The sequence below is a fragment of the Novipirellula rosea genome (genome assembly GCF_039541335.1).
GTDB classification, from domain to species: domain Bacteria; phylum Planctomycetota; class Planctomycetia; order Pirellulales; family Pirellulaceae; genus Novipirellula; species Novipirellula rosea.
On record NZ_BAABGA010000054.1, the window covers coordinates 115,344 to 173,014 of the forward strand.

Sequence of the window (57,671 nt, forward strand, 5' to 3'; positions counted from 1 at the left end):
ACCAGGGGCACCCGAATTTCGCGGTGGAGCGTTTCCACCCGCAGCATTTGCATTCGTGTCGTAACCAGCGGGCCCGCGCGGAGGCGGCGCCGGATTGCCAGCGGATTGGTCGGCTAGGCGTGTCGTGTTGTTGTATGGATTGGGAATGATGTGACCATAGCTGTCGAGCAAATTGCCGTCGCGGTCGATGGGACGTCCATACGCGTCATAGCTCCATCCATTCGGTGGAAGCTTGGCTGCGTCGGTGCTCGATAGACGAGGGTCGGCATAGGTATTTCCGATCGCTGATGCGGCGGTGCCATCATTCGAAAACGATTGCCCATACGTGCGGCCGCTCGGGGCACTAGCAGCGGTATTGGCAAAATTGCTGCTTTGCCCCGTCGCCGACAATGGAGTCGATTGACCGTAGGGATACGGAGGTGGTGTTTGCGTGTTAGTGGACGGCGGCGGATTGGATTGTGCACGTGCTGCCTGTGCTCGTTCGTACTGCTCACGATCGAAGAGTTGCCGTTGATAGGCAGCTTGCTGCTCTTGTGCTGCTCGCTCTTGAGCCAGTTTTTCCTGAGCGGCCCTTTCCTGTGCAGCGCGTTCTAGTGCGGCCCTTTCCTGTGCGGCCCGCTGCTGTGCGGCCGGGTCGTCGGCAGTACGCCGTGTGGTGTTCAGCGCATCGGGGACTCGCCCAAAGGTCGCCGTGGTGCCTAACCCCGAGCCGGAGGTGTTGGTCGTCGGCAACTGGTTCGGTGGCGAGTTGCCCGGTCGGTTGTCGCTTGATGGACTACCCACTGGATCTGTCGACGGACCACCCGCCATGTTTGTTTGGGAACGCTGGTTCATCTGGTTCAAGTCTTGCCAATCTTTGTCGCGACCACGCACCATTTCACGTGTGTTGGTCGGATCCGTCGAAGGGCCAGCGGCGAACGATCGGCCGGCTGAGCTGGATCCATTGGCATCGGATCCGGTGAACGAGGGGACATCCGATCGATTGGCGTCGGCCGTTCCCGCTGCGTTCGCAGCGTTGTTGTTCGGTCCACTGGCGGCGGTGAAATCAAAGCCGTTGCGAAGCGCGTTGCCGGCGCGGTCAGCCATCCCCGCCGCGGTTTCCTCGGCCTTTTGTGCGGCACGATTCATCGCCGCGTCAAGTTCGCTGCGGGTGCGGTTTCCGAGATCTTGGGCGGCGTCGTTCAAGCCGTCACGGACGTTGGCAGCAGTATTTCCTGCTGCTTCTTGCAGCGATTGGGGAATCGCAGAGGCGGGGAACAGGAATTCAGAACCGGCGCCAGGGGAGCTGGCGTCGGGCTTCATCATCGATTCCGCTTGGGGTGCGGCCCCCGCAGGAATTCCGGCCAATTTGTTTTGCCCACCCTGTAAACCAGGGATCGGCTGGACCGGTGAACCCGCCGTCATTTGCGGAATCGGAATCGGTTTTTCGTCGCTGGCGTCAAATGCGTTTACGTTCCGATCACGCCGCGTCTGGGTTTCCACAATCGCAGAATTTGTCCCACCGCTGGGGACAGGGACTTCGTGACGGAGTTGCGAGATTGCCGAAGGTGTCTCGCGCGGCAAGCGTTGGTTGCCCACACGAATCACCACTCGGCTGACATGCCCTTGAACCTGAGGGTCGATGACGCTGGTCACTTCACCCGATTCCTGCAGTCGATCGAGCTGATCGGCCGGGACTTGGATGATGTACTCGACACCTCCACCGCCGTCGGGTTGCCAGCCATAGGTGACTCCGATCGCGGCGAATAGCAGTAGCACGGGGACTCCGCCCATTGCTTCAATCCTTGAACAAGTGCAAAAAAACGACCGCCAAGGGCCTTGCGTTTGCACCATCAACGATTCAAAAAAGATTCAAATCATTTTGGACAAGACCACTTTTGCGCGACTAATGCTGGCGATGATAACCCCCTGAGCCCTTGTCGGTAAAGAGACATTTAGTGGGCAATTCACGCAGTATCTGGCGGTCCTGGCAAACAGGGCGGCTTGGGTAGAGTGCCGGCCGTGAAGTTTGGAATTGATAGCAATTGCAATTCAAAACTCACTCGCGAGTTTCGCGGCGAGCGTGGTGCGCTGGCACCGTTTAATGGCGAGGTTTTAGTTGCGCGGTTTAGTAGCGTGCGACCGAAGGATCGATTTGTTGGCTCCACACATCGATGCCGCCGTCCATGTTTTGGACTTTGTCAAAGCCGCGACTTCGCAGCGCTTCGGTCACTTGCAGGCTGCGTCCGCCGTGATGGCAATGAACGACAATCCGCCGATCTTTGTGTTCTTCGAGTTCATGTACACGGGCTCCGATCTCGCTGAGCGGTAGCAGGGTGCTGCCGGTGATTTTGGCGACCGCGTACTCGTTGGGTTCACGTACATCCAGCAACAAAAAGTCGTCGCCTTGTTTCAACATTTCGGAAACGGTTTGAACGTCGATTTGGATGGGCAGTTCGCTGGATTGGGACATGATGATGATCTCGGTTCAGAGTGTTGAAGAGGGGGGGCTGCGTGAAAGTCACAGCATGGCCGCTACAGCCGGCAATTCGACAGTGTGGTTTCAAAAATTGCCGACGCTCCGAGCTTTTCGAGCTGTTCCATCGCGTCGATCACCTGTTTTCGCTGAACCATCACGCGGACGCTGCACCAATCTTTGTCTTCGAGTGCGTTGACGGTGGGCGAGTTGAATCCCGGAGTGATCGTTTCCGCGTCGGCCAGTTTGCCGCGTGGAATGTTGTATTCCAGCAGCGAATAGTCTCTCGCGATCACGACCCCTTCAAGCCGTCGGACGACGCGATCGGCGGTCGCTTTGTCGCGGCATTGATCGTTTTGGATCAAAACGGTCTCGTACGAGTCGATTTCATCAAGGATGCGAAGCCGGTTTGCCGCCAGCGTGCTGCCGGTTTCGACCAGATCAACAATGGCGTCGGCGACCCCAAGCTGGATCATCACTTCGACGCTGCCGGTCAGCGAGACCAAATGTGCCTTGGCGTCAAATCCAGCCAAGTAACGCTCGGTGATCGCAGGAAAGCTGGTGGCAATTCGTTTGCCGTCAAGTTCGGCGGCCGAGGTGATCGGTGCGTCTTCGGGGACACAAACGGCCAATCGACAGCGGCCGACGCCCAAACGCATTCTCAATTGGACGTCTGCGCCAGCTTCTTCGACGAGGTCGCTGCCGGTGATTCCCATATCGATCGCACCTTCGGCACACAGCGTTGGGATGTCATCGGTTCGCAGGAAGATCAAATCGATCGGCAAACCGCCCACACGAGCAAACAGCCCGCGGGATTGACGACGAAACCGCAACCCGGCTTGATTCAGTAGATCGCCTGCGATTTCGCTAAGCCGTCCCTTGCTAGGCAAACCGATTCGAAGATTGTTTTCCGTGTCCAAAAGATTCTGCTTTCTTATGCGATCTTGTTACTAATTACTCGGCGTTTGAGCCACTGTTTTTGCCGCGGCTCGCTTTTTCGACAAGCCCCGATGTGCCTTCGCGGCGTCCCAATTCATTGGCCACTTCGCTCAGATCGACCCCTTTCCACGCCAATAAGACCATTGCGTGGTAGATCAAATCGCCCGCTTCGTAGACAAAATGCTCGCGTCCGGCGTCCCCCTCTTCGCTGGCAGCCTCGATCATTTCCTCGGCTTCTTCGCGAATTTTCTTGCCGATTTTCTCAGGCCCCCCGTCGAGCAGTTTCGTGGTGTACGAGCCTGTGGGCCGATTTTTGGCGCGTTCCTGCAGCGTTTGCATCAAACGGACGAGCGGATCAAGCGAATCAGACATGGGGATCAAATGCGGTTTTGTGACGGAGCGACATGGGCTGATTTCGTAGCAAAAGTCGCCAAGACTTTCGGTCAATCGAGCGGACCGACGAAACTAAGGCCTAGCCTATTGTCCCGGCACCAATTGGCAACCGCACGACGCCAACGCAGGCCTCGTTTTGCCCTAAATATCGGCCGATTCGCCCGTTTTACTCATTCGCTCGTTTTACTCATTCGCCCGTTGCCGCAGTCGCGGATTGTTGAGTCAGCAAGTAGGCCACGACATGCTGGATCTGCTGAGCCGTCATCGTTTCCGCAAAATTTGCGGGCATCAGCGACTCGGTCGAGTCTTTACGCTGTTCGATATCGTCGGTCGCCAGCGAGAACTCTTTGCCGGTTTGGTCCGCCAACACCACCCGACCGCCCTCTTCGCGCCGCAGCAATCCGGTCACGATGTTGCCATCGAGCGTGAGGATTTGAGTCATCCGGAATGCCACATCGACATTTCGATTCGGATCGACGACGTCTTCGAGCAATCGCTCGACACCTCGGTTGCCGACGCCATCGAGTTGCGGGCCGACGACACCCCCCTGCCCTGCAATTTGGTGACACGTGGCACAATGCTGTTTGAAGAGGACTTCGCCCTCGGCAGCCCGGTCGGTCGAAAAATCATGCCCCATTTTTTCACGCAGCTGGACCAGCAGCTGAGTCGTTTTTTCGTCCTCAGGCGGCAGGTCGCGAGTGAGTTCGGCGATTCGCGTTTTTTGCTCGGAAGTTGCATTCCGCTGAATCAATTCTGAAATGCGTCCGTCCACCAGTAATCGAGGCGATGCCTTGCCGAGCGAAATGTGGGAGAGCAGCAACTCAATGCCGAACGACTTTCGAGCGAGTCCTGCGGTGATCGCTCGTTGAAGTTCATACGGAGACGTTTCCAAACGGCCAGCAAGTGCGTGTTGTGACAATTCGCTACCGAGATTCGCGAGTGACTCGGCCGCAGCGACACGAAGTTCGTTCGTTTCGTCACTGTCCGCCAAAATGCCATCCAAGATCGGGACGATCGAGGTTTCGTTGCTCAACCGCAGCGAACTTGTCATGGCTTGTTTGCGAATTTGCGGCGATTGATTTGCGTCGCCCGCAAACGATGCGACCAATGCGGCATGTTGGGTCAATCCAAACTCGCCCGCCAGTTCAATAATCCGGTCACTCAGTTCGTCTTCGCTGATGGTCACGACCGCAGGTTCGATTCGTCCGACGGCGACCCAGGCGTAAGCATCAGCTTCGTCAGCATCGACGATTTCAATGACAGCGGTGCGGCCGGCGTGGTCCGCCAAGTCCCAAGTGTACTGCATCGCAACATCGCTACGCGGTGGCGATTGTTTCGCAATCGTCTGGCCCGATTCAATATCGACTATCCGAACCAAGTTCTTTTGGGTGTCGGGCGAACCTGGGAACCCGTTGTGCCCACACATCCAAAATCGAATTTGGGTGGGAACGGTGAACGGCGGACTTCGCAAGATGCCGATCAAGCTTTCGCCTGCAGAGATGCTGTCCCAAAACAACGCTTGCGAATTTCCGTCGGCTGATTTTCGCTGGTGAATTCCCCACGGCGATTCAGACGCTGCAATCCCGGGAACTTGATGATTGGACCAGTGTGAGGAATTCGATGCGAGTTGACCAAGCAATTCCGCGGCGATCTCGGACCACCAAACGCGGAGCGGTTCGGATTGATCGAGCGACTTGCCGCGATGCTGCATTCCATTGGCAACCGCCCCCAGGATCTGAAATTGGGAGCGTGGATCGCTGGCGATTCGCTGCTTTGTAATCGAGATCAATTTTGCAACTTGGTCGTCGGTTCCGTGGTTGCCGATTTGGATGGCGATACGATCGGCCCATGCTTCCGGATTCGTGGTGGTTGCCAGCAACCTTAGGCTCAGCCCCGCGGCGCGATTCCCGCCGGTTACCGCCGACACCTCGATCAATCGCTCGCGAAGATCACCGTCGATCGATTCCATCGCTAATTCTGTGACAACCGGTTCACTGAGAAGATGATCACGAAGCGACAGCCGAAGTGTGTGAATCAAATGGGTGTCGTCGACCGATGTGGTGGCCCACGTTTGCAGCATCGGTTTGACGTTGTCGCTAGCGGGATGTCGCCCCAATGCATCGGCCGCCGCACGTTGCACGAACGCGTCGCTATCCTGCAATGCATTTCGTGCAAGCGACGACTCGGTGGCGGTCCAGTCAATTCGCTCGGCCAGCATTTTGATCAAGTGGGTTCGCACGATCGCAGCAGTATCGTGGGCAAGTCGTTTGAGCGTTTTATCGTCAAGGTTTTTTGTCCGCTCGAGTACCCACAAACCATGCGCACGAGCGGTTGCCATGTCGCTTGACTCGACCGCGTCGCGGACTAAGCCGAGTGATTCTTCGTTGGCGCGATCAACCAAGAAATTTGTCGCCAGCGTTCGCACTTGCAAGTTCGGATCGGACAATCGATCGACAAGTTCTTTAGTAGGCAGTTGCGTCAGATCCGTCGGGCTCAACTGGACCGGCGACTTCGCGTCCCCTTGATAAACAACTCGCCAAACGCGTCCATGCGTCCGGTCACGATCAGGATGATCCAGAGGAGCTTCGTAATGTCCGATCACCAAGTTGCAAAAGTCGGCGATGTAAAGTGCTCCGTCGGGGCCCACGATCGCATCAACGGGACGAAACCATGGATCATCACTGGTAATGAAATCAGGCTGCGTCTGACACAGTAAGGTAGAGCCCACCCGCGTTAATTGATCGCGATGAACTCGTCCGGTGACAGGGTTACAGATAAATAGATTGTCGCGAAATTCCTCGGGGAAATGCTCGGCTGCGTAATAGGCGGGGCCACAAATTCCTGTCGATCCATGTTGGTGATCGATCATCGTGGGACCAAATCCGATCAGCGGCGGATTGCCACCAAATTGCGGATAGGTGGCACCTCGCAGCAGTTGATAGACCGGCTTGGAATGGCAGTCGGAATTGAACAGGTTGCCCAGTGAATCAAACGTCATTCCAAACGGATTGACTTGACCTTGGGTCCACCGTTCAAAGTGGGATCCATCCTCGCGAAACCGATACGTATTTCCTGAATGTAGTTTCACCACATTCCCGCTGGCGTCGCTGATTTCACTGTGGTTTGAAAAACCGTGGCAACCATAAATCCAACCATCGATTCCTCGGGTGAAGGAACTTGCATTGCCGTGAACGTCGATGTTTCCAAATCGCGTGTACCTCGTCGTGATCGCATCGGATTGTCCATCGTGATCATGATCGACGACGTGAAAGATCGAAGGGATGGCGTAGACGAGTGTCTCGCTGCCATCGCCGAGCGGGACGTTTCCGATCGGAATGTTCAGCCCGCTGGCAAAGTGAGTGATCTGCTGGGCGGATCCTCGAGGTCCAATTTCAACGACCGTCAAACGATCGCGTGGCGGGTTGTCCCCGCCGCCGGCAAATTGCCCCCGGTCCGCCTCGACTCCTTCGCTTTGTGCGGGATAGGGATATTCGATGGAATGCGTTAACCACAGCCGCCCTCGCGCATCGAAGTTCAAGTTCATCGGTTGCCCGATGTCAGGATCACTCACAACGAGTTGGATTTCGAAACCGTCGGGCAAATGAAACAGGTTCACCTGATCGTCGGTTGGCGGTGGCGTAGGCTGCGCCATCGCGATCGAATTCGCCGCGATCACCCAGCCGATCAGACCGCTGATCAACGCGAAGACACGAAACGAGGATGTCATTGACTTTAGTCCTTCCCATGCTGAGAAGCTTGCGATGAAAAAACTCGGTCTAGTGCATTTTTGATTTTGATGTAGCTACCGTCGCGTTCGCGGTGGACCACGTGCTGGCGAACGCAGCTACGGCTTGGATCCCACGCCATTTGTCAAATTGCTCTATTTCGCTCGATAGACTTCCGCTTCGCTGGTGAAGGCGAACGTGTTGTTGTAGCCGCCAGCCAAGCCGGAATGATGGTCGACGTAGGTGAGCCGTACAAATCTCGCCGTGGTGTCATCAAACTCAATCACGGCTCGCTCGGCTTTGCCTTGCCCAAACGAATGTGTTCCGACTTCCTGAAACGTTTTCCCATCCTCGCTAACCGAGATTGCCACAGTTTTGGTCGATCCCACATCGGGAACACCAAAGCGAACTAGGTTGATCGTTTGAGTCTTTTTCAAATCAATGGTGACTGATTTGGGAAATTCGTCGCTGACGCCGGTGGCAAAACACTGAGGGTTACGATTGCCCCAGACGCCATCGGTCAATCCGCTGTTCCATCCCCACGCGTTCGGGTCGCTCGATTCCCAAGTGCATCCCAGTGCAAGGTTGTAGCCGAGAGTTGGATCGATAGGCCAATGCGTGTGGAACGAACACACAGGCAGTCCGTCTTTGTCCATCAAGTTCGGCATCGCCAATTTGTTCCAACCAAATCGCACCTGTTTCGGTTCAGGCACATTCGGCGATTGGACGACGACCTGGTTGCCGTCGATCGTCGCGGTCGCGGGGTGGAAATTGCCATCGATTCCGGCGATCTCGAAATCGCTCAGGGGTTTACCGTCACGAGACGTGAGTCCCGAATCGGCGTTACTGAACATCACACGGATCGCCGAACCGTCGACTTTGTGGTTCGCGTAAAGGGGACCGCTGGGGTCGATGTCGGCTTGGCCATAGGTGTCCGCCAATGCCCACAGCGACAACCGCCGTGCGACTTCCTTTTTGTGTTGCGGGTGGATGTCTTTGAGTTCGGCGATGTCGGTGATCACCGCCATGCCGGTGTTGGGGATTTTCATGCATTCACGCTGAGCGACCCAGAAACGAGCCAGGATCTCAGGATCCTCTTCGCCATATTGATACGGTGCGATTTGCACGAAATAGAACGGCAATTCTGGCTGTTTGAATGCATTTCGCCAGGATGCGAGCAAGGCTTTTTTCTTGTCGACATAGCCCAGGCCCTCACCGTGATTCGATTCGCCCTGGTACCAAATCGCTCCGCGAATCGCCATTGGAACCAACGGATGAATCATCGCGTTGTAAAGCGCCGTCGGGGTGCCGTGGCTCTTGGCCAGCGTTGTCGGTTGGGTTGGCAGCGGAGGCGCCGCTTGGTTCTGTTGTAGCGCTGTTTTTAGCGATTCAGTCCACTGCTGGACTTGTTGTAAATGAGCTTCCTGCGATTTGCGGTACTCTGGTGTTCCAGGGGTTTGCGAGCGAATGCGATCCGCTTCGCTGCGGAGTGCGGGAACGGCTTCGAATCCATCGACGCTGGTCCACGGCTCGATCCGTGTTCCACCCCAGGCACTTTGGATCATGCCCACCGGGACGCCAAGTTCCTCGTGCAATCGCAAACCAAAGTAGTAGCCGATTGCCGAAAAACTAGCCGATGTCTCCGGCGAACTCCGCGTCCAATTTGCGTCGACATCGTCTTGCGGCGTCAGTGCGGTGGTCAGCGGGACCGCGAATAGCCGAAGGTTCGAATGAGTCGAGTTGGGAATATCGGCTTTGGAGTCTGCCTTCATTTGCATTTCCCATTCCATGTTCGATTGACCCGACGCCAACCAAACTTCGCCCACCAACACGTCGGTTAATTCAACGCGGTTTGGTTCTTTGCCGGATTCGACGACCAGCGATTGAGGTTCGGCATTGGCTTTCATCGAATCAAGTTCGACCTGCCACTTACCGTTTTCATCGGCGGTCGTGGTTTTGGTTTGGTTTGCGAACTTGACCGTGATCGATTCGCCAGCGTTCGCAACGCCCCATACCGGAACGCTCTGCTCTCGTTGCAGCACCATGTGGTCCGAGAACACCGATGCGAGCTTTAGTTCCGCTGCGGAGACTAGCGGGGTAGGAAGGAGCAGGAAAAGCGTGAAGGCGAGGACTTGTTTCATGATGGTCGTGGGGGAGTGGGGAGTGGGGAGTGGGGAGTGGGGAGTGGGGAGTGGGGAGTGGCGTGAGCCGCGGGCCGTAAGGCACCGGGTAATGCGTGCCACTCGGCCTCGCGAGCGGCACCCAGAATCAACAATCGTTATGCGTCATGCCGCGGCTAAAGTTGATCGCGTTATTGGATAACAGGCTGGAAGCCTATCCCACATTGGGTTAGGCGATTTCCCAACCTTTGCGATAGGCGGTTTGGATCAGCGATTGAGCCTTGGTGTTGTCGCCGGTGGACAACGTTTTGGCGTTCCAATCGAATCCGCCGGTGCGGTAGGCGACGTTGCCGAGCAAGACGGTCTCGGCCATCGGTCCGGAGTAGTCAAAGTTGCATGTTGCCGCATCGCCACCCTTGCACGCGGCGATCCACTCTTTATAGAAACCGGGCGAGTCGGCCACAAATTTTTCAGGCCGTTTGAAGTCCGCGAACTTTTCCTCGGGCAACAACTCGTGTTTGTCAAATCCAGATAACAACATTCCGTCCTCGCCGATGAACAGCGTGTTGTGGCCTTTACCCGAGAGTCCACGCTCAGCCAGGATTGCGGGAGTGCCGTGGTACCAATGCAGATCCAGCGGACTGTTTTGGTTGGTTTGCTCAAAGCGATAGGTAACGTGCATCGATTTGGGCGTCCGCTCGGCATCCACCTCGGGACCGCTCGCGTCGACATGACTTGGGTATTTCAGCCCTAACGACCAATAGGGGATATCCAAGATGTGGCAGCCCCAGTTGCCGGTTTCGCCGGTTCCGTATTCCCACCAAAAACGCCATCCGTAGGGACAGAACGAGGGGTGGTAGGGACGTTTTTCTGCGGGGCCCACCCACAGTTCGTAATCGAGTCCGGCGGGAATCGGTGGCGCGTCTTTGGGAACCGCTGGCATCCCGCGGCTGCCGCCGACCCAGCAGTGTACTTCGTTGACCTTGCCAATCGCTCCGCTTTGAATCAGTTCCACGACGCGGTGCATGTTGGGCATCGCGTGACGTTGATTTCCCAGCTGAGTCGCGAGTTTGTTTTCGCGTGCATAGTCGGTCAGCGTGCGGGTTTCCCAGACGTTATGAGCAAGCGGTTTTTCCAAATAGGTGTGCAGCCCCAACTGCATCGATGCATACGCGGGATGAAAGTGAGTGTGGTCGGGGGTGCTAATTACGACGCCATCAAGATCCTTGCCGAGCTTGTCGAGCATTTTGCGATAGTCGGTGAAACGCTGGGCCGACGAATGTTTTTTGAACGAACCCTCTGCTCGTTTCTCGTCGACATCAACCATTGCGATCAAATTCTGAGAGCTGACGCCACCCACATTGGCGGCACCGCGGCCGCCGACGCCGATACAAGCGAGGTTCAATTTTTCGTTGGGACTTTCGGCGGCCGAGATTGGGCGTGCCGAGGCACCGTGATAAAAGGCGATCCCGGCGGCAGCTGCGGCCGTGGTTTTGAGGGCGTCACGTCGAGAGATTTGTGATTTCATGGCAGGTCTTGCGGAGAGGGAGGGAAAGTCGACGGGGGAAACCGCTGCGAAGGGTTTTGCAATCGGGAACCGCGTGATCGCGGGAGCCCCAAGTTTACAAGTGGCCTAGTTTAACAGAATGATCCAGTAAACGCCCCCTTTCGCGGATTCCGGGACTAATGGAAACTGCCCCATTCTCGTTCTTTTTACTGAAAATCCGCCTGGGCGGAGGATTCGCCATGAAATATGTAATTATCATTCCCGACGGCTGTGCGGATGAACCGATCGAATCGCTCGGCGGCCGCACCCCGCTGCAAGCTGCCAATTTGCCCGCGATGGATCGTCTCGCCGCCGACGGGTCGCTGGGACTGGCCAACAATACACCGGACCATTTGCCGGCAGGCAGCGAAGTCGCGAACCTCTGTTTGCTCGGCTATGACCCCGACGTGTACTTCACCGGCCGTGCACCACTGGAAGCTGCCGCCCAAGGAATCACGCTCGGCGAACATGATTGGGCAGTTCGCTGTAATTTGGTCACGATCGAAGACCAAACGATGGTCGACTTTACCGCCGACCATATTTCCAACGAAGAAGGTGCCGAGCTGCTGCGTTCGGCCCAGGCGGAATTGTTGGCCAAAGCTGCCGCCGAGGGTGACCCGATCGCATCGCGTTTGGAGTTTGTGCCTGGCGTTAGCTACCGAAATTTGCTGATCTATCGAGGCGACGCGTCCACGCCCGCTCCGTTTTCCAGCGATACGCGTTCGCGAGCTCCGCATGATTTGACCGATTTGTCGGTGGCGGATGAATTCCCTCGCGGTCCTGGCAGCGATCTGCTGGTTCGGTTGATGAGCGAATCCGCCGAGCTGTTTGCATCCCATCCGGTCAACCAGAAACGGCTCGCCGAAGGCAAGCGGCCCGCGACGAATTTGTGGTTATGGGGACTCGGCGGGGCGCCACAGTTGCCTAGTTTCCAAGAGCGTTATGGGCTAAGCGGCGTAATGATCACTGCGGTCGATTTGCTGCGAGGCATCGCCGCACTGGTCGGTTGGCCACGGATCGAAGTGGCTGGTGCGACCGGCTATCTCGATACGGATTATGCCGCCAAAGGCCGCGCTGCCGTCGAAGCACTCGAAAAGTACGATGTCGTTTGTGTTCATATCGAAGCTCCCGACGAAGCGTCGCACGAAGGACGTGCCGACGAGAAAATCAAGGCGCTCGAAAGTATCGACCAATCGATTGTCGCCCCGCTTTACGAAGCACTGCAAAAACAGGGCGACTACCGTATTTTGGTGACTCCTGACCACCCGACGTTCTGCAGCACCAAGAAGCACACGCACGGGATGGTTCCACTGCTGATTTCAGGAATCGGCGTCCAGCCGGATTCGCAAACGACGTACGACGAGATCGCCGCCGAAGCGAGCGGTCGTCGCTTCGATCATGGTTGGGATTTGATGGACGCATTCATCAAGTCGTAGCGGGTAAGTGCCGACAATTCACCTGCCGCATTCGTTTTCCACAATTACTTTCCCCCCCCTCTTAACTTCACGTTTCTTCCCATGTCACTGATCGTTCAAAAGTTTGGCGGTACCAGCGTCGCTGATGTCGAAAAGATCCGCGCGGCGGCACGTAAGGCGATTCGCGCCCAACAGCAAGGCAATCGCGTTGTGATGGTCGTCAGCGCGATGGGCAAGAACACGGACGTGTTGCTGAAGTTGGCCAGTGACGTCAGCCCCCATCCGCCCGCTCGCGAAATGGACATGCTGGTCAGCACCGGCGAACAAGTCAGTGTGGCGCTTGTGGCCATGGCGATCGATGCGCTCGGCGCCAAAGCGGTCAGTTTGACCGGGGGCCAAATCGGGATGAAGACCGACGACAGTTTCAGCAAGGCACGAATTCAGTCGATTTCGACCGAGCGAATCGAACGTTTGTTGGACGAAGGAAACATCGTGGTGGCCGCGGGATTCCAAGGCATCGATGATGATTTGAACATCACCACGCTCGGCCGCGGTGGCAGCGATACAACCGCTGTGGCATTGGCGTCGGTGCTCGGTGCGGACGCTTGCGAAATCTACACCGACGTCGATGGCGTTTACACCACCGACCCCCGGTTGTTGCCCGAAGCACGCCGGGTCGATGTGATCAGCTACGACGAAATGCTCGAATTGGCCAGCCTCGGGGCCGGCGTGATGCACAACCGCAGCATCGAATTTGCCAAGAAGTTCAACGTTCCGATCCACGTTCGCAGCAGTTTTTCGGACGCCGAAGGAACGATGATTGTCGCGGAAACCGAATCGCAAACCGCGTCGGTTTGTGGCGCCGCGATGACCCCCAGCGAAGCTCGCGTGACGGTGCTTGGCGTTCCTGATGTTCCCGGTAAAAGTTTGCAAGTGTTCTCGGCGATCGCGGCTAAAAAGATTGCCGTCGATATGGTCGTGCAAAACGTGGGACTCGAAGGCCGCGCCGATATCTCGTTTACCGTTCGCCAAGAAGACCTGCAAACCACGCTCAAAACGCTCGAAGGCGTGGTGCCCGACGTCGGCGCGGATGCGGTTACCTACGACGACCAAGTCTCGAAGGTCTCGGTGGTCGGCGTGAACATGGCCAAACAGACCAACGTGGCATCGACGATGTTCCGTGCGTTGGCCGATGCAGGGGTGAACATCCAGATGATCACGACCAGTGAGATCAAAATCTCGACGCTCGTTCCACGTTCGCAAGCCGCAGCGGCGCTTCGCGCCGTGCATCAAGCATTCTCGCTTCATCAGAAACCGGACGACGCGAAATCGTGGCACCAAATTCGATCCGAGCGAGGCAATCGTGCCGATGTCGATTCGTTGATTAGCCGATTGCAAGCGGACGCGCTCGAGGCGTTGACGTTGACCGGGATTTCACTGACCAAAGAACAGGCCCGCGTGACGCTGCATGGCGTTCCAGACAAACCAGGCATCGCAGCCGACATGTTCGAAACGATTGGTGAAGCGGGGATCTTTGTCGATATGATCGTGCAAGGCTATGACGGTGAGGATGGCTCGACCAGTGTCAGTTTTACGATCAACGATGATGCGATCGACCACAGTATCGCGGTCGGCAAAGAGATCTGCAAAAAGCATGGGATGCGCGATATCCAAAGTGGTACCGACATTTCCAAAATTACCGTCAGCGGCATTGGGCTCCGTAGCCACACGCATGTCGGCACAATCCTGTTCAAACAACTCGCGGATCTTGGGATCAATATCGAGATGATCGGAACGAGTGAATTGCAAGTCAACGCGGTGATTGCAACGGAGAAGGCGGACGCGGCCACAGGACAGCTAAAGAAGGCGTTCGCGGCGTCGCTGGAATCCGGAGCGGTCTAAGACGCTAAGGGACAGTCGGCGAACACCGGTGAACTTCCCGATTCGATCAAACTCATAAAAAAACGGCCTGCGATGGGATTCATCGCAGGCCGTTTTGTTTTATGAACGATTCGATGTCGTCAACGACTTAGTTGAAGATGCTGAAGACGTGGTGCAGCAATCCGCAGTGCTTACGAGCCGGTGGGCAGCAAACCGGTGCGGGCTCGCAACAAACAGGAGCTGGCTCACAGCAGACTGGGGCTGGCTCGCAGCAGCCAACGGATTCGACGATCACTTCGCCACAGCAGCCTGCGGTTTCCTCGTAAACGATCGGAGCAGGCTCGGTCACAGCAGGAGCCACGACTGCTTCGGGGGCAGCGGTAGCTTCGGGAGCCGCCGGGGCTGCTTGCTCGACCATCGGTACTGGAGCCGGAGCGGCTTCGGGAGCGGGGGCAGCAGGCGTTGCGACCGGGGTTGCCGCGGCAGCAGCAGCAGCGGCAGCGGCAGCGGCCGCTTTTTCAGCTTCGATCTTAGCAGCGGCCTTGGCGGCAGCAGCTTCCATCGCCGCCTTCTTCTCCGCAGCGGCCTTCTTCTCAGCAGCAGCCTTCTTTTCAGCAGCAGCCTTTTCAGCAGCAGCTTTCTTCTCGGCAGCAGCTTTCTTCTCGGCAGCAGCTTTCTTCTCGGCAGCCGCCTTCTTTTCCGCAGCAGCCTTCTTTTCTGCTTCGGCTTTCATCGCAGCTTCCTTTTCCGCAGCAGCCTTCGCTTCGGCTGCTTTTTTCTCAGCTGCTTTTGCATCGGCAGCCTTCTTCTGAGCCGCTTTCTTCTCGGCTGCTGCCTTTTTAGCCGCTGCGTCTGCCTTCTTCTTGTCGGCCTTGGGTTTTTCCTGATCCGCTACGGCTTCGGCGGCGGTTTCAGTCGCTTCGACTGCTTTGTCGGCAGTTTTGTCTTGGGCGATACCACGCTGAATCGGAGCCACCAACATGCCAAAGGCAGTTGCGGCGAAGAGCATGGAGTACAAAGTGGTCTTACGTTTCATCGGTTACAGGATCCTTCGTGAAGTAAAAGCTAGATGGTGATGCGGTGCTGGAAACGAATGGGGGTGGAAACATCCAAGGAACGGATTTCGCTCGCCTGAATCTCGTTAGCTCGTCCAGCGATAGCACTGAGAAACAGAGATTTCCTCTAGCAGAGGGGGTGGGTGCAGAGGCCGTTTCTGTATCGCAAATTGGACCGATCAAATTGGCGACGACCGCCGCAGTTGGTTCCGTTTCGAGCGAGCGAACAACCTGCATCCTAATTGCCACCGCGGAAAAGCCAACCAATTTGACAAAAGTCTGTCTCATTCAATGCGGAAAAGTGTCGTTTTTTAGGATTATTCGGTTTAAGTCGTCGCGTGCGGATTAATTGGCTTATTCGGGGCGATTCCTGCTCGCTGTTGACCGATTTTTATTTGGTGTGACCTGCAAAAGCGACTATGATAATACGCGTCTGTTTGGCAAAAACTTGTTCGTGACCGCTGGGAATCCAAGTCCTTCTCGGACGGCGGCACGATCCGGTTCGCCTCGTTCTGTCAAACGACATGCTGCTTTTCTCGACAGAGCCTGTCGACAACACACCCCGGTCTACCCACCTCATTTTCAATGAGGCGAATCGATGAATAGGAACCTAAGCGTGATCAAATCTTCTCATTTTCCGAACGTGCGGACGCTGCCTACCTGTTTGCTGATGTTGTTTGTCGTGGCGACGACATCGTTGCGTGCAGACGATTTGCCAGTCGCCGATGACGCTATTCATGCGGAAATGTTTGCCGCAATGGATGCCGGACAGATCGACGTCAAATTCATTCCGATCAATGCGACCAAGGCCAACGTGCTGGTCAAGAATTTGACTGACAAACCTATGAACCTCAAATTGCCCGCTGCGTTCGCCGGCGTGCCTGTGCTTGCCCAATTTGGTGGCGGCATGGGCGGTATGGGCGGCGGTGGTATGGGCGGCATGGGCGGCGGCGGAATGGGTGGCGGCGGCATGGGCGGCGGTGGTCAAGGCATGGGCGGCGGCATGGGCGGCGGTGGTATGGGTGGCGGCGGCATGGGCGGTATGGGCGGCGGAGGCATGGGCGGCATGGGCGGTTTCCAACGCATCGCTCCCGAACGTGTCAAAAAGATTTCGGTCGTCACCGTCTGTCTCGAACATGGCAAACCCGATCCGAATCCAAAGATGGCCTACAAAATCATTCCGATCGAACAGTTCACCGACAGCCCCAATGTTCGGCTTGTCTGCGAAGCACTCGGCAACGGGCTAATCACCCAAAACACCGCTCAAGCAGCGGCGTGGCACTTGATGGACAAAATGTCGTGGCCTGAGTTGGCACAGAAAAATCGGGTCGAAAGCAAGTACACCGGTAACCTGCGTTGGTTCTCACCGCTGGAACTGAAGACTGCGATGTTGGTGGTGCAAGAGATCGATCGGATCGTGAGCGCCAACGACGAATACGCCAAACAAAGTGACGCTGACGCCTCGCTGGCCGACGACCCGAGCTAAGTATTCGAGATCCCTCGGTGAATAACGCAACAACGCGAGACGATTTTGTCTCGCGTTTTTTTATGCGCGGATATCACACCGCCTGCTCGGCGGGACACAGTCTGCTCGGCCGATCACAGCCCGCTCGCGCTTCGCGTCAGATACTTGAATCAATCCGGAATCCACAGTTTGCTGCCACCGTCATCCGACGCGGCTTGGCCGCCGGATGCTTGACGACGCGCCTTGATGCGAACGTACGGCGCGATGAACTGGGCACGGTGGGCGAACGATCCAGGCAGCGCATCGCGTTTCGCATGGACGGGTTCGACCAGATCTTCGATTGAAAATCCTGCGCGACACATGCCTCCGATGATCTGTTCCCAGCGGTGCAGGAATTCAACGGCTCCGTTTTCGCGTAATCGATTTGCCGTTGCCGAAGTGTGTTTGGGGGGCGGGACCGGGGTGTCACGGTAATAGGTGTGCTGGATGGGATACGATCCATCCGCCGCTGATTCGGGACTCGCTTGCAGAGAGATGGGGTTTTTGTGCTGGCTGACGTAGATGCCGCCAGCCCGCAGCACGCGTGCAACCTGCTCGAACACGACCCCAATATTGCGGACGTAACAGGTGCTGACGGGTTGAGCGACGATGTCAAATTCCGCCGCCTTCAGCATCGACAGATCCTCCATCGATGTTTCTAAAATCCGCAGCGAAAGGTTTCGTGCAGCGGCCACTTGGCGATCCAATTCGAGCATCGCAGGGCTGAGATCGACGACCGTCACATTCGCTCCCGCTGCAGCATACAGCGAACTTTGTCGTCCTCCGCCCGCTGCCAAGCAGAGCACCCGCAATCCTTTGATCGATTTTCCGAGCCAGCCGAGCGGATCGAGCGTTCCCAGCGGATCGGCCAATTCACTGTCTTTGGCAGGCTGGCACAGCGGGTTTCTGGCGTCCGCCATCGCATCGTAAGTCTGGCGATTGGCACGCAGAATCTGGTCGTTGTTCATTCGGAACGTTTTAGGAGGAGAATCGGAGATGGAGGGCGACGCCAGCAGCGTCATGCAAAAAAGTCATGCAACCGAAGCGGAGGGGGCCGCCGAGGTCTTTCCTGGGGGTTTGTGGACGCAATGGCAGCCCATACCGGACTGACCCCCCCGGAATCAGCGAGAAACCGGGAACGCATTTTCACGGCAGACGTACTCAGCGAAATTTCTCTAAAAAGACGAATTTAACGTGCTTTACGAACACCGCCAGATTGATTCTGGTAGGTTTCTGTTGCGAAACAGGGAACTTTGCTTGCTCATAGAGCATCGGATCGGATATGGAAAGCCAGGACGGTTTTCAAAGCCTGCAAAGATTTATGGTCTAAAGAACTATGTCTGTACCCAAAGATATCCTCGATTCACTGCTGAGCGCGTACATGGATGACGCGCTAAGTGCTGACGAACGCACGCGTGTCGATCAGATGCTGCGTGATGATGCTAGCGTTGCAAGTGAACTTGAGCAATTAATCCAGTTGCGTGAATCGTTGCGTCAGATTCGTGACGAAGATCGCAATGTGACGTTGCCTGCCAATTTCGCCCAATCGGTGATCGAGGCCACGGTCGCTCGCGGCCGCGCCGAAGGGTTAAGCGACGATCATCCCGTGATGCGTTTGTCGGAGCAACCGAGTCCGATGGTGTCGCGTGAACGCACCTCGGTTTGGCGAGTGGTTGCGCCGCTGGCGGCAATCGCAGCATCGCTTGCGATCGCATTTTTCGCGACGCGTCCAGGTGTCGATGGAGATCCCGTGGCCTTGCTCGACCCCGAAGTGGATCAGGTTGCGACGGCGGACGAGTTGAATCCAGCCACGACTGCAGAAATCACATCGAATCCCGATTCGGCCAAAACCGAACCCGGCGACACGATGATTGCGGCTGCCGATGGCAACAATAACCGGGACGTCACAATCGATGCGTTGGCGGAGGCGAGCGTTGCAACACGAGGGGCTGATGGCGTTAACGCTGATGGGGCCACGGTTGATGAGGGCACGGTTGGTGAGGCTGCGGTTGAAAAAGTCGATCAAGATACAGGGATGAGAATCGCGTCAGTTTCACCCGCAGTCAAAGCTGTCGGTCCCGACGCAGCGATCAACTCAGACGACCGCAAGCTTGGCGATCGCAAACCGGCGGCTGCCGACGTGGTGGCGATCAAGGCGATGTTGGTGCTCGATGTTCGCCGGACGATGGACGGTCGCAATACTCGCTCGGTCGAAACAGCGATGGAGTTAACGGGGATCGATTCGGCCAGTCGTAAGGCGGTTGACGAGAACGTCGTTCGGTTTGCCAACGAAAACAAGGCGGATGATGAGAGCGCGAGTTCCGCCAGTGTGCTGTATTTGGAGGCACCCGCGAAACAGCTGGACCAATTCATCTTGCGGTTAATCGCGGATGAACAAGGCATCGAATCCGTCAGTATGACGATCGCCAATGATCCTCCATTGGTGGCAATGATCCAATCGCTTCGCGACGTTGATCCGACCAAAATCAAGCACTCAACATCGTGGCAATTGGATGCGGGCGCCGATGGGACCAACGCGTTGGCGAGTCACTTGAGCGATCGTCCGTATGTTCGACTCAACTCGGCGACCGCGAACATGGCGGTTGCGGGCAGCGTCGACGAAAGTGGCTCGGCGTCTACATCGTCCGACATCATCGGACGCGTGTTAGTCATCGTCCGCTAATGATCTGGCAGGGACCAGCGTAGCGGAAGTTGTCAACGACTTTATTGAATCGCTGAACAGGTCGAAACTCACGCACGAGTTCTGCTACGTCAGTAATTGTTCCGGCGAACTTAAGCACACGCTTTGTTGGACAAGCGGGCGATCTTAGCTCGGTACATCGCCCGATTGAATTCACGCGAGACCTTTTCAAGCGAAAAGCTCCTCTTTTTTCCCACCCCGATCGTGCTGCCACCGAGTTCCACGGTTAGATCGCGAATTCCCGATGGGTCGAGCGTCAACAAGCGGACGCCGGTGATCCAGTGCATTTGTAAGGTGGTGTCGACCGGGCGGTCAAACGTCTCGGTTGCTCGCAGCAGCCTTTTAGCCGCCAACCGGGTAACCCATTGACCCGACGTTCGCAGTGGCGTGATCGTGGGCAGCAGGATTCGGTGGCCTCCGCGTGACGACAACGCGATCACATCGCGGGGAACATTTCGAACGGGAAGCTGGACATAGGAATCTTTGGGCGCGTGGGCGCGAACAAATTCGATGGCACCGCGAAACCGATCGCTGTCGACCAGCACATCGTCTTCGAGAATCAACGCCGCATCTAATTCGCTGTCGAGAATTTTTTGCCAAGCGTTTCGGTGGCTTAGAAAGCAGCCGATTTCGCCTCGACGAAGTGCAAACGGGTAACGGGGCTGATGAACATGGCGGTGGTAACACGCTGCCACCTCGGCGTCGCTCATTTCGCTGCCATCGACTGCAGGCAGAATCTCGGCGTCCATTGGCAATTGACTCAGCAGCGACTTCGCATGCTCAAACCGAGTCGTGGCTCGTTCCAAACTGATGACGAATGCACGTGCCAACATGGTGGTTCTCGCGAAAAGGAAGTTTGTAGGTCACTCTAAAAATGCCGGGGGGCCAAATGCACACTCGCTGATAGCAGATTGAGCCCGCAGATCGCTAGCCCGGATTATTGGCGTGGTTCGCCCAATGCCATCGACATAGGCACTAAACGGGAGAACGTTTGTAGCGGTACGGCGCAAGCCGCCCGGTAAATCTCGAACGTTTCACTCGCTGCAACTGGACGGCTTGCGCCGCAAACGCTACCAAAGCAGATGGTATTAACGGTTCGCCGGCGGAGTGATGGTTTCCTACAGCGCTGATTGTTGCCTAAAGCGTGATCCACCCCAGTTGGCTTGGTTTTGTGCCGCGTTTGCGATGCGCGGAAATCAGCGACGGCATCCACAGCAGGTGATCGACGACCGCTAGCAAGGCGTTAGGGTCGATCGGTTTGAATAGGCACCGCGTGGGGACCTTCATCGCTTCGGCTTTCTTTTCCAGTCCAGCCCAGCGGCTTTCGGCAATCATTACCACCGAGAGCGTTTCGTAGCCTGGGATTTTTCGCATGCTTTCGATCGACTCGAGCACCGCGGCGGCATCATCGGCGACGTCCCACAGCACCAAATCCTGATTCCCCATTTTCAATGCTTCGATCGCAGAATCGGCGGTGCGGGCACAGACACAGCCGTAACCACGCGAATGCATCACCCCCGCGGTGGCGATTAACGAAAGCGGGCTAGGGTCCACTACGACGATCGAAGCCTGCTTTTTGGGCTCGTTTATGGGGGCGTCGTGGCGAAATTCGTGTCCCTGCATCGGTGCACTCTTGGGTGGAAAGCGGGTGGATTGTCCTGCCTTAGCAATACCGAGATCCGTTGTCGCGAATCAAGATCGCTATCGTGGTTGCGTAAAACCCGATTCGTACCGACAATTCTCGCCAAGACGATGACTGTCGATTCTTTTAAAAAGCAAATATCAGATCCCCTAATATTCCGTCCCTTCCTGTCCTGTCCACTTTGAACCACTGATGAATCAAACACCCGATCCCGCACCGAATGCTTCCGGCGAAGACGCTACCGACCCTCGCGTGGCTCGTCGAAACAAATTGAATCAGCTCGTCGAGCGAGGCATCGATCCGTACGGCAGTCGATTTGACGATCGAAAATTGATTTCCCAGTGCCGTGAACTTGCCGATGAGGTCAAATTTGTGACCAAAGAAGGCAAGACGCTCGATCTGCCAGATTTTGATGCGGGGGACGTCGATTACCGCCAATGGAAAACCGATAACGGTCCTGGCGAAGAAGTCGGCCCAAAGGTGCGCGTCGCTGGCCGCATCATGCTCGCGCGGCCGACCGGAAAGTTGATCTTTCTGAATCTGAAAGACTGGACCGGCAACATTCAAATCTTCATCGGCAAGAACCAAGTGGGCGAAGAGGATTTCGACCTCGCCAAGCTGTTCGACCTCGGCGACCTCGTGGGGGCCGAAGGACGGCTCGGCCGCACCAACACGGGTGAACTGACCGTGTTCGCCGAAAAATTGTTCTTCTTGACCAAGATGCTTGAACCGGCACCCGAAAAGCATGCCGGTTTGACCAACCCCGATTTACGTCAGCGAATGCGTTACGCCGACCTCGCCTTTAACGATGGCGTGATCGAAACATTTTTGAATCGCACGCGAATCGTCAAGTCGATTCGGCAGACGCTCGACAACGATGGGTTCTGTGAAGTCGAAGGACCGACGCTGCACACGATCCCCGGCGGTGCAGCGGCACGTCCCTTCATGACGCATCACAATGCGTTGGACATGAAATTGTACATGCGGATCGCGCTCGAATTGCACTTAAAGCGTTTGATGGTCGGCGGCATGGAACGCGTCTACGAGCTTGGGCGAGTGTATCGCAACGAAGGGCTCAGCCCGCGTCACAATCCTGAATTCACGATGTTGGAACTGTACCAAGCGTACGGCGACTACGAATCGATGATGGATTTGACCGAGCAAATCATTGCCGATGCAATCCAAGCCACCGGAGGCGACTTTAAGCGTGAATTCGATGGCAAGATGGTCGATTTTACTCCGCCGTTTCAGCGTGCGACCTATGCCGATCTGTTCCAAAAAGCGACCGGCATCGATCCCACCGACGACGAAGGCGTGATGGCATACGCCAAGAAGTTAAAGCTGGAAACTGCGAACAAGCACCCTGACGTGATTCGCAACGAAATCTTTGAAGAGAAGGTCGAAGATTCGCTCGAAGGTCCGATCTTTGTGATCGATTATCCGGCCAGCATCTGTCCGCTCACAAAACGCAAACGAGACAATCCCGAGATTGCCGAGCGATTTGAATTGTTTGTGTTGGGGATGGAAGTTGCCAATGCTTACACCGAGCTGAACGATCCTGATTTGCAACAAGAGTTGTTCGAGACTCAATTGCAAGGGCAACAGGAAGAGGATTCGATGGCGAAGATGGACCACGATTTCGTCCGTGCACTGCGTTACGCAATGCCGCCCGCTGGCGGACTCGGGATCGGCATCGACCGTTTGGTGATGTTGTTGACCGGGCAACGCTCGATTCGCGACGTGATCCTGTTCCCGGTCCTGCGTCCCGAGACCAACGAATAGTCGATGCGTCGCGGTACTGTCACCTCGCCCAAACGTAGTTTGGGAGAGGTCGAGCAGAGCGTGGAGCGATTGCTCGGGTGAGGGCCGACCGAGCAATCCGAGTCGAACGACACATCAAGCGTGCGCGGTCGGCCCTCACCCGGACGAGGCCTCAAGGGCCCGTCCGACCTCTCCCTAGCTTCGCTCGGGCGAGGTGACTTGCGTAATGTTGCCTTTGCGAAACTTCGCTCGGGCGAGGTGACGTCGTTGCCGCCATACCGGAACTTCGCTGTCGCTGCGTTCCGGCCTGCGTACACCTACGTTCGTCTTTCGGCTCGTAATTCCTCGGCCAATCGTTCGCGAAAAATCTTGCTGTTGTGCCGGATATCAACCGGCAACGGCGTCCGGCGAATAATGATTTCTTTGATCCGGCGTGTGATCGGATTGCGAGCGGCTAATTCGAGTAGCTCCGTTCGCAGGCCGTCCGCGTCCGCGATCGGCTTACCGTGGTTTTGCCGACAATCGATCGTCTCGATCATCACCACCGGCGTTTGCTCGGGACGTTCGCCACGCGCAACGAGTGCCGAGCGATAAACGCGGGGATGCGAGTTAAAGATTGCTTCGCAGGGAATTGTGAACAGAGTTCGATTACCCGCTTCGATGCGGTGAGTTTTGCGTCCGCAAAACCAAAATCGGTCTCGAGTGTCCAAATAGCCCACGTCGCCCATGCGATGCCAGACGCGGTCGCCGTCTTGGATTTTGTGCATCACATTCTGGTCCGATCGGACCACGTACTGAGTCGTTACCATCGGTCCTGAAACCATCAATTCGCCAATTTTACCTTGCGGCATTTCCTCGGTTTCATCGATTTGTTTCATCGGTCCGTCATTGATCTTGATCACACGCCACTGGACTCCTTCAAAACGAGTGCCGACACACACACCTTTGCCCTTGGCCGCAGCAGGCCCCGTTTCGGCAATCACTTCGCGTGATTCGATCGAGGCGATCGGAAGCGCCTCGGTCGCGCCGTAGGGCGTGACGATATTGACTTCGGGGTCAAGCAAACCGCGAAGCTTTGCCAGCGTCGCGGCGGGAACCGGCGCCCCGGCCGATAACACACGCCGAAGCGTTGGAAACGGTTGCTCGACATTGTTGGCTTCGCACCAACGGACGACGGTGTTCCAAAGAGCAGGCGAGCCAAACGCTTGGTCGACTTCCCATTGATTGGCGGCTTCGATCAAACGTTGCGTATTCACTTCGGCAGGTTTTGTGGGATCCATGTCCGGGATGATCGTGGTCACCCCCATCACCGCATCGAACAATCCGAACAGCGGAAAACAGGCGAGGTCTCGCGAACCGCGATGGATATCGTAACGCTCACGAATCCGGTCGATTTGCGCATGAAATGTGCCGTGGGTGTACAGCACCCCTTTGGGAGGTCCGGTGCTGCCAGTGGTAAAGATGATCGCTGCCGCGTCGCTGCGCTCGATCGTCGGCAGAATATCTTCGGATGCTTCTCGGCCTCGCTTGGCAATTTGATCTAGCGTTTGCCCACCCCACAGCCAGCGTCTACCGACCGTGACATTCCATTTGGCCTGCGGAAATCGGCTTCGCAGCACGCTGCGAATCGCTTGTGCCTTGGGGATGCCGACAAAGCCATCGGGATCCGATTCGCTCAGACATTTCACCAAATGTTTGCGGCCGATGCCGGGATCGATCAGGATCGCGACCACGCCCGCTTTCAGTAGTGCAAAGACAAGTTCGATAAACTGGCCGCCGAACGGGACCAGCATCGCCAGCCGCATGCCTGGTTTGACGCCCCAAGCGATCAGCCCGCGAGCGATCTCGTCACTGCGTTGGTCAAGGTTCTCGAAAGTGGTCAGATCGTACTGACGCATGCCATCGGACCGCGGTGGCCCGCTAGGCTCTGCAATCGCGATTCCGCCAGGCGATAAATTGCGGATGATTCGCAAGCGAGCGGCGACATTGCCATCTTTGACTTGGCTGGTCATGACGTGGCCTCGTGGGGAGCAGGCTTCGGTGAGGTGTTTCTTATCGAAGAGTTAATTGGAACGGACTTACACGCATCGATCAGTGTTTGAATGACCAGCGTGGCGATGTTCTCAGTACACACTTGTTGCAGTCCCTTCCATCCTGGGACGGCATTCACTTCCAACACTCGCGGCGCATCATCGTCACAATCAACCAGGTCGACCGAGGCGAATGTTAGCCCCATTGTCGAGGTGATTTGTTTGGCCATGGTGATCTGTTCACGGCTCGGTTGGATTTGCGTTGTCGTTGCCCCATGCGAATGATTGGTGCGGAAATCGCTTGGGTTTTCACGGCGGGCGGCGATCACATGATCACCAATCACTAGCAGCCGAGTGTCACGTCCACCAGGATGAACAAACGCTTGCACGTAAAACACGGCATCGAGTTGATCGAGTGTCGAAAAGGTGTACCAAGCCAATTGCGGGTCCTGGATTCGCATCACCCCGCGTCCTTCGCCGCCAAAGAGAGGCTTGACCACACAATCGCCGCCGAGTCGCTCGAACGCCGCCATCGCTTCGTTCCGCGACTGCACCACGATCGTTTCAGGAACGAGATAGCCGAGCCGGCGAACATGAGCGAGCGTGGCAAATTTGTCGATCGCGATCTCCAGGCCTCGCGGCGAATTGATCACGGTAACAGGACGATCGTTGGCGATCGTATCGCCTGCCAAAGCATGCAGGATAGAAAGCCGAAAAGTGATTTTTTCCAGCGATCCTGCCGGCATCGTTCTCGCCAACACGGCATCATACCGATCGATTGAGATCGCAGCGGCAGTGAAACCATCCGCACCCAGATCGACAGCGTTCAGGTGGGGGGCGGATGTCAGAGGGAGCGAATTTGATTGGATCGAATTTGATTGTAGCGAATTTGATTTGAGCGAGGCAAACAGCGACTCATAGTCACTGCCATGCAGCTCGCAGCCGAGTCTATCGGCGGCGCTTCGCAACTGGCTCGCGTGCCAACCTTGGCCGCATCCAAGCACGAGAAATCGCTTGCCGCTCATGATGAAAACGATTGACGAAGCACATCGGTGGCGATTTTGCCATGATTCCAAGTTCGACCGCTGTGTAGATTGTGGATCGTCACCACCGCGGGGCTGAACAACATCGGGTCGACTTTGTAAAAGTCGTATTCGTATTGCTTGAACGTCTTGGCAAACGGTTGTCCGTAGTCCGCGGAGGTGTTGCTAGGCACCTTGGCTGCGACGGCTTCGACCGCGTCGTCGTCACAATCGACCCACAATGAAACGGTGGCTCCATAGAGTACGGCGTCGTTGGTCCGTCCGATTCCGGCGACCGTGTCGCCCGGTCTCGCCGGTGGCGGCAGCGGAGCGTGGCCGGTGGCCGAGACGATGTTGGTGACGTCAAACTTCAGTTCATGCAGTTTATGCATGGCCGTTTCGATTGCACGCGAGACGACCTGGACACTGCCTGCGATCGACGTGCTCGGCGCGATCGCCAAACGGACTTGGTTTGCGGCGACGCTGCACTGATCGGCGATCATCGCGATTACGTCGGCATCGGGCAAACGGTCTGATTCGAGGACGCCGACCACGGTGTCGGCAGATTCGACCAATTTCAATTCGACCAGCGCCTCTTCGCGGCCTCGCGCGGCTCGCATGGGGCCGCTGCCCATCGCAAAATAGTGGTCCGTTTGCACAGGCCAACCGGCATATTGAGCCGCCAAACACGCTTTTAGAGGTTCATCAGTGCAGACAAAGATGGCGTTGTTGCTGCCCAGCGTGGCTGTGTCGCAGGGGGCGATCAGGATTTCGGCCTGGTCCGCCATACACAATCGAGCGAGCTGGATTCCGGCGCGAAGCGAACCGCGAGTGTGGATGCCTGCGTCCAGCACTGTGCCGCCGCCAATCTCAGAAACCAAGCACTGCAGCGACGATGCGTCCGCGGCAAGACGCATGAATAATTCGTTCGTTCGTTGGTTTAGCATGGGCAAATGGTCCCCCAATCCATCGGATTTGTCTAGTCGGCGTTTGGGGCTGGATTTGCAAAGTCCCCTGCCCAAAGAGGGCTTTTTCGATCATGCTTTCCCTTGCGCTACTGCCAATCAGCGAGAAATTTCAAAGGCACCGACTTCACTTCGCGTCCACCCCTAATCTGCTCATGTCGCTCAGCATCATCCCCTACCCGCACCCCACGTTGCGTGTCAAAAGTTCTCCTATTCGACGTGTCGACCAGGCGTTGAAAGACCTTGCCAACGAAATGCTCGAACTGATGTATGGGGCTCAGGGGGTCGGTTTGGCCGCGAACCAAGTCGATCTGCCGCTACGAATGTTTGTCGTCAATGCGTCAGGCGTGAAAGGCGAAGGCGAGGAGTTGATCCTGATCAATCCTGAACTGCAGATGCCGCGTGGCAACGAATCGGAACAAGAGGGGTGTCTCAGTTTGCCTGGGATCTACGGCCAAGTGAAACGCCCCAAGGCGATCCGGCTGAGTGCATATGACATCAACGGCAACGCCATCGAACGCAACGTCGACGGGTTTCTCGCTCGCGTCTTGCAGCATGAAAACGATCACCTCGATGGCGTGCTGTTTTTTGATCGGATGAATGACGAAGGACGCAGTGAGTTCGCCGGCGCGTTGGATGAACTCGAGACCGATTTCCGATCCAAGCAGTCGGCTGGTGCGATCCCGTCGGACCAGGATCTACTGGCTCGTTTGGACCAATGGAGAGAGCGATATGCCTAGTTCGGAAAAGCTGCGAATCATTGCGATGGGGACAGGCCCGTTCGCCGTCCCATCGCTGGAAGCGCTACGGACCGCCGGACACGAGATCGCCTTGGTGGTCACCCGTCCGCAACCGCCAGTGAAAAGTCGTAAGGGAGCCCCCCCGTCGCCCGTCCGGCAATGGGCAATCGAAAACGATTTGCCGCTGTTCGATCCCGACAACATCAATGATGAATCGGCGGTTGAGCGGTTAAACGCCGTGGCGGCCGATTTGTTGGTCGTTTGTGATTACGGGCAAATCTTGAAGCCCGCGGCGCTGGCCACCGCTCCGCTCGGAGGCATCAATTTGCATGGTTCGCTGTTGCCCGCCTATCGTGGTGCCGCGCCGGTTCAGCGGTCACTGCTCAGCGGCGATGCGATTACCGGAGTTTCGGTGATTCACATGACGCCTCGACTCGATGGAGGCCCGATCCTTGCCACTCGCCAGACGCCGATTGCGGTCGACGAAACCGCAGGCGAGCTGGAAGATCGACTCTCGAAGATTGGCGTCGAAGCGACGCTCGAGTCGGTCGCATTGTTGATGCAGTGGGATCGGTCCAGCGAGATCGGTACGGTTCAAGACAAAACCAAGGTCACCCGCGCCGCTCGGCTTTCCAAAGCGGAAGCGGAAATCAACTGGGACCAATCCGCACGGATGATCGATTGTCATGTACGCGGAATGCAGCCGTGGCCAATCGCGTATTGCTTTGTGCCTGTCGCCGGGAAAGACGAACCGATCCGAGTCGCCGTAAAACAGGTTCAGCGGCTCGGTGCGGTGCCCGCTGGCGTTTCACCGGGCACGGTCGATGTGGATGACGAAGGGCGTTTCAAGGTCGCTTCGCAAGACAATTGGGTGCAAATCGTCCGTTTGCAACCCGCTGGGAAACGCGAGATGGCGGCCGAGGAATTCCTCCGCGGCCATCAACCACAGAATCTTGCGTAGCGAGACGAAAACGTCGCGAATCAAACCCGTCGCGAAATGAACCAACCATTTTGTCGCCGTCCGCGTCTTCGCGGTTCGTCTAGTTCGCTGCCGTCTTGGTTTCCAGTGCTTCGCGGATGAATGCCGGGCGATTGGTAGTGATGCCAAACGCACCCAGTTTGGAAAAGTAGTTGGCGTCGGTGGGCGAATCGACGGTCCAGACGTGGAACTCGTCACAACCACCTTGCTTCATCGTGTCAACGAATACCGCGTCAATGACTTGGGTGTTGCCTTGCATCCCCACGCCGTTGGCACCCGATTGTTTCACCGTCTTTGCGATCTGGTCCGCCGTGGGAGTCCACTGGCCCGTGGTCTTGTTCTGTTTAAAACTGGTCAACCAATGTGATTTCACGTTGGGAAGCAGACGCTTGCAGTCGGCGATCACCTTGTCGTTAAAGCAGATGATCAGCAGTTTGATTTTCGAGTGATCCAATCGCTCGAGTTCCGCTTTCAGGAAGGGAACAATTTTCTCGTCGCTTTTAAGTTCGATCACAAAGGTGCGGTTCTCGGGCACTGTCTTGAGGACTTCGGCAAAGGTCGGGATGGGCTCGTTGGCCCATTTCGCAGCTTTCCATTTGCCCGCATCGAGTTTGCGAAGTTCGGCAAGTGTCGATCCTTCGACTACCAGTTTTTTACCCGCCGTTCGTTTGGTGTCCTTGTCGTGAATGCAAACGATTTTGGAATCGGCCGTCAGGTAAAAGTCACCCTCGACACCATCGGCGTTTTGATCCCAAGCCAGCCGAAACGCGGACAAGGTATTTTCAGGCGCATCATGCGACGCACCGCGGTGGGCGACAATCATCTGAGAGAACGCCAAATGAGGCACGGAAACGACAACAACCAAAACAAACAGAGGTAGCAAGCGTGATCGCATAGCAATTGGACTTTGAGCGGGTAGGAGAGGCGGGGAGAGGACGTCATTGAACATCGCTATCTTAGCGAATTGCCGTGAACGTTTTGTGAAGGTTCCGCAAGTTGTGAAGGTTCTGCAGACATTTGTGGGATTGGATTGCAGGCGGTCATCGAGCATCGATGCAGCTGTTGGCTCCAATCCGCTCGGACGCCTCATGCCGTATGGGCTGCAATCAAAATCGATCGCCGTGTTGTTGGCGAGCTATCGCAATCGTGGTTGCGCTTCGCAATCGCGGTTGAGCTTTGCTACCGCTGTTCGCGATAGGTCGTCCAGCTCAGGTAGACCATGACGCCACCGACGACGACGAAAGTGATGTCCATCAACAGGCTAGCAGATCGCATGGGAGCGACTTCATGCATTCCTATTAGCCCCATCACGGCATCTGCTAGAAACAGAACTAGAATCAGGATCGATGCCACAAGGCTGATCAAACAGAGCGCCTTTGGCATCAATAACCTCGTGTATGGAGCATGGAGCAGTGTGATGGGATAAACGGGGGCTTCTGGGAATGACACAGAGTATAGTTGCTCTTGGCCATGTTCCCCAGACCTGGGCCTGCTAGCTAAATTGACGATTCTGAAATCAAAAATGATCTTTGCAGGTTAATTCGAGGAGAGGGACAATGGCGACAAAAAACACAAGAAGTCAGGGAAGAAATTCGGGTGTGGGGTCCGATTGTGACAGCTCCCTCCCTTCGGCGTGGCTCGATGCCATCCAGACCGACCCCTGGGCTTGGTGGCGGAGCCAGATGCCAATTACCGAAAAATTCGCCTATTTTGACCACGCTGCGGTCGGTCCGCTCAGCCAAGGTGCCTTTGACGCGATGTCAAATTTCTTGGACCAGGCCTCGCGTTTGGGCGATACGGTCTGGCCCACTTGGGCTGCGAAGAACGAAAAATTGAGGCGAGATGCGGCCCAGTTACTGAATTGTGCCGCTCGCGAAATTTGCTTGGTTCCCAATACGTCGACCGGAATCAACATCGTCGCCGAAGGCTGGCCATGGCAAGCGGGCGACAGTGTGGTGATCCCGGATGGCGAATTTCCAAGTAATCTGTTTCCCTGGATGAACCAGCAGTCACGGGGTGTGGATGTGCGGATTGTCCCGCGACATGAGGGAGAGGTCCGAATCGGCGACCTGATTGAAGCGGCCGATCAATCGACGCGGATGATTGCGGTCAGTTGGGTGGGTTACGCCAGCGGATTTCGCTTGGATATCGCCGACTTGGTGGCTCAGGCCCATCAACGCGGCATTCTGGTTTTTCTTGATGCGATCCAGGGGCTGGGGATGTTTCCATTGGATCTGGAACGAGTGCCTGTCGATTTTCTCGCTGCCGACGGACACAAATGGTTGCTGGGGCCCGAGGGAGCCGGAATTGCCATGATTCGCGGCGAACATTTGTCGAAAATTCGAGTCGGCAATGTCGGCTGGGGCAGCGTCAAGAACTCGTACAATTACAATGAGCCCAAGCTTGAATTGCGTGACGAGGCAGCTCGTTTCGAAGCGGGTTCGGCCAATATGGTCGGTCTCGGGGGCTTATCGGCAAGTTTGGAAATGTTTTTGGCGGTGCGGCAATGTCACGGCGATCAAGCGATCGGCGATCGGGTCGTCAGCCTGGCAACCCGGCTGGACGGTTTGCTTCGCGATTTGGGCGCCCAAACCTCGCTTGCCGCGGCTCCAGAGAACCGTAGTGGGATCGTCAATTTTTCGATTGCCGGCGCCGAGCCCGCAGCGATTCGCAGTCGCGGACTCGAGCAGGATGTCGTGCTGAGTTGCCGTGGCAGCGGGGTTCGCGCCAGTATTCACGCCTACAATAACGAAGAAGATCTGCAGCGTTTGGTCGCGGTGGTGCGTTCGTTTTGCTGAAGATGCTCTCTGCTTGAATCGCTCTGCTGAACTCTAGAAAATTGAAACCACGGAAACGGGTACCGATGCCACAACCTCACACCGCTGTTTACACCGGATCGTTTGACCCGGTCACGTTGGGGCACTTGCACGTGATCGAGCGGGCATCGCGTTTATTCGACAAGCTGATCATCGGGATCGGGATCAATGCGGACAAAAAGCCGCTTTTCGACCCGCAAGAGCGGGTCGCGTTGCTGGAAAATGTCACGCATGACTTCTCGAACGTCTGTGTCGAGGTTTTCAGCGGGTTGGCCGTCGATTTTGTTCGCAGCGTTGATGCCAACATTATGGTGCGAGGAATCCGGCCGCTGACCGATACCGCGGGCGAGTTTACGATGATGATGGCGAATCACCAGTTAGATCCCGGCATCGAAACCGTGTTTTTGATGGCGGACGAGCGGTTTGCTCATATCAGCAGTTCGCTACTCAAGCAAATCGCCTCGTTGAGCGATGATGACGAGCAGCTGGCCAAGTTTGTTCCGCTGAAAATCATTCCCGAGTTGCGAAGCAAGCTGCGGTCGTGACCGCCATTTGCACCTTGTCGACCGCTCGCGTCGAAGAGCAAGCGGTAAAGAAGTGTCCTGGGGGGGGCCGGTCGGTTACTAACCTCCGTCCCGCACTACTCGCCTTCGTAGGAACCGAAGACCCAGCTGATCGTTGCGGGAGCGTCAAGCTTGGTGCTGCCGATGCCTTTTTCGGCATGCTCGCCGTCGATCTTGTACTTCCAGCCTTCTGTCGAAGTGGTCGAAACGCCATCGATTTCGCTAATAAACGCAGTGACCCCTGATCCGGTGATCGTGACGGGAACCTCGTCGATCGAGCGCATCACGTCTTCGACGGTCGAACCGGCATGAATGTCGGTGCGGGTGAATTCTTGTTTGGAATCCTTGCCTTGGATCACCACCGTGACCTTGATGGTTTCGCCATCACCGGTATCGGACGCCGTCACTGCGGATGTGTCCCCCGGCGCTGCGTCGGGGGTATCGGGCGTGGATGTTCCGCAACCCGCGATCAATAGCGTCACCGCCAACAAACCGATCGTGATGATGTCGATCGGTGGCCGTGAAACGCTGCAGCGGGGCGTGAATTTCGATTGGAATTTGTTGATGTTTCTCATGCACGCGATGATAGCGGCGCGAGCAATCAAGCAAAAGGGATTACATAATCCCGCCATGAGTCCGGATAGGCGTCATATGGCTGGGCGAATCGAGGAACCAGAATCGTTCCCATTCGTCGACGAGCGAACGCAAGTCTTCGGAGGTGTACAGCAATTGTTGTACGCGGCGTTCTGGCCGAGCGGAGTAGATCGGCACAAAGCAGCCGACCGTGGTGGTCAAAACTACAGCCAGCACGGTGAGTTGCAAGATTCGTCGCATCGAACGTTCCTCCATGAACGGTCTAAGTCAGATTTCGTGTGCGTTTTTCAGTTAGCCTTCGCCCCATCTGCCGGTCGGGGCGTCAGGTTTGGTGGCAGGGGTTTGGTCGGTGTGATTGAGAGGAACTTCGTTGCGTGCGGGATCATCCGTTTTAGCGGATTCGGTCGTTCGTATTTCTTCCTCGTCCAGGTCGCGGACTTTCAGTTCCATGTACTTTCCCGGCTTGAACGTCACGACGTGCTTGCTGGGAACTTCGACCTGCTGGCCAGTACGAGGATTGCGGGCTTTGCGAGCGGCTCGCGGTTTGACTTCAAAAACTCCAAAGTTTCGAAGCTCAATCCTTCGCTCTCGTACCAAGCAATCAACGATGGCGTCAAAGGTCTTTTGTACAATTTCCTTCGTCTGCTGTTGAGTCAGTCCTACCTCTTCCGAGATCGTTCGCACGATATCTTTCTTGGTCACACGTGACTCCCTGAGAACACGATCCCTTTACAGGGAATCGCTCTAAACCCTTTGCTAGTTTCAACTTAAACGCTTTTGGAGTCTAAGTCCTCAATAGCACGCCGTCAAGATACTCGGGCGTGATTCTCGGCAAAGGATTCAGTTCACAGTTTGTCTCACAAGCATCATCGGCCTGGCGAACCGCTATTCTTGAACCAAACGGCATAATCCGCACAAAAGGACCAAAATGGTTCTTCCGTACCGTTTTGACCCCTGAATTGGACAGTCGGTGAATCGACAACGGTCCGAATACGACTTCAAGGGGGGCAGATGGCTACCGAGAGGGCGGTTGCCAGCACTGCTACAAAAAACACCGGTTTGGACGCCGAAATTTAGATGACATTGGGCTCTCACTGCCCCGTTATAATTCGGTCCGACATCGATTGTCGCCACTTCCACCTTTCCACCCTTTCTCGAGCGATACGAAATATTCATGAATCGATTCATTCTGTTGAGCCTTGTGATTTGCTTGGCCCTTTCGCTTGCAAACTCGCCGGTCCTGTTCGCTCAGACTGCAAATGAGAATGCTGGCAACGCCGAGGCTAAGGCGGCGGACGGTAAAAATAGCGAAGAGAACGTTGATGAAGAACAAGTTGCCGAAACGGAAGCGATCGAGCCGTTGACGATCGGTTCCAAAGCACCCGATTTGGATATCGAGCACTGGATTCACGATGGCAATGGGGCTTTCGATCCTGTCACCAAGTTTGAAAAGAACAAAGTCTACGTGGTCGAGTTTTGGGCGACTTGGTGTGGGCCCTGCATCGCAGCGATGCCACATGTTGTCGCTCTGCAAAAAGAGTACGCCGATCGTGGAGTGCAAATCGTCAGCGTCAGTACCGAGCCGCTGGAGACCATCGAAAAGTTTCTCCAGCGCGAGGTGCCTGGAGCCAAATCCAGCGACAATTCGGCTCAAACCTTTGATGATCTGACCCGCAGTTATTGTTTGACCACCGATCCCGATCGATCGACTTCCAAGACGTACATGGAAGCGGCCAGCCAGAATGGGATTCCCTGTGCCTTTCTGGTCGGAAAAAGTGGGCTTGTCGAATGGATCGGTCACCCGATGTCGATGGACGAGCCGCTAGCCAAGGTGGTCAACGACGACTGGGATCGCGAAGCGTTTGCCGAGGAATTCAAAGAAGACCAACGTGCGGATCGAATCTTCCAAGAATTCGTCAAAGCGATGCGGAGCAACAAGACCGACCAAGCACTGAAAATCTTGGATGAATATATCGCCGAGGGCAAGCTTGCCTCGCGAGTTTCGCAGATGCAGATGGTCAAAATGCAAGTGCTGGCGGGTGATGATTCGCGAGCCGACGAATTGACCGCTTATGTGCATCATTTGCTGGCGGATGAGTCGCTTGACGCGGAAGCGGTCAATCGATTGGGGTGGACCGTCGCTCGCTACGCCAACGCGGGGAAAATCAGCGACGAAGATACGGTACGTGCTGCTTTGAAAAAAACGCAATCGATTCTGGCGGACGCCGGCGACTCGAAACCGTTTGTGATGGATACGATCGCTCATTTGCAATTCGCACTCGGCGATAAAGCTGCCGCGATCGCGACGCAGACCGAGGCGGTTGAGTTGGCTGAGGAAAGCCGCAAACCGCGTTTGCAACGTTTTCTTGACGAGCTGACTGCCGAACCGGTCGCCGAAGACGACTCGCCGACCGAAAGTACGCCAGAAAAAACGTCTGAAAAATCAGGCGAATAGATGGCTGAAGTCCAGGATGAATCATTGTAAATCCTGTGCAAAAATTCCCGATGGCAGCATCCGTCTGCTGCCATCGTGAGCTGCAGCGGCCAGTGAACTAAACGCGTCTGAGAACCGTATTAACGAGGCTGTATCCCAACGCCCGATTGCGATCGTCGCGTCTGGGATCCACACGCGAATTTTGACCAACGCGTCAAACTCACTTGCCCCCTCTCTCCCAACTCACAACCCTTTCTAAAACAAAGCCCCACTCATGAGACTCCTCGCCAAATTTACCGTTGCCGTGGTCGCCGTCGGTTACCTCGCTTTCGTCTCCGGATGCAGCAAGCCGGCATCCGAGGAAACGCCAACCGCGGTCGTCGACCCGCAGGGACACGACGACCATGGCCATGATCACGACGACGATCATGGGCACGACGAGCACGGGCACGACCATGGCGCTGCTAAGGTGATTGATGCCGACAAGGCGGGGCTGGATGCTGACGCGTTGGTCCACCTGGACCATGCGGAGATGCCCGATACTTATGCCGACAGCGTGAAATTGCTCGGCGAGATGCGGGACAAAATTCGCGATGGGTTCGCGGCGGGGAATGTCGAGGAAGCGGACGGGCCGCTGCACGAAGTCGGCCATCTGCTCGAGCACATCGAAACGCTTGTCGCAAAATCGTCGCTCTCGGACGACCAGAAGAAACAGGCCGCCAACGCGATCGAGTCATTGTTTGATTCGTTTGGCGAAGTGGATGCACGCGTGCATGACAAACAGGGCAAGGCTGGAAAGGAATACAGTGACGTCACTGAATCAGTCGATGCTTCGATCAAAGTTCTTGCCGACTTGGTGGACGCGACCAAGAAATAACACGACCAAGAAATAACACGGCCAACAATAACACGCCGAAAAATGTTCCGTGATGATTCAAGATTGGATTCGATCGATGACACTTACCGCCAAATTAAACGTATCACTCTCCGTGTTTCTGCTGCTGACGCTGGTCGGCTGCGGTGACGAAACGGTTTCCAAGACCGAACGGGTCTCGTCTCCGTTTCTGGTTTCCAGTGAGCCCGCTGGTGCCATCACGCCGACGGAGTTCAAGGAAGCGGCACGTTCCGAGAACGACGCGGCAGACGATACGTCGGCGGAAGATTCGGCGATTGGCAATTCGCTGGCGGCGACCGAAGTCGTGCTGGTAGGAAAAATTGATGCAGGGGATTTGGATCCGTTTGAACCTGGCAAGGCAACGTTTGTGTTGTCGGAATTGCCGGATGCCGAACATGCCGCTGGCGATCCCGATCATGCCAACAATTGTCCGTTTTGTAGGCGGAAATTGAAAAACGCCCCCAAAGTGGTGGTCCGTTTTGTGGACGAATCGGGCGAATTGATCGCCCAGGACGCGCAAGCGATGCTGGGGGTTAAGAAAGGTGATTCGGTGGTGGTCAAAGGGCTCGCAGAGTACCAAGAACCGATCAATATGATCCAAATCAACGCCGAATCGATCTATCGTCGTTGATTCTTGCCCTAGACGATTCAACGCAGTGGGGCCGTGACCGTTTTGGTAAACTGGTTATCCTAGGGCCATCGTCCTCTCTGCACTTTTTTAATTGAATCGAACTGTGAGCGCTTCCTTGCCCGAAAAACTCGACCCAAAGATCAAGCCCGCGGACTTGGAAGTCAAAGATGCCCAGTTAATTTTTAACTCGGTATGGAAGCGGTTGGAGGCCGAATATGGCCGCGAAAATCTGCATTTCCCACGTGAATTGATCCTGCTCGGCGGTGCTCCCGGGGCGGGCAAGGGAACCAACAGTGACTTTATCCGCCAAGTTCGTGACATCTCGTCCGAGCCGATCGTCGTAAGTCAGCTGTTGAGCAGCCCCGAGGCCGAAGCGATCAAATCGCGAGGCGGCATGGTCGGTGACCGTGAGGTCGTTGGCATTTTGTTTCGCGAGCTGTTGAAACCCGAGCACCGAACCGGTGCGATTTTGGACGGCTATCCGCGGACCAAAGTGCAAGTCGAATGTTTGAAGATGCTGTATGACGAAATGAAGGCACTGCGGCGAGAGTTCGCCGATACGCCCCATTTGGTTCACTTCAAACAGCCTCAGTTTCATATCATGGTGCTGTTTGTCGAGGAATCCGAAAGCATCGAGCGACAACTGCATCGCGGCCGCCAAGTGATCTCGCATAACGAAGAGGTCAAACGCACCGGCATCGGAACGCTGTGGGAAGAGCGGCCTACCGATTTCAACGTCGATCTCGCGCGTAATCGTTATCGGGTGTTCAAAGAGCAGACGTATGATGCGTTGGTTTCGTTAAAGCAAATCTTCCATTTCCACTTCATCAACGCTCAAGCCCCGCTGAGTGTGGTGCAAGAGAATATCTTGCGTGAATTGGAATACCAAAGTTCGCTCGAGCTCGATCCGCGGACCTTTCATGCGCTAAATCATATTCCGGTGGCCAGCGACATCATCATGCACGCCCGTCGTGATTTGGTCGTGCGTCTTGATGCCTACGAGATGCAGCAAACCGAATTGTTCCATCAAGTGATCGAGTTGATTGAATCGAAAATGATGCCGATTGTGATCCGGCATGCCATTTCGGGATACTGTAGCATCAATACCGAAAATGCCATTCTCGAGAGCCCGATCGCGCTCAAAATGCTGATCGACGTCTTTTCAGAACGTGGTTTTCACGCCAGCGTCGATTTGCAGCGGGATGAGATTCCAGTGCGATTTGATTTGAAAACCGGTGAGGTGCACTGTCGCCAGAAAAAAGTGTTTCGCATCGCTATCCGTTTCAAAGGATCCGAGATCCGTCGAGGCTAGTGTTTGCGGTTAACGCGTCTGTATTCCAGCAAATCGAAACGAGGTTTTTGAACATGGATTTTGTTAAGAAACATATCGTTGAACCTGGATCGACGGTCCGTCTGAAAAAGATCGACACCGAGCCTGACGGGCCTTTCGAGGACAAGCAAGAAGCTTACGAGTTCACTGCCAAAACCATCGAAAAGATGCGTGAATTGCAGTACCGTTTGTATGTCGAAGGCAAGCAGTCTTTGTTGATCGTGCTGCAGGCCCCTGATGCCGCGGGCAAGGATGGCGTGATTCGCAAGGTTCTCGGTCACCTCAACACGCAAGGCGTTCGCACGTTTCCGTTTAAAGTCCCCACGGAAATTGAACGAGCTCATGATTTTCTATGGCGGATTCATCAGTGCACCCCTGGGGCGGGCCAGGTTTCCATTTTTAATCGTTCGCACTACGAAGATGTGTTGGTGGTGCGTGTCGAGGACTTGGTGCCCAAAAGCGTTTGGAGCAAGCGTTATGAGATGATCAATCAGTTCGAATTGTTGCTTGCCGAAAATGGGACCCGCATCCTGAAGTTCTATTTGCACATCAGCCCCGCCGAGCAATTAGAACGTTTTAAGGAGCGATTGGATCGTCCCGAGAAGCACTGGAAGCTGAATCTCAGTGACTACGAGGCACGTCAGAAATGGGGCCGGTATCGCGAGGCGTACGAAACCGTTTTCGAGAAATGTAGCTCCAAGGCGGCACCCTGGTTTGTAATCCCTGCGGATAAAAAGTGGTACCGCAACGCAGCGGTGTCGGCAATCGTCTGCCAAACGCTCGAGCAGATGGATCCCCAATTGCCAAAAGTGGATGTCGATCTGGACGAAGTCCGTCGACTGTACGAGCGTGAGCAGGCTCAATTAGACGCGGACGAGTAGAGGGCATCGCGGATGCGTAGGGCGCTGCGGAAACGTCGGTGCGCTACTGCGGCACTGCGGGCCGCGGGCCAAGCTAACCTTGGGCTACGGGCATAAAAAAAGAGTCCCTGAGGACTCTGCTAGCCACAGCGACGGACGAGCGTGTCCGTCGGTTGGGTGAGAGGGGGGGGCGGTGGCAGTAACGTGACCAAGCCAGTAACGTGACCAAGGCAGTAACGTTGCCAAATTTCACGCCAACCCTAATGAAAACAGCGAGAATTATTTCTTGCGGTGGCGAATTTTCGCTCGCATGCGGCGTTTCTTACGTCCAACTTTTCGTCGTCCTTTGCCCGTTCGTTTCGTACCCACCTAGTTCGTTCTCCAATGAGATTGGGTTGGTATGGAAAGCCATTACCAACGCAGATTTAATTAATTTTTAAGTTTAAACGCGTCGCCGCAAAGCACAGCCTACCAAAATCAATGCAAATGACCAAGCCCTAGCCCCATTCCGCTGCGGTGATGAGGCGATTTTCGTGGTCAGCGTCATCTAGGTGAACGTGGGATCGTTGTCGCGACCGTAGACAGCGAGTGCCGATTCGAACGTTTCAGCCTTGATTTTGAATTCGGGCTGTGAATCGGTGTAGTGGTTGCAGTGGTCGACCAGCACCCGGTAGAGGAATCGGAACAGGTGACGGGGCACTCGCAGCGACTGGAATGCGGAGAGCATTCGCTGATAACTGACGTCGTCCTCGAACAAATCTTTCGGTTCGGGAGTTTGATTGTCGCCTGCACAAGCCATCATGCGAGCCCGCGCAAGATCGTAGAGGGCTTCACCTGTCCACTGGAATGCGGGGATCACATTCTGCTTGTCCAGCCTCGCTCGCTCGTGAAATTCACGAGTCTCACGCTCAATTTCTCGATGCAATTCTTGAGGCAGCATCATTTTGAATCCCATTCCGGGATGCTTTAGCAGTTTATTGTCGAGCATCGGCCAAACAAAACGCTGCATCAATTCAGGTTTTCCACCTGTCATGTGCGGTTCGTCGACGCGGTCCATCAGCACGATGATGCCGGTATAGCCAAGTTTTCGTAGGATCCCCTGGAACTTGTGCAGCAATTCGTAGCGATCGTCCGTGCGATCGTAGCGGGGTAACGGTTGGCTGGCCAATTCGGACTTGGGGATGCTTTGCAGCACTTTTCGCATCGAGCCGGTTTCACGTTTGCCGACTCGCATGTGTCGATGCATACCGAGTGCGGCAAACTGGCACTTGATAATACGAATCCAGTGCGGAAGCCAGCCGATCACCAACAGCAGTGGCAGTAACCACAGTGCGGTCAAGTCGCGTCCACCCTCAGGAAGCGTGGTGGGCGGAAATAGCCAGCCGACAAAAATGACAGCCACAATCGACCAGGCAATCGCACCAAAGAGTGTCGTTTTGGACGACAAATTTCCATAGCGAAGATGTTTCCGCAACGAATTCCAACGCGACATGAATGTCGAATCGGTCGATTGGTCATAACATGCCGCCAACAACAACAAATCACGCGCCGAGGTGCGATCCAGCGATCGGATCGAGGCGTCATCGATTGCATCGGACTTGCCGGTCGAATTGATCCCCAGCATGCGGTCCACCAGATCGGTGACTCCGATACAAAGAATCGCATCGACATGGTCCCATAATCGCCAAGCATCAAGCACCTTTTCGGGCTTCTTGCTGACGCGGCGACTGAGCCGTTCGCTGAAATGATCCAGAAACGGGTTGAAATCATCGTAATGAATGACGTAAACGCGTCGCTCAGAATTCTCGTGGTTGTAACGCGTTAAGTGACGGTCAATCTGCAACCGCATCGCCGTCTTTCCCGATCCTTTGGGGCCAAAGATGATCGAGGTCGACGGGTCGCTTGGGTCACCGTACACCTTGTCCCAAATCGGATGATAAGCGTTGCTAATGCAGTGCTCTTTAAACACAGGGTCCGTTTGAGCATCTTCCTCCGCAAAAGGGTTGCGGAGGATGCCATGATGTTCAAGAAAACTTTGGATGTTCATCGCGGGATGCTTACAAAAGGGCCTGTGTTTAAAAACGATTCGAGTCGAAGGCTGCGCGGCAATTTACACGCTAACGGTTTGTCGCCGTAGCGTCGTCCTTATTTTTCAATGCTTTTAATCATCTCAACAAAAGCATCTCGATTTTCGGTCACCACTTCGGCAGGACCGACCATTTTGACAAAGTACTTGCGGCCTTCGGGATGGACGATGATCGCGCCGGTCATAGCATAGTTTTCACGCTCGACCGTTTTGCCACCAAAGAAGGGACCTCCTCCCATCCGTTCCTGGAACTTTCCGCTAACGTCGACGATGTGAACGTCCCACTTGCCGACTTTCATTTCTTTTGACTTTTGTGCCTCTGGATCTCCGCCGCTAAATTGGCCTTTCCAACGCGAAATATTGGCCTGAATATCACCCCCCGCCGCCATGAACGTCACCCGCGCGGTCGCTTCTTCGTTCTTTTCTGACTTGGCAACAAATTCATGCTCGACGATGCCCGATTGAGGTTTCGTCGCTTTGAATTGAGCGGGAACCTTCAAGTCGGCCTCGCCAAACACACTGACCGTCTTCGCTTCGGCTTGGTCTGCGGTGTCCGCTGCATCGGCGGCAAATGAATTCGTCGCGACCAAGCTGAAAAGCATGGCCAGACAAAGGGCGTTCAGGCGTTGCGCAATCGTCATCGTTCTAGCTCCTGGGGAGATCTTGGGTGAGTCGAGGCTTAACTTGTTGTGTAAATCATTCGCCGACGTGGAACCCGAATTTAAATAGCGGATTCCACCGCCAACTACTCGATACTGTAGTACATCGATCCACCGTCCGGTATCGGTCCCGCCCAGTTACTCCGATCCCGGTAACAATTCACGACGACGAATTACGGTGGCAAATCTTGTTCCAGTTGTAAGCTTGCGTCCACTTATATCGCCACGATATCCCTCCAACAGCACGGCGGTGGCACGGTGCAGCGAAGGTTATCGGCCAGCGACCGCCAAAAGTGCAGCGACCAACCCGATCGCGACAATCGATAGTGCGGTAATCGTGGCGGCACGCTGCAGGAACCGCTTTCGCTTGATCGCTCCGATTTGTCGATTCCCGTAGACCTCGGTTGCTACAGAGGCCGAGTCACCGGAACGGCCGTTCGCGGAGGCAGAGTCCCGCGTCAGACTTGTGGCGGAGTCGCCGAAGGGGGTGTTTTGAGCGGCTGCGGCGGAAGCCGCGACACTGCGACCCGACAATTCGGGCAAAACATCAATCGCATCTCGCCACTCGGCCCAGCCGTCGCGCCACACCAATGCGGTGGCGGCCACGCGGCCTTCGGTAATCCATTCGCGAAACACTTCTTCCGTGGCGGGGCCATATTGTCCACCACTCGGTGGGCGGACGTACCAAGTTGATTCACCGTCAAACAACGCACTCGATGACTTGGTGCGTTGCGGGGTGTCGGCCGCAGCAGCGACTGCAACGTTCGCTGCGATATCATCACCCGAAGAATCCGATGCAGCGGCAGCAGCCTTTCGTTGTGGCGGCTGACTTTGCGGCTGCGGAGCACCCGCCTGAGATTCCGCAGCAATCGGTGCCGACCGCGTTTCGACGGGAGTGGATTTGGCAGAATCCTGCAAGGGAATACGGAATCGCGACGCGCACGAGGGACACACACCGCGTCGGCCTGCGAGTTCACTCTTAATATTCAACTGCTTATTGCAAACATGGCAGGCGAACCGGATGCCCATGTCAGTCCCTCGGCCTCGCACGACTAGATGAAAGAGAATCAGCAGCGGCAATCCGCCGTCGGCTTTCTATCATAATCGAATCAGCCAACACGCGTGGGCTCGCCGTTGACATTCATACCAGAACGCTACACCGCTACAAAAAAACACCCGGTTCGTGCTAAGGCAGATGGCGCCCGACGCGAGGCCTCGTTCAGTAATGGTGGCTTTTAGGGATGGATCATCCACCACACACGGTGCAAGATCAGTGGCTCGGAATTCTTCTCCGCCACCATCTTCTCAACCACCTCATTGACCGGTTTGGGAACCTTCTGCATTGGCACGAGATAGGCAAGATGGTTCACCTTTTCGTCCAATTCGTCAATCAACGTCAACCATTGCACCGGAGGTGCGACGGCTTTGCCTGGAAACTGCTCAATCGTGATATCCGCTCTCGCGGTGACCGCATCGCCCGGACTATTTGACTTGGTTTTGCTGACCGTTGTGTCAAGCGTCTGCGCCAAAAGCAGCGTCTCTTTCTGAATCGCATCAAGGCTGACGCCAACAGAACGATTGGCAAATTGAACGCGTTTGGACACCGGCAGTGACGCGTGCTGTGGCGCTGCTGCCGCAAACGCGCCAACGAGCATGTTGCCGTGATCGATATCCGCTTGACTGGACATCGCGATTTGATCAGCGCGAAGGGCAACTGGAACCGATCGCCGGGTGGTCGAGGTGGAAACGATCAATGCCAACGTCCGGGCAAGGTTGAAACGTGAATCGATTAAATCGTCGACTAATCGTCGCTCAAGCGAACCAAGCGATTCGGTGTGGGGAGGCGTCGACAAATCCACGACCGAACCGCGTAACGGACGTCCATGAATCATCCGCCACATCGAATTCACTACGCCGCGAGCAAGTTCGCGAGACCCAAGGACGCGTTGGGACCACTGTTTCAAATCCATCGCTGCAGTGTCGCCCGAACCTGCAATCCAGCCTGCGGGCACACCCGGTTCGACCACCTTCTGACGGCCATCCAAGGTCTCGAAGAAAACGAGATCGTCGGAGGCTCGGTCCGTCGCGACGGACAGTACCTTTTTGTTCTTCCGATTGACGCTTCGCTCTAGCAACCCAGCGAATGCCCAGTATTCGCTCTGCGTGCCCCGGCTTTCAATCACCGAGTCGTGGCATTTGATGCAGCGAACATCGACATTCATCGTCAACGTTGCAAAACGGCGAGCCAAGGGATGGATGCCATCGATCGCGTTGGCCGAATACCAGTGCAGCGAGTTTGGGCCATCGCCACTGATCCAAGACGCCAGGGTTTCATCAAACGGTTGTTCCGAACCAAAGCAACTCGCTAGTTCGCTCAATAGCGATGTTTGACTCTCGGGATCAAGTTTTTGGAATCCTCCGTCGGTGACCACGTTCATGAATTTCTGAGCGGCGCCGCGAGCAATCTCGGGCTTCGCAAGGAACGATTGGAAGGCTGTCGCCGATTCGATCGCTTGTTCGGGGACCTCGGTTCCCAAAACGCTCGAAATTCGCTCGGCGATCTCGGCAACGTCTGCTTCCTGAGCCGCTTGGATGCCAAGCGAAGACCAATAGTCGTGCAGGTTGGTGTCGATTTCTTTTGCGACCAACGTCACCGCCTTGCGGTTTTCCGGTGCGATCGATGGCACTTTGATCACAGGAGCCTGGATTTTTGGTTGCTCGTTTTTGAGTTGCTCGATATCGTCCAGCGGATCTTCGGATGAAGATTTCATCGCTAACGGGATCCCCTTCAGCGGTTTTCGTTCCACTGATTTGGACGTAACGTTCGAGTCGGGTGCGGTGACGGGCGTGGTCGCTGCTGTGTTGTTGTGGGCAAGTTCGTGCAGTAGCGGCGTGCGGCCAGGCTCACCGCCGAGTGAATGTGTGCGGTTTGAATCTTGTGCTGTCAACGAAGTGTCGACGGAGGTGGAATCACGTCCCATCCAAACCATCAGCAACAGGGCAGCGGCGATCGCCGTCGCGATTTTCCATGGGGCATTTCTCCATGAGACAAGGGCCGTTGGTTTCTCAGCAACCGCCCGCCGACGCGTCGCTCCGACTTCGACCCGCAGCGAGCCCGATGAGGTCAACGATTCAGCACACAAGTCGCCCTGAGAAGGCGTTTCACGCAACTGACGCAGGATTTGCTGAGACAAATCGGGAGCGGGTCGGCCGTGTAACTCGGCCAACATCGCGTCAATCGCTTGTTCTTCGTGAGGGGAAATTTTTCGGTTCATCTTATCTATTCTTAGCGTGCAGCTTTTCCTCGACACAATCTCGGAGCTGCTGCTTGGCTCTTTGCATCAAATTCCGTGCACCATGATCGGAAATTCCAAGTGCGGCCCCGATCTCGACCCGGCTGATGTCATCTCTAAAACGCATTTGCAGTGCCGATTGTGCTCGCTCGGTTAGCAATTCCATGCAATTTCTTAACGCATCAATGGCAATATCGCCCGTCAAATCCTTGCCCGCCCATCGATTCCAGATCTCGTCCAGCACCGCGGGCTCGGCCACGGTTTGGACACGGCCGTGTTTGCGGTGCCGCGACACCAGTAGATTGTAGGCGGTGCGTCGCAGGTAGCCGGCGGTCGCAGCGTCATTGTGCTGAGTAAAATTGCCTTGCCGCAAGACGCGTAAAAACGTTTCCTGGGTCAAGTCGTCCGCCGTCGCACTGTCGCACCCGAGCATCCGCAAGTACCGCCAAACGCCGCGTTGGTGACGTTCGATCAGTTCAGCGGGCTCTAGATCGACGTGAGGATCACAAACGCTCGAGCTCGTGGTCGAGCTACGCAGCCCCACATCCGCATCGCTGAGATGACTTGCATCCGCCGCGGAACTGACGTGTTTACGTTGCGATCCATCCGACTTTGGCACTGCGTTAATTACACAAGTTCGCGAATGATCTTGCCACCACCAGCAATTTTCATCGGTCGACCATTCTTGCTGGTGAAGGTTTTCTCGGTTGAAATTCCAAGTCCCTTGACCACGGTGGTCATCAGGTCTTCGGAGCTGAAGGGTTCGGTTTCTACGGCCGAACCATCGCGGCTGGTTTCGCCCACGGCCAAGCCGCCCTTGATGTCAGCACCTCCCACCACACAGGACCAGGCACGAGCAAAGTGGTCGCGTCCGGCTCCGGCATTGATGTTCGGCGTGCGTCCAAATTCACCCATCCACATCACCACCGTGTCTTGCAGCAATCCACGTTGGTCCAAATCTTCGACCAATGCGCTCATCGCTTTATCGAGGATCGGCAGCTTGTTGTCTTTCAGGGTGGCGTGAATATCACCATGATTATCCCAGCCGCCAAGATCGACCTCGATAAAGGGGACCCCGGCTTCGACCAATCGGCGGGCCAACAAACAGCCTTGCCCGAATCCGTTCGTGCCATAACGCTCTTTGACTTCCTCGGGTTCTTCCGCGACTTTGAACGCTTTCATTTGTTCGCTGGTCATCAAGTCGAACGTCTTTTTAAGGACTTTCGAGTGCTCGCTTGCCGGCAGATCTCGCGTGCGTTTGGCAAAATCTTGCTCGATCATATTGAGCGCCGCCATCCGCTGCATCAACCGCGAGTTCTCCATACTCATCTCGAGATTGCGAATTCGGCCGTTGCTGGTCACCGAAAACGGAGACCATGCCATGCCCAGGAATCCAGGGCCGGTGCTGGCGCCACCGATCGATACAAACGGTGGAATCTCTAACTCAGGCCGCTGGTCGATCAGTTCGTGGGACAACACCGATCCATAGCTGGGGTGTTCGATATTTGGGTTCGGAACGTATCCGGTGTGCATGTAATAACGGCCACGATTGTGATCCGCTTCGCGAGTCGACATGCTGCGGACAATCGACATGTGTTTCATTTGCTGAGCCATCAACGGCATGTGCTCACAAATTTGCATGTCGCCAGTCGTCGAGATCGGGCGAAATGGTCCGCCGCTGCTGGCACCCGGTTTCAGGTCCCAGATGTCGATCGTCGAGGGGCCGCCCCCCATCCACAACATGATCGCCGAACGTCGTTTCTTCTTCAGTTCGTCGCTGTTCGCATAGATCGAACCTCCCATCGTATACGCTGCTGCGGCAGCGGCCGATGAGCCGGCTAGGTGGCTCATGAAGTGACGCCGAGTCATCCCCGCTGGGGTGTACCATTGATTCATCATCTCAAACGTGCCTTTCAATTGCCTTAAAACGAAGCCGAAAAATTTTGGGGTTGGGGATACTGGTGCAGGTGTTACAGGTTGGTGTTAGTGCTGCATGATAAATTCGTTGGTGTTCAAAATCGCCCACCACATATCTTGCAACATCTCTTTTTCGTTCCCTTTACGGGCCACCATCAATTTGCCCGCGATCGTCATCTCGTCTTTGCTTGGTCGCCGTGCCAAACCGGCCATGAACAAATCGGTCAAACGATCTCGAGGTGATCGCCCGCTTTGCGAAAGTTGATCCAAGAAACTGCCGGGTTTGGTGCTGGTCGCGTTTTTGACCAAATCGCCGTTGAACAACATCAACGCTTGTGGGATCGAGCCGTTAAACGTGGTCGCTTCGTCACCTTCGTCAGTGCCAAACGCTACGACAAATTGTTGCATCCACTGGCGACGCTGACGCTCTTGTTCTTCGTAACTGCCGCCACCTCCGGCGTTGGTCGAACTGACCAGCGATTGGTAGAGTTGTTCCGCACTCATTTGACGAAGATAGAAACGAGAGAATTTGGGCATCTCGCCAATCGTAGGATCATCAATTTCATTGGCAGGTCCCAGCAAAGCCTTCAAGTTGTAGGGGCGACTGAGCGTGATCCAGGTGATCAGTTGTTTGGTGTCGTAACTGCTCTTGCGGAATTCTTTTGCTAGATCCTCCAGCAACGCGGGATGCGAAGCAGGATTGTGAGGCCCTAGATCATCAATCGGTTTGGTGAAGCCAAAGCCGAGGAAGTGCGACCAAATTCGGTTAACCGCCATCTTGTCTAGGAATTCGCTTTCCAACATCAAACGGCCAAGTTCCTGGCGACGATTCACCTCGCTTACGTAACCGCTCTTTTCAATCTCGGTGCCGTCGGTGAATACCGGATAGGCGACTTTGGTTAATCCATTGCGAAGTTCGTAGAACACCAACGCGTCGTTGGGGTCACCCGCTTCGCCGGCAAAGTCCTCGCTTACCAATTCAGCGTGGTCGATGTCTCGCGTCCCGTTAACAAAACGTCGCAGCGAACGTGTTTGTCGAAAGAACGAATTGAACTCCCAAAACTTTTGCTGCTTCCACTGATTGAACGGGTGGTTGTGGCACTGTGTGCACTGAACTTGTTGGCCAAGGAAAATTCGTGAGGTGCTGCTGGTTGCCAACACGCCATTTTCATCGTTGACTTTGTCGACCAAAAAATTGACCGCTCCGTTGAATTTGTCTGTTCCTGGCTTGGTCGAACCTTCGGCGGTGACCAATTCGTAAACCATCGTGTTGTAAGGTTTGTTAGTCGCGAACGCATCGCGAAGATACTTTTGCATACCATCGCGGCTGGTCATCGAGCGTCGATCGGTTCCACCGGAGCGGCCGATCAGCACGTTCGTCCAGATTGACCCCCAGTGATTTGCGTACTCTTCGGTGTATTTGTCGTCATACAGCAGTTGATCGACCAATTTGGCTCGTTTGTCACTTCCCTTGCTGTCGAGAAAGGTCTTGAGTTCCTCGAGCGTGGGGATCCGGCCAATCACGTCCAAGTAAACGCGGCGACACCAGGTCGCATCATCGACTTCGGGAGCCGGCCGAATCTCGTAATCACGCCAACCTTGCTCGATCGCGTCGTTGATCAAGGCGACTTGGCTTGGTACGGCGTCGGCAGCCGATGCCGGCGGCGCTGCCACGAACGACATCCCCATCATGCTGGTCATCAAAACCAGCCCGATGAACCCATTTGTGTTTCGGTGTCGCTGTGTCGCTCGCATCATTGCAGATTTTCCGCTAGGCATAGTGAGTTGCAGTCACGTGAGTTGCAGTCACCCCCAACATGGAGTTGCAAACACAGAATCATCTCGATTGCACCCGCTAGGGTTGGGATCGCACGAGAAGGCCAAAACAGGCGAAGATGATCTTGTGACTCGCAGTCTCGTGTCGACGGTGACTGCGATGGTGTTAGGCATTTCCAGGGTGACAATGTAGTAACGTCGAGCAATGTGAGATGTACTCGCACGCTCGGGCACAACCCCTATTCTATTAGCGAAATTCCCTGCTCACAAAGATTGAAACGCCGTCAGATCCCCAAGCGACAAAAAAAGTCGCCGTTTTCTAACGAAATTGCAGTCTGGAGCCCTGCAAATGCATTTGGGCAAATGCACTGAGGGCACATTTCCAAAAAGCATACGGGGGGGGAGGGTGGCCAAAGCGTCGCCACCGTGGTGCCGGATCTTCGCTTTGTTGCGATCCAGACTTCCCCTCTATCGATAGTTTTGCCATCTATCGATTGCCAGCTACCGCGAGGGGGGGCGGTCGATCAAGCAATCTCGGACTCGACCAGATTCCACGTTCCTGAATCGGTTTCCGCTTGCCACAAATTGGGAAGAGGGTCCCCGCTGAGCAAGCTTTGGATGATGGTCGCCATTGGATCAGGAGCGACGATCGCGACGATTTCATCACGGCTTTTCTTGGCCGCTTTGCGAACCGCCTTCATGACTCGCGCGCGAGCCTCGCGGATCGTTTCTCCGCCCGGAGGACAAATGTCATCCGGCGATTCCAGACCGGTGCGGTAGACCCGCGGTTGGTTTCGGCGGACTTCTTCGATCAATTTGCCGTGCCACAACCCATGGTCAATGTTGCGAAATATATCCACCACTTTGATCCGAATGTCACGTCCCTTCGCCAACCGTGCGGCCGTTTCACGCGCCGATTCGCAGGGAGAGGTGTAGATCGTTTTGAAGCGGACATCCGCGAGCTCGGCAGCCAACAAATTGGCCTGTACCGTCCCACGGTCGCTCATTGGCATATCAAGCGAGCCTTTGATCCGTTGCTCGTCGTCAAATTTGGTGGCGCCCGGCCGCACCACCAGCACGCGTGACATCACCGGCATACGAAGCGTGATCATGATCCTGCTCCTGTTTGCCCGTTTTCTGATTGCCCGCTTGCGGCGGCAATGGCCCCGTCCAACTGCGAAATCGCGTCACCGTAATCGTCGGCGCGGAAGATTCCAGAACCTACGACAAACAAGTCGCAACCTGCCGCACGAGCTTGGCCAATCGTTTCATTGTTGATTCCACCGTCAATTTCGAGCAGCAAATCAGGATGGCTCTCACGCAACAGTTTCAATTTGTCCAAGGCGACGGGGTTGAATGATTGGCCACCAAAACCTGCATTCACGCTCATCACCAACACCATGTCCACGTCCTCAAGACAGGGATCGAGGTCTCGGATCGGCGTATCCGGGTTCAGCGCCACGCCGACACCCACACCAAGCTTCTTGATTTCGCGTGCGGTGTAGACCGCATCTTCGACCGCTTCGACGTGAAACGTCAGGATGTCGGCACCGGCGTCGACCATCGGCCGCGCGTACTTCAGTGGATCACTGATCATCAGATGCACGTCCAACGGCAGGTCGGTGTGACGACGCAAACCTTCGATAATGGGCATCCCGTAGGTCAGGTTCGGGACAAAATGCCCGTCCATCACATCCAAGTGCAATACTTTCGTCCCCGCGTCGGCTAATTTTGCGACTTCGGACCGTAAGTCACCAAAGTCACAAATCAGCATGCTCGGCAATACTGCCGGCGCCGCGTCTCGGATCGCATCGAGCTTCGCTCGGGTCATTCACTTTTCTCGCAAACGTGTCAGGGTTCGACATCACCTTCCATCGGCGATTCGCTTCTTGTGATTCCATTCTTACCGGAGCGGCAAGGGAATCGGGAATGATCGATCTGACTAATCGCGTTTAAGCAGACTTGTCGGATCAATCACGTCGAATTGATCGCAACAGATTGATCGCGTGAACGGCCACTTGTCAATTCGATGTTTTGTTGCGATTCCACCCAAATAGTGGGGGTTTGGTAACTTGCCGGCTCTGATTCCCGTAAAAAATCGGTTCTCAAACGCTGTAAGGGCGTTTTGGTTTCCGTTAAAACTTTTGGAAATCAATCGGTGGGTGCCGCCTGCGAAGCGATTTGCTACCAAATTGGACCCGCCAGCACACTCAATACAGCCTTGAGCTCGCCATCGAATCGGGCGAGTGGACCGCGCGAGTATGGCTGTAAACGCAGCGGAAATGCCGTGATTTACACGCTAAATGCTGGTTCAAGCGGCCAGGACTGCTGGCAGGTGGCCGATTTCCGACGGCGAAAGCTCATCTCGGCAGAGGGCCGAATCCGTCGCTGGAACGTAAAAATAGGATCATTTTTGTCCTCGAACCAACACAGCATCCTTCCCACCGCGATCCCGTACCCCAACGCGAGGCATAAAGAGAATCGCGAAGCGGAGACCGAAGCGTATCGCGAAGTGGAGACCGAAGCGAATCGCGTAGCTGCAAGAGAAATGCGACGCCGAGTGATTCCAGCGGCGGTCAAGCCGGGATGCGTTGATGATGCTGATGATGCGTTTGGATCCATTTCGCGGCATCATCAAGAGTTTGCTGGAGGTCGCGGATCGTGTACCCCAATTCGGCCTTCGCTCGCGAGCTGTCGTACCAATGGAACATCCGGCTCATTTGGATGACGGCGCTGTTCAAATCACCTTCTTTGCCTGAAACCAGCGAGAAGGCATCTCCCAATTTTCCTGCAATCCACAATCCGGCAGGACCGGTGGGCATTAGGGGGCCGCGTGAGTTCATTCGCTCGGCGATCTCTTTCCAGAGCTTGAAATAGGTGACGTTCTCTCCGGCCAAGATGAATTGTCGTCCCTCGTCGCCGCCCCGCTCGATCGCCGCGATTGTCCCTGCGGCAACGTCGCGTGAATCGCACAGACTGCATCCGCCTGGGGGCGCTAGCGGACGCCAGGCGCGACCGACTTCGATCAACATCCTGCCACTGCTTGGTTTCCAGTCCCATGGTCCCAACATAAACCCAGGATGCACGATCGCAGCACGCAGCCCCAGTTTGACTTGCGCCAGCACCTCGTCGACGCCCGCACGTTTACTCTGTACATAGCTGCAAGGGATTTGATCGTTGCTCGTCGTGATCGGGGTCGATTCGTCCACGTTGGTCGTTCGTGAACCGATCGCCAGCGTATCCACGGTGCCGACATGAACTAATTTGCGATCATAGCGGCGACAGGCTTCGGCAATCACGCGGGTGCCATCACGATTGACTTGCATCGATTCGTGCAGCCGCGTCCATCCTAAATGGATCAGTCCGGCCGAATGAATGACGGCATCACAATCGGCGACACCGGTCTGGATCGTGTCAGCATCGCGGATGTCCCCGTGCAGAAATTGAGCGTTCAGACCCGAGAAAATCTCTCGATCGGGTTCGCCACGCACCAGGGCAACCGTCTCGTGCCCCGCTGCTTCTAACTGCCGCAGCACGGTATTCCCAAGCAAGCCAGTACCGCCCGTCACTAGGACACGCATGATTCAATCTCTTCTTATGTCGATAGATTTCGGGGAGAGAAATTGAGATTCAGTTCACGTAATAAGATAACCAAGATCCTCAATCGCTACATAAAGCTGTCTCTACGATCCACTAAGCCTCATTCCACTAAGCCTCATTTAACCTATCGGCACGAAACCGGCTGACCTGTAAAGGCAGCGCTGTAGAAATCGTGGGATTACGAAATCCTTTTCAGCGTGATCGGCACGAGATTTCTCTGCGGCTCCGTCAGGGGGAGAGAAATGCTTGCAACGGCAAATTCCAGACCGCCGCCGATGGCTTTCTGCAGAAAATGGGTGTTTTTTTGAATCGTGATCGCAGAAAACAAGCTCTGGCATGCCTGAAACGCCTCGCCCAAAACGCCCCGTTGGGGGCGGATACAGCTATAACATGGTTCCGGTCCCCTTTGCTGCAGCCCACCGAGACGAGGATCTCTTGATGAAATTAAAACCCGCTAATGTCGTTTGCTTGATTGTGTTGTTGGCCGCCACTCCTTCTTTCTTGAGCGCGGCCGAGTACGACGTGTACTTGCTGGCGGGCCAGTCCAACATGGACGGCCGTGGCAAAGCGAGTGAATTGACCGAGGAACAACGTCAGCCGTCGGATCATGCGATCATCTATTATCGAAACCTGCCAAAGTCGAGCGATGGCTGGCAACCGCTTGCTCCTGGGTTCAGTATCGCGCCCGGGTATAAAGGCGAAGTGCCCTCGTCCACGTTCGGTCCCGAACTCGGCTTCGCACATGGGATGTTGCAGGCCGAGCCGGACCGCAAGTTGGCCCTCATCAAGGGATCCAAGGGAGGATCGAGTTTGCGAAGTGATTGGAAACCCGGTGTGATGGGCGAACCGAAAACGCAGGGCCAACGCTACCGCGACTTCGTCGAGACGATCCAAATGGCAACGCAGGCATTGAGCGAACGAGGGGATCGTTACACGATTCGTGGGCTTTTGTGGCACCAAGGCGAATCCGATTCGCAGCTCGCCTCCGACGATTACGAAGCAAGGTTGTTGCAGTTCGTCGATCGTATCCGCCAGGACGTTGGCGTACCGGACTTGCCCGTGGTCGTGGGGGAAGTGTTCGATAACGGAAAACGGGACAAGGTCCGCGCCGCGATCGGAGCGGTCGGCACTCGCGGTGCAGGATTTGGCTTGGTGACCTGCGAAGGGACGTCCACCTGGGACGAAGGGACACACTTTGACGCTGCCAGCCAGTGGTTGCTGGGAGAACGCTACGCCACCGCCATGCTCAAGATCCGAACCGCGAATCCAAATCCGTGACCCTCGCCAACCGAGTCGCTGGCCTACAAAGTCGCTGGCCAACCGAGTCGCTGGGACTTGGGGGGATCGCGCCGCGATCACGAGCCGGTTTTGCGGCAATGCGCAGTGGTCGTTCGTTTGCGGTTCAGCAGCAAAGTGTTAGGATTGTGAACATACGTTCCTCATGTCGCATCATGGTTGGGTTTGGTTCTCGACAGACGGGGCGACGATTCTTAGTGGAATGAAATGATGACCAAGGACGCTTCTCCATCGGATGCCGTGGCGGCGGACGCGATGACTCCGGTTCACCAAGTTTTGCAGGACGTCTGGGGATACGATTCGTTTCGGCCGCTACAAGAAGCTTCGATCCGCAGCGTGTTGGATCGCCGAGATAGCTTAACGGTGTTGCCGACCGGGGGCGGAAAATCGCTTTGTTTCCAGGCGCCGGCGCTCTGTATGGATGGCATGGCGGTGGTCGTTTCGCCGCTGATTTCGTTGATGAAGGACCAGGTCGATTCGCTGCGCGCCTGTGGTGTCGAGGCCGCCTTCATCAATAGCTCGTTGACGGAGGCTGAGAAGCGGGAGGTCGCCGAGCAAATCCGAGCGGGCAAAACCAAACTGTTGTATGTCGCTCCGGAACGCTTGTTGTCCAGCCGGATGCTGCAGTTTTTGCACCAGACACCGATCTCGTTTTTCGCGATCGACGAAGCTCACTGTATCAGCAATTGGGGGCATGACTTTCGTCCCGAATACCGCGGGCTGCGGGTTCTAAAAGAGCAATTCCCTGCGTCCGCAGTGCATGCTTATACCGCGACCGCGTCGCAACCGGTGCGGGACGATATCGTCGGCCAACTGGGGCTGCAGAAAGCGGAGGTGTTGGTCGGCGATTTTGATCGTCCTAATTTGACCTATCGCATGCTGCGGGCGAACGGCCGATTGCAACAAGTCGTTGATGTGATCGAGCGTCATCGTGGCGAATCCGGGATCGTGTATTGCATTAGCCGCAAAGAAGTCGAGCGGACCGCGGCGGCGCTGAATCAATTGGGGACCGTTGCCCTGCCCTATCACGCCGGAATGAGTGACGAGGATCGAAAGCAAAGCCAAGACGCATTTATCAAAGAGACGTGCGATGTGATCGTCGCCACCGTCGCCTTTGGAATGGGAATTGATAAGTCAAACGTGCGGTTTGTGGTCCATGCCGGGATGCCCAAATCGATCGAGCACTATCAACAAGAAAGTGGACGTGCCGGGCGTGATGGTTTGGAATCCGAATGCGTTTTGATCTACTCCGGTGGCGACGTGGTCACATGGAAAAAAATCATGCAGGGCGACTCGCAGGCCACCGGCGGCGGTGCACTGCAATCGCTCGAAGCCATCAATCAGCTGTGCGGCAGCCCCGTTTGCCGGCACAAGGCTCTGGTCGAATATTTTGGCCAACCCTACACCCATGAAAATTGTGGTGCCTGTGATTTCTGTCTGGATGAAATCGAGTTGGTCGACGATCCAATTACGTTGAGCCAAAAGATCTTGTCGTGCGTTCTGCGAGTGCAAGAGCGGTTCGGAGCTTCGCACGTTGCCAAGGTTCTCGTCGGATCAACGGAACAGCGGATCGTCCAACTCGGGCACAACAAATTGAGCACGCATGGCTTGTTAACCGACGACGGATTAAATGCGGTACGGATGTGGATTGATCAATTGGTCCAGCAATCGTATTTGCAACGTACCGGTGAGTACCAGATTTTGTCGCTATCCGAGTCGGGCCGCCGCTTGTTGCACCGTGATGGAAATCCACGATTAAGTGTCCCTGGTAAAAAAACTCGCTCGCGAAGCCGAGTGGTGTCGGTCGATTCGTGGGACGGTGTGGATCGCGGATTATTTGAAGCGTTGCGGAGCAAGCGAAGTGCGATCGCATCGGAGAAGAATGTGCCAGCCTATATCGTGTTCGGCGATGCCACGCTGCGTGAACTCGCTCGCGTTCGTCCGGCGACGCTCGAGGCGTTTGGCAAGATCAAAGGAGTCGGCGATCGGAAGCTGGCTGATTTTGGCGAAACGTTTCTTGAGCCGATTCGCTCTTATTGTGAAACCCACAATCTCGAAACCGATGTGAAAACGGTGCCCGCGCCGGCGGCAACCGCTGCTGCGCCACGAGCGGTCTTGCCCAATGCAAATTCGATGGCCGCGTTCGATAATTTCCGCCGGGGCGAATCGATCGAAGAAGTTGCCGAGAAGTTGGGGCGAGCTGTCTCGACCGTTGTCGGTTATCTGCAGGATTTTTTGCGTCAAGAAAAAATCACCGATCCGTCGCCTTGGGTGGACGAGCAGACTCGTGATTCCATCCTCGGCAATCTGCATTTGGTGGAAGAAGGGCGGATCAAGCCGATGCATGAATTTTTTGAAGGCAAGATCTCCTACGAAGCGATCCGTGTTGTCTTGACATGCCATCAAAATGTGGAAACGCCGGCCGCATCCGAAGCCCACTGATGTTGCCTAGTCGGCGTTTATTCGCGTCGCTGAAGTCGCAATTGGTTGCGTCCGTCGTACGTCAGCAATAATGCCCCATCGGCGGCAAATTGATCAAAGATCGTAGCGAAATACCCTTGCTCGCCGGGCCATGGAAAGGCAAAGATTAAATCGAAGTCGTCGATCGATTTTCCCAACGCTTCGTAGGCACTCGGGCTGTCGATATCGACGTTTTCAAAGTCTTGGATCACGGACTCGATCACCGAACGATCGTCGGGCAAAAAACTGCCTTCGACAAATTCGGCGTCGATGTCAAAGTCTTCAGCGAGCAGGCGAGACTGATCAATCAAGTCACGCTCGACCTCGATTCCGACCGCGTCCATGCCTTCGATCGCCGCTAACATGGTGACAACGCCAAAACCGCTGCCCCACTCCAGAAACGAATCGCCGCAAGCAATGCGGTTTTCGACTAACCACCCAATCGCCGCGCCGACCAATTCAAAATCGGACACGACAAAATTGTGAATCGTGTCGCGGCGGTTTTTGGTAAACACATCCACTCGCTCGTTCGCTTCTTTGATCAATTCGAGATGTTCGTCTGGATGCGACGCGTCGTTGAAGCTAGGCAGGGGGACGTTCTTTAGCATGCTGATCAAATGAGTTTGTTAGGAGGACAATATTCGCTCGAACTGAAACACCGTTGTCGATTTGGGATGTCGATCGAGCAGGTTTACGCCTCACCGAGTTGTTCACGCAGCGTCTTCATTCCGCGGTGCAGCAGTCCCGCAATCGCGCCGCTGGACTTGTCCAACGCTGCGGCCACTTCGCTCAACTTCATGCCCTCGATGTAGTGCAACCGGATCGCTTCGCGCTGCGCCTCGGGCAACTGCTCGATTGCCAAGGCGATTCGCACCACGTTTTCGCCCAACGCCACATTCTGGCTGGGCGTGGGACCGTCACCCGCCAACAAACCCTCGAGCCGCATCGAGGACTTTGCCAATTGTTGCTGCATCGATTGTTCGCGGCGAACGTCCCGCTTGTCTCGGCGAAAATCACGATCGAGATGACACAGGTGGCGGGCAAGGATTTGTCGCAACCAGCCGCGGAATTCGGCGTCGCCTGTGCCTCGGAATTGATCAATCGCTTGGACCGCTTGCAGCATCGTTTGCTGGACGATGTCCGATTCTCCAATTTTGGCCTGCAGTGCCCGCCGCATCTGCACTTTCGCAAGCATGCGAAGATACGGTTCATAGCGAGCGACGATTGCCGGATCCGACGTGTCGATGGGCGTTTGGTCTTCCGAGTCCGATGTGTTTGACATCGCTGTGTCTTGTTCTCGAGGGCGTGGCAAGCATCCGTGACAGGTGAAATGGCTCGCAGGCAATTCGCGTTTGAGCCGCCCCCCATTTTAGTCGATATCTGCCAATACTTCTTCGATCGCTTGAGTGACAGTCTCTGCCAGGAAACGCAGTTCCTCGTTCGATGCGACCAACGGCGGCATCAGCACGATGACATCCCCGAGCGGTCGTATCCAGGCTCCGAGTTCAGTCGCACGCTCACAAACTTTTCGTCCGATGAGTTGGTCGCTGTCAAACGGCGTTTTGCTTTCGCGATCGGCCACCAATTC

Annotated in this window: 49 protein-coding genes (2 of these 49 cut by a window edge); 16 read left to right on the plus strand and 33 right to left on the minus strand. The window is 55.6% G+C overall.

All coding sequences use genetic code 11. The features are described 5' to 3' along the window. The 7 genes from ABD971_RS21455 to ABD971_RS21485 all read right to left on the minus strand — a co-directional run. Nucleotides 1-1,773: the 5' portion of a hypothetical protein gene (locus ABD971_RS21455; protein WP_345325427.1), read on the minus strand. Its footprint begins 318 nt before the window's first position; 1,773 of the gene's 2,091 nt are visible here — the first part of the coding sequence; the start codon lies at nt 1,771-1,773; its stop codon lies off the left edge, out of view. 334 nt (nt 1,774-2,107) lie between these two features. After that, complete coding sequence (locus tag ABD971_RS21460; RefSeq protein WP_339937941.1) at nt 2,108-2,452, minus strand: rhodanese-like domain-containing protein; 345 nt, start codon at nt 2,450-2,452, stop codon at nt 2,108-2,110. Between the two features lie 62 nt (nt 2,453-2,514). Next, the gene (hisG, locus tag ABD971_RS21465) at nt 2,515-3,375 is read right to left on the minus strand and encodes an ATP phosphoribosyltransferase (protein WP_339937939.1); all 861 of its coding nucleotides are present in this window, start codon (nt 3,373-3,375) and stop codon (nt 2,515-2,517) included. Between the two features lie 34 nt (nt 3,376-3,409). Beyond that, entirely contained in the window at nt 3,410-3,766 is a 357-nt protein-coding gene (locus ABD971_RS21470) for a phosphoribosyl-ATP diphosphatase (protein WP_339937937.1), read from the minus strand. 208 nt (nt 3,767-3,974) lie between these two features. Next, on the minus strand, nt 3,975-7,514 hold the full coding sequence (locus ABD971_RS21475; RefSeq protein ID WP_345325430.1) for a DUF7133 domain-containing protein: 3,540 nt from the start codon (nt 7,512-7,514) through the stop codon (nt 3,975-3,977). A gap of 153 nt (nt 7,515-7,667) precedes the next feature. Then, entirely contained in the window at nt 7,668-9,653 is a 1,986-nt protein-coding gene (locus ABD971_RS21480) for a sialate O-acetylesterase (RefSeq protein WP_345325432.1), read from the minus strand. Between the two features lie 208 nt (nt 9,654-9,861). Continuing rightward, nucleotides 9,862-11,160 carry a Gfo/Idh/MocA family protein gene (locus ABD971_RS21485; protein ID WP_345325434.1) on the minus strand — a complete coding sequence of 433 codons (1,299 nt, stop codon included), beginning with the start codon at nt 11,158-11,160 and terminating at the stop codon, nt 9,862-9,864. A 218-nt stretch (nt 11,161-11,378) separates the two neighbouring features. Here ABD971_RS21485 and ABD971_RS21490 point away from each other — a divergent pair, with 218 nt between their 5' ends. Both ABD971_RS21490 and ABD971_RS21495 read left to right on the plus strand, forming a co-directional pair. Next, nucleotides 11,379-12,614 (plus strand): cofactor-independent phosphoglycerate mutase, encoded by a 1,236-nt coding sequence (locus tag ABD971_RS21490; RefSeq protein WP_345325436.1) that lies wholly within the window; start codon nt 11,379-11,381, stop codon nt 12,612-12,614. Nucleotides 12,615-12,695: 81 nt separating this feature from the next. Continuing rightward, complete coding sequence (locus ABD971_RS21495; protein WP_339937927.1) at nt 12,696-14,495, plus strand: aspartate kinase; 1,800 nt, start codon at nt 12,696-12,698, stop codon at nt 14,493-14,495. Between the two features lie 127 nt (nt 14,496-14,622). Here ABD971_RS21495 and ABD971_RS21500 read toward each other — a convergent pair whose 3' ends face one another. After that, nucleotides 14,623-15,510, minus strand: a complete 888-nt coding sequence (locus ABD971_RS21500) for a hypothetical protein (RefSeq protein ID WP_345325439.1) — start codon at nt 15,508-15,510, stop codon at nt 14,623-14,625. A gap of 617 nt (nt 15,511-16,127) precedes the next feature. Between ABD971_RS21500 and ABD971_RS21505 the strand changes: the two genes are divergently transcribed. Beyond that, nucleotides 16,128-17,015: a hypothetical protein gene (locus tag ABD971_RS21505; RefSeq protein ID WP_345325441.1), complete on the plus strand. Its 888-nt coding sequence runs from the start codon at nt 16,128-16,130 to the stop codon at nt 17,013-17,015. Nucleotides 17,016-17,164: 149 nt separating this feature from the next. Here the strand turns inward: ABD971_RS21505 and ABD971_RS21510 are convergent, their stop codons facing one another. Further along, entirely contained in the window at nt 17,165-18,001 is an 837-nt protein-coding gene (locus tag ABD971_RS21510) for a class I SAM-dependent methyltransferase (protein WP_345325443.1), read from the minus strand. 368 nt (nt 18,002-18,369) lie between these two features. Here ABD971_RS21510 and ABD971_RS21515 point away from each other — a divergent pair, with 368 nt between their 5' ends. Continuing rightward, nucleotides 18,370-19,716, plus strand: coding sequence for an anti-sigma factor family protein (locus ABD971_RS21515; protein WP_345325445.1), 1,347 nt, complete (start codon nt 18,370-18,372; stop codon nt 19,714-19,716). Nucleotides 19,717-19,826: 110 nt separating this feature from the next. Here ABD971_RS21515 and ABD971_RS21520 read toward each other — a convergent pair whose 3' ends face one another. Together ABD971_RS21520 and ABD971_RS21525 are read right to left on the minus strand one after the other, a co-directional pair. Beyond that, the gene (locus ABD971_RS21520; protein WP_345325447.1) at nt 19,827-20,567 is read right to left on the minus strand and encodes a glycosyltransferase family 25 protein; all 741 of its coding nucleotides are present in this window, start codon (nt 20,565-20,567) and stop codon (nt 19,827-19,829) included. A gap of 304 nt (nt 20,568-20,871) precedes the next feature. Beyond that, a complete protein-coding gene (locus ABD971_RS21525; RefSeq protein WP_339937914.1) occupies nt 20,872-21,357 on the minus strand; it encodes a response regulator in 486 nt (161 codons plus the stop codon). Nucleotides 21,358-21,568: 211 nt separating this feature from the next. Between ABD971_RS21525 and lysS the strand changes: the two genes are divergently transcribed. After that, nucleotides 21,569-23,158 carry a lysine--tRNA ligase gene (gene lysS, locus ABD971_RS21530; protein WP_339937913.1) on the plus strand — a complete coding sequence of 530 codons (1,590 nt, stop codon included), beginning with the start codon at nt 21,569-21,571 and terminating at the stop codon, nt 23,156-23,158. 296 nt (nt 23,159-23,454) lie between these two features. Here lysS and ABD971_RS21535 read toward each other — a convergent pair whose 3' ends face one another. The 3 genes from ABD971_RS21535 to mch are packed head-to-tail and all read right to left on the minus strand — an operon-like array spanning nt 23,455 to nt 27,136. Then, nucleotides 23,455-25,149, minus strand: coding sequence for a fatty acid CoA ligase family protein (locus ABD971_RS21535; RefSeq protein ID WP_345325450.1), 1,695 nt, complete (start codon nt 25,147-25,149; stop codon nt 23,455-23,457). After that, nucleotides 25,146-26,192 (minus strand): ATP-grasp domain-containing protein, encoded by a 1,047-nt coding sequence (locus tag ABD971_RS21540; RefSeq protein WP_345325452.1) that lies wholly within the window; start codon nt 26,190-26,192, stop codon nt 25,146-25,148. Before ABD971_RS21540 ends, ABD971_RS21535 begins: the two co-directional genes overlap by 4 nt. Then, nucleotides 26,189-27,136 (minus strand): methenyltetrahydromethanopterin cyclohydrolase, encoded by a 948-nt coding sequence (gene mch, locus ABD971_RS21545; RefSeq protein WP_425571342.1) that lies wholly within the window; start codon nt 27,134-27,136, stop codon nt 26,189-26,191. Before mch ends, ABD971_RS21540 begins: the two co-directional genes overlap by 4 nt. 173 nt (nt 27,137-27,309) lie before the next feature. Between mch and def the strand changes: the two genes are divergently transcribed. Together def and fmt are read left to right on the plus strand one after the other, a co-directional pair. After that, nucleotides 27,310-27,894 carry a peptide deformylase gene (def, locus tag ABD971_RS21550; RefSeq protein WP_345325456.1) on the plus strand — a complete coding sequence of 195 codons (585 nt, stop codon included), beginning with the start codon at nt 27,310-27,312 and terminating at the stop codon, nt 27,892-27,894. Next, on the plus strand, nt 27,887-28,855 hold the full coding sequence (fmt, locus tag ABD971_RS21555) for a methionyl-tRNA formyltransferase (RefSeq protein ID WP_345325458.1): 969 nt from the start codon (nt 27,887-27,889) through the stop codon (nt 28,853-28,855). The genes def and fmt overlap by 8 nt, the downstream gene beginning before the upstream one ends. Nucleotides 28,856-28,934: 79 nt before the next feature. Here the strand turns inward: fmt and ABD971_RS21560 are convergent, their stop codons facing one another. Together ABD971_RS21560 and ABD971_RS21565 are read right to left on the minus strand one after the other, a co-directional pair. Continuing rightward, nucleotides 28,935-29,768 carry a glycerophosphodiester phosphodiesterase gene (locus ABD971_RS21560; protein WP_345325460.1) on the minus strand — a complete coding sequence of 278 codons (834 nt, stop codon included), beginning with the start codon at nt 29,766-29,768 and terminating at the stop codon, nt 28,935-28,937. Nucleotides 29,769-30,052: 284 nt separating this feature from the next. After that, entirely contained in the window at nt 30,053-30,256 is a 204-nt protein-coding gene (locus ABD971_RS21565; RefSeq protein WP_008709433.1) for a hypothetical protein, read from the minus strand. A gap of 299 nt (nt 30,257-30,555) precedes the next feature. Here ABD971_RS21565 and ABD971_RS21570 point away from each other — a divergent pair, with 299 nt between their 5' ends. Beyond that, nucleotides 30,556-31,671 carry an aminotransferase class V-fold PLP-dependent enzyme gene (locus tag ABD971_RS21570; protein ID WP_339937894.1) on the plus strand — a complete coding sequence of 372 codons (1,116 nt, stop codon included), beginning with the start codon at nt 30,556-30,558 and terminating at the stop codon, nt 31,669-31,671. A gap of 65 nt (nt 31,672-31,736) precedes the next feature. Continuing rightward, nucleotides 31,737-32,234 carry a pantetheine-phosphate adenylyltransferase gene (gene coaD, locus ABD971_RS21575; RefSeq protein WP_339937892.1) on the plus strand — a complete coding sequence of 166 codons (498 nt, stop codon included), beginning with the start codon at nt 31,737-31,739 and terminating at the stop codon, nt 32,232-32,234. A gap of 95 nt (nt 32,235-32,329) precedes the next feature. Here the strand turns inward: coaD and ABD971_RS21580 are convergent, their stop codons facing one another. From ABD971_RS21580 to ABD971_RS21590, 3 genes are read right to left on the minus strand one after another with little or no spacing between them, the layout of a single operon-like run. After that, nucleotides 32,330-32,827 carry a DUF4430 domain-containing protein gene (locus ABD971_RS21580; RefSeq protein ID WP_345325469.1) on the minus strand — a complete coding sequence of 166 codons (498 nt, stop codon included), beginning with the start codon at nt 32,825-32,827 and terminating at the stop codon, nt 32,330-32,332. Between the two features lie 40 nt (nt 32,828-32,867). Next, nucleotides 32,868-33,086, minus strand: coding sequence for a hypothetical protein (locus ABD971_RS21585; RefSeq protein ID WP_146596651.1), 219 nt, complete (start codon nt 33,084-33,086; stop codon nt 32,868-32,870). Nucleotides 33,087-33,137: 51 nt separating this feature from the next. Beyond that, complete coding sequence (locus tag ABD971_RS21590; protein WP_372723257.1) at nt 33,138-33,548, minus strand: HU family DNA-binding protein; 411 nt, start codon at nt 33,546-33,548, stop codon at nt 33,138-33,140. A 472-nt stretch (nt 33,549-34,020) separates the two neighbouring features. Between ABD971_RS21590 and ABD971_RS21595 the strand changes: the two genes are divergently transcribed. From ABD971_RS21595 to ABD971_RS21615, 5 genes are all read left to right on the plus strand, one after another. After that, entirely contained in the window at nt 34,021-35,301 is a 1,281-nt protein-coding gene (locus ABD971_RS21595) for a redoxin domain-containing protein (protein ID WP_345325474.1), read from the plus strand. A gap of 253 nt (nt 35,302-35,554) precedes the next feature. Then, a complete protein-coding gene (locus ABD971_RS21600) occupies nt 35,555-36,157 on the plus strand; it encodes a hypothetical protein (protein WP_345325476.1) in 603 nt (200 codons plus the stop codon). A 76-nt stretch (nt 36,158-36,233) separates the two neighbouring features. Next, complete coding sequence (locus ABD971_RS21605; RefSeq protein ID WP_345325478.1) at nt 36,234-36,806, plus strand: hypothetical protein; 573 nt, start codon at nt 36,234-36,236, stop codon at nt 36,804-36,806. A gap of 103 nt (nt 36,807-36,909) precedes the next feature. Then, nucleotides 36,910-38,118, plus strand: coding sequence for a nucleoside monophosphate kinase (locus tag ABD971_RS21610; RefSeq protein WP_339937877.1), 1,209 nt, complete (start codon nt 36,910-36,912; stop codon nt 38,116-38,118). A gap of 53 nt (nt 38,119-38,171) precedes the next feature. Next, the gene (locus ABD971_RS21615) at nt 38,172-39,017 is read left to right on the plus strand and encodes a polyphosphate kinase 2 family protein (protein WP_339937875.1); all 846 of its coding nucleotides are present in this window, start codon (nt 38,172-38,174) and stop codon (nt 39,015-39,017) included. A gap of 526 nt (nt 39,018-39,543) precedes the next feature. Here ABD971_RS21615 and ABD971_RS21620 read toward each other — a convergent pair. The 11 genes from ABD971_RS21620 to ABD971_RS21670 form a co-directional block, all read right to left on the minus strand. Further along, the gene (locus tag ABD971_RS21620; RefSeq protein ID WP_339937873.1) at nt 39,544-41,043 is read right to left on the minus strand and encodes a hypothetical protein; all 1,500 of its coding nucleotides are present in this window, start codon (nt 41,041-41,043) and stop codon (nt 39,544-39,546) included. Between the two features lie 98 nt (nt 41,044-41,141). Continuing rightward, nucleotides 41,142-41,723, minus strand: coding sequence for a hypothetical protein (locus ABD971_RS21625; protein ID WP_345325481.1), 582 nt, complete (start codon nt 41,721-41,723; stop codon nt 41,142-41,144). A gap of 288 nt (nt 41,724-42,011) precedes the next feature. Continuing rightward, complete coding sequence (locus ABD971_RS21630; protein WP_345325483.1) at nt 42,012-42,731, minus strand: DUF4339 domain-containing protein; 720 nt, start codon at nt 42,729-42,731, stop codon at nt 42,012-42,014. Nucleotides 42,732-42,976: 245 nt separating this feature from the next. Then, nucleotides 42,977-45,016, minus strand: coding sequence for a hypothetical protein (locus ABD971_RS21635; RefSeq protein ID WP_345325485.1), 2,040 nt, complete (start codon nt 45,014-45,016; stop codon nt 42,977-42,979). A gap of 1 nt (nt 45,017) precedes the next feature. Next, a complete protein-coding gene (locus ABD971_RS21640; protein WP_339937865.1) occupies nt 45,018-45,653 on the minus strand; it encodes an RNA polymerase sigma factor in 636 nt (211 codons plus the stop codon). Between the two features lie 8 nt (nt 45,654-45,661). Continuing rightward, the gene (locus ABD971_RS21645) at nt 45,662-46,933 is read right to left on the minus strand and encodes a DUF1501 domain-containing protein (RefSeq protein WP_339937863.1); all 1,272 of its coding nucleotides are present in this window, start codon (nt 46,931-46,933) and stop codon (nt 45,662-45,664) included. A gap of 84 nt (nt 46,934-47,017) precedes the next feature. Further along, nucleotides 47,018-48,652: a DUF1549 domain-containing protein gene (locus ABD971_RS21650; protein WP_345325648.1), complete on the minus strand. Its 1,635-nt coding sequence runs from the start codon at nt 48,650-48,652 to the stop codon at nt 47,018-47,020. A gap of 599 nt (nt 48,653-49,251) precedes the next feature. Then, on the minus strand, nt 49,252-49,839 hold the full coding sequence (locus ABD971_RS21655) for a histidine phosphatase family protein (RefSeq protein ID WP_339937859.1): 588 nt from the start codon (nt 49,837-49,839) through the stop codon (nt 49,252-49,254). Then, complete coding sequence (gene rpe / locus ABD971_RS21660) at nt 49,836-50,558, minus strand: ribulose-phosphate 3-epimerase (protein WP_339937857.1); 723 nt, start codon at nt 50,556-50,558, stop codon at nt 49,836-49,838. The genes ABD971_RS21655 and rpe overlap by 4 nt, the downstream gene beginning before the upstream one ends. Nucleotides 50,559-51,303: 745 nt before the next feature. Then, nucleotides 51,304-52,308, minus strand: a complete 1,005-nt coding sequence (locus ABD971_RS21665) for an NAD-dependent epimerase/dehydratase family protein (protein ID WP_339937855.1) — start codon at nt 52,306-52,308, stop codon at nt 51,304-51,306. A 197-nt stretch (nt 52,309-52,505) separates the two neighbouring features. Further along, the gene (locus ABD971_RS21670) at nt 52,506-52,655 is read right to left on the minus strand and encodes a hypothetical protein (protein WP_345325490.1); all 150 of its coding nucleotides are present in this window, start codon (nt 52,653-52,655) and stop codon (nt 52,506-52,508) included. 110 nt (nt 52,656-52,765) lie between these two features. On the opposite strand from ABD971_RS21670, the gene ABD971_RS21675 reads away from it, so the two are divergent. Both ABD971_RS21675 and recQ read left to right on the plus strand, forming a co-directional pair. Next, complete coding sequence (locus ABD971_RS21675; protein WP_345325492.1) at nt 52,766-53,605, plus strand: sialate O-acetylesterase; 840 nt, start codon at nt 52,766-52,768, stop codon at nt 53,603-53,605. Between the two features lie 225 nt (nt 53,606-53,830). After that, a complete protein-coding gene (gene recQ / locus ABD971_RS21680; protein WP_425571343.1) occupies nt 53,831-56,065 on the plus strand; it encodes a DNA helicase RecQ in 2,235 nt (744 codons plus the stop codon). A gap of 17 nt (nt 56,066-56,082) precedes the next feature. On the opposite strand, the gene ABD971_RS21685 is transcribed toward recQ, so the two are convergent. The 3 genes from ABD971_RS21685 to bioA form a co-directional block, all read right to left on the minus strand. Continuing rightward, nucleotides 56,083-56,691 (minus strand): class I SAM-dependent methyltransferase, encoded by a 609-nt coding sequence (locus ABD971_RS21685; protein ID WP_345325496.1) that lies wholly within the window; start codon nt 56,689-56,691, stop codon nt 56,083-56,085. Between the two features lie 83 nt (nt 56,692-56,774). After that, nucleotides 56,775-57,365, minus strand: a complete 591-nt coding sequence (locus ABD971_RS21690; RefSeq protein WP_339937847.1) for a sigma-70 family RNA polymerase sigma factor — start codon at nt 57,363-57,365, stop codon at nt 56,775-56,777. An 87-nt stretch (nt 57,366-57,452) separates the two neighbouring features. Next, nucleotides 57,453-57,671, minus strand: the final stretch of a protein-coding gene (gene bioA, locus ABD971_RS21695) for an adenosylmethionine--8-amino-7-oxononanoate transaminase (RefSeq protein WP_345325498.1). It continues 1,218 nt past the right edge of the window; only the last 219 of its 1,437 coding nucleotides appear in the window; the start codon falls outside the window, past its right edge; the stop codon is at nt 57,453-57,455.

Bases quoted from the DNA above. Each gene is read 5' to 3' on its own strand.
- ABD971_RS21620 (WP_339937873.1), bottom strand. From the start codon at position 41,043: ATGAACATCCAAAGTTTTCTTGAACATCATGGCATCCTCCGCAACCCT.
- mch (WP_425571342.1), bottom strand. From the start codon at position 27,136: ATGCTAAACCAACGAACGAACGAATTATTCATGCGTCTTGCCGCGGAC.
- ABD971_RS21635 (WP_345325485.1), bottom strand. From the start codon at position 45,016: ATGAACCGAAAAATTTCCCCTCACGAAGAACAAGCGATTGACGCGATG.
- ABD971_RS21515 (WP_345325445.1), top strand. From the start codon at position 18,370: ATGTCTGTACCCAAAGATATCCTCGATTCACTGCTGAGCGCGTACATG.
- ABD971_RS21565 (WP_008709433.1), bottom strand. From the start codon at position 30,256: ATGCCAAAGGCGCTCTGTTTGATCAGCCTTGTGGCATCGATCCTGATT.
- ABD971_RS21520 (WP_345325447.1), bottom strand. From the start codon at position 20,567: ATGTTGGCACGTGCATTCGTCATCAGTTTGGAACGAGCCACGACTCGG.
- ABD971_RS21600 (WP_345325476.1), top strand. From the start codon at position 35,555: ATGAGACTCCTCGCCAAATTTACCGTTGCCGTGGTCGCCGTCGGTTAC.
- ABD971_RS21595 (WP_345325474.1), top strand. From the start codon at position 34,021: ATGAATCGATTCATTCTGTTGAGCCTTGTGATTTGCTTGGCCCTTTCG.
- ABD971_RS21470 (WP_339937937.1), bottom strand. From the start codon at position 3,766: ATGTCTGATTCGCTTGATCCGCTCGTCCGTTTGATGCAAACGCTGCAG.
- ABD971_RS21525 (WP_339937914.1), bottom strand. From the start codon at position 21,357: ATGCAGGGACACGAATTTCGCCACGACGCCCCCATAAACGAGCCCAAA.
- ABD971_RS21675 (WP_345325492.1), top strand. From the start codon at position 52,766: ATGAAATTAAAACCCGCTAATGTCGTTTGCTTGATTGTGTTGTTGGCC.
- ABD971_RS21495 (WP_339937927.1), top strand. From the start codon at position 12,696: ATGTCACTGATCGTTCAAAAGTTTGGCGGTACCAGCGTCGCTGATGTC.
- ABD971_RS21655 (WP_339937859.1), bottom strand. From the start codon at position 49,839: ATGATCACGCTTCGTATGCCGGTGATGTCACGCGTGCTGGTGGTGCGG.
- ABD971_RS21540 (WP_345325452.1), bottom strand. From the start codon at position 26,192: ATGAGCGGCAAGCGATTTCTCGTGCTTGGATGCGGCCAAGGTTGGCAC.
- ABD971_RS21510 (WP_345325443.1), bottom strand. From the start codon at position 18,001: ATGAACAACGACCAGATTCTGCGTGCCAATCGCCAGACTTACGATGCG.
- ABD971_RS21480 (WP_345325432.1), bottom strand. From the start codon at position 9,653: ATGAAACAAGTCCTCGCCTTCACGCTTTTCCTGCTCCTTCCTACCCCG.
- ABD971_RS21475 (WP_345325430.1), bottom strand. From the start codon at position 7,514: ATGACATCCTCGTTTCGTGTCTTCGCGTTGATCAGCGGTCTGATCGGC.
- ABD971_RS21685 (WP_345325496.1), bottom strand. From the start codon at position 56,691: ATGCTAAAGAACGTCCCCCTGCCTAGCTTCAACGACGCGTCGCATCCA.
- ABD971_RS21580 (WP_345325469.1), bottom strand. From the start codon at position 32,827: ATGAGAAACATCAACAAATTCCAATCGAAATTCACGCCCCGCTGCAGC.
- ABD971_RS21650 (WP_345325648.1), bottom strand. From the start codon at position 48,652: ATGACCAGCATGATGGGGATGTCGTTCGTGGCAGCGCCGCCGGCATCG.
- fmt (WP_345325458.1), top strand. From the start codon at position 27,887: ATGCCTAGTTCGGAAAAGCTGCGAATCATTGCGATGGGGACAGGCCCG.
- ABD971_RS21645 (WP_339937863.1), bottom strand. From the start codon at position 46,933: ATGATGAATCAATGGTACACCCCAGCGGGGATGACTCGGCGTCACTTC.
- ABD971_RS21535 (WP_345325450.1), bottom strand. From the start codon at position 25,149: ATGACCAGCCAAGTCAAAGATGGCAATGTCGCCGCTCGCTTGCGAATC.
- ABD971_RS21665 (WP_339937855.1), bottom strand. From the start codon at position 52,308: ATGCGTGTCCTAGTGACGGGCGGTACTGGCTTGCTTGGGAATACCGTG.
- def (WP_345325456.1), top strand. From the start codon at position 27,310: ATGTCGCTCAGCATCATCCCCTACCCGCACCCCACGTTGCGTGTCAAA.
- coaD (WP_339937892.1), top strand. From the start codon at position 31,737: ATGCCACAACCTCACACCGCTGTTTACACCGGATCGTTTGACCCGGTC.
- ABD971_RS21485 (WP_345325434.1), bottom strand. From the start codon at position 11,160: ATGAAATCACAAATCTCTCGACGTGACGCCCTCAAAACCACGGCCGCA.
- recQ (WP_425571343.1), top strand. From the start codon at position 53,831: ATGATGACCAAGGACGCTTCTCCATCGGATGCCGTGGCGGCGGACGCG.
- ABD971_RS21605 (WP_345325478.1), top strand. From the start codon at position 36,234: ATGACACTTACCGCCAAATTAAACGTATCACTCTCCGTGTTTCTGCTG.
- ABD971_RS21585 (WP_146596651.1), bottom strand. From the start codon at position 33,086: ATGCGACGAATCTTGCAACTCACCGTGCTGGCTGTAGTTTTGACCACC.
- ABD971_RS21570 (WP_339937894.1), top strand. From the start codon at position 30,556: ATGCCAATTACCGAAAAATTCGCCTATTTTGACCACGCTGCGGTCGGT.
- ABD971_RS21490 (WP_345325436.1), top strand. From the start codon at position 11,379: ATGAAATATGTAATTATCATTCCCGACGGCTGTGCGGATGAACCGATC.
- ABD971_RS21500 (WP_345325439.1), bottom strand. From the start codon at position 15,510: ATGAAACGTAAGACCACTTTGTACTCCATGCTCTTCGCCGCAACTGCC.
- rpe (WP_339937857.1), bottom strand. From the start codon at position 50,558: ATGACCCGAGCGAAGCTCGATGCGATCCGAGACGCGGCGCCGGCAGTA.
- lysS (WP_339937913.1), top strand. From the start codon at position 21,569: ATGAATCAAACACCCGATCCCGCACCGAATGCTTCCGGCGAAGACGCT.
- ABD971_RS21690 (WP_339937847.1), bottom strand. From the start codon at position 57,365: ATGTCAAACACATCGGACTCGGAAGACCAAACGCCCATCGACACGTCG.
- ABD971_RS21625 (WP_345325481.1), bottom strand. From the start codon at position 41,723: ATGACGATTGCGCAACGCCTGAACGCCCTTTGTCTGGCCATGCTTTTC.
- ABD971_RS21560 (WP_345325460.1), bottom strand. From the start codon at position 29,768: ATGCGATCACGCTTGCTACCTCTGTTTGTTTTGGTTGTTGTCGTTTCC.
- ABD971_RS21460 (WP_339937941.1), bottom strand. From the start codon at position 2,452: ATGTCCCAATCCAGCGAACTGCCCATCCAAATCGACGTTCAAACCGTT.
- ABD971_RS21505 (WP_345325441.1), top strand. From the start codon at position 16,128: ATGAATAGGAACCTAAGCGTGATCAAATCTTCTCATTTTCCGAACGTG.
- ABD971_RS21615 (WP_339937875.1), top strand. From the start codon at position 38,172: ATGGATTTTGTTAAGAAACATATCGTTGAACCTGGATCGACGGTCCGT.